The organism is Microcoleus sp. Pol7_B2, from assembly GCF_036701035.1.
Classification (GTDB): domain Bacteria; phylum Cyanobacteriota; class Cyanobacteriia; order Cyanobacteriales; family Microcoleaceae; genus Microcoleus.
On the sequence record NZ_JAUBQB010000028.1, the window covers coordinates 1 to 57,671 of the forward strand.

48 protein-coding genes and 4 tRNA genes (1 of these 52 running past the window's edge) are annotated in these 57,671 nt (G+C 46.3%); 30 read left to right on the plus strand and 22 right to left on the minus strand.

The annotated features are described in order from the left end of the window. Positions 1–130: 130 nt before the first annotated feature. The gene (locus tag QUA57_RS13130; RefSeq protein WP_333061336.1) at positions 131–1,465 is read right to left on the minus strand and encodes a hypothetical protein; all 1,335 of its coding nucleotides are present in this window, start codon (positions 1,463–1,465) and stop codon (positions 131–133) included. An 82-nt stretch (positions 1,466–1,547) separates the two neighbouring features. On the opposite strand from QUA57_RS13130, the gene QUA57_RS13135 reads away from it, so the two are divergent. The 4 genes from QUA57_RS13135 to QUA57_RS13150 all read left to right on the plus strand — a co-directional run bounded on the left by QUA57_RS13135 (position 1,548) and on the right by QUA57_RS13150 (position 7,268). Beyond that, on the plus strand, positions 1,548–2,351 hold the full coding sequence (locus tag QUA57_RS13135) for an SDR family oxidoreductase (RefSeq protein ID WP_333061337.1): 804 nt from the start codon (positions 1,548–1,550) through the stop codon (positions 2,349–2,351). A 130-nt stretch (positions 2,352–2,481) separates the two neighbouring features. Further along, entirely contained in the window at positions 2,482–4,227 is a 1,746-nt protein-coding gene (locus QUA57_RS13140) for a tetratricopeptide repeat protein (protein ID WP_333061339.1), read from the plus strand. Further along, positions 4,167–5,702 (plus strand): CHAT domain-containing protein, encoded by a 1,536-nt coding sequence (locus tag QUA57_RS13145; RefSeq protein ID WP_333061340.1) that lies wholly within the window; start codon positions 4,167–4,169, stop codon positions 5,700–5,702. Before QUA57_RS13140 ends, QUA57_RS13145 begins: the two co-directional genes overlap by 61 nt. Before the next feature lie 90 nt (positions 5,703–5,792). Next, a complete protein-coding gene (locus tag QUA57_RS13150) occupies positions 5,793–7,268 on the plus strand; it encodes a hypothetical protein (protein ID WP_333061342.1) in 1,476 nt (491 codons plus the stop codon). A gap of 202 nt (positions 7,269–7,470) precedes the next feature. Here the strand turns inward: QUA57_RS13150 and QUA57_RS13155 are convergent, their stop codons facing one another. From QUA57_RS13155 to QUA57_RS13175, 5 genes are all read right to left on the minus strand, one after another. Continuing rightward, a complete protein-coding gene (locus QUA57_RS13155; RefSeq protein WP_333061344.1) occupies positions 7,471–8,250 on the minus strand; it encodes a photosystem II S4 domain protein in 780 nt (259 codons plus the stop codon). 238 nt (positions 8,251–8,488) lie between these two features. After that, positions 8,489–9,313 carry an SWIM zinc finger family protein gene (locus QUA57_RS13160; RefSeq protein ID WP_333061346.1) on the minus strand — a complete coding sequence of 275 codons (825 nt, stop codon included), beginning with the start codon at positions 9,311–9,313 and terminating at the stop codon, positions 8,489–8,491. 15 nt (positions 9,314–9,328) lie between these two features. Beyond that, on the minus strand, positions 9,329–12,619 hold the full coding sequence (locus QUA57_RS13165; protein WP_333061348.1) for a DEAD/DEAH box helicase: 3,291 nt from the start codon (positions 12,617–12,619) through the stop codon (positions 9,329–9,331). Between the two features lie 220 nt (positions 12,620–12,839). Further along, a complete protein-coding gene (locus tag QUA57_RS13170) occupies positions 12,840–13,430 on the minus strand; it encodes a Uma2 family endonuclease (protein WP_333061349.1) in 591 nt (196 codons plus the stop codon). A 74-nt stretch (positions 13,431–13,504) separates the two neighbouring features. After that, on the minus strand, positions 13,505–14,011 hold the full coding sequence (locus tag QUA57_RS13175; protein WP_333040303.1) for a hypothetical protein: 507 nt from the start codon (positions 14,009–14,011) through the stop codon (positions 13,505–13,507). 289 nt (positions 14,012–14,300) lie between these two features. Here QUA57_RS13175 and serA point away from each other — a divergent pair, with 289 nt between their 5' ends. Then, positions 14,301–15,884, plus strand: coding sequence for a phosphoglycerate dehydrogenase (gene serA, locus QUA57_RS13180; protein ID WP_333040304.1), 1,584 nt, complete (start codon positions 14,301–14,303; stop codon positions 15,882–15,884). A gap of 184 nt (positions 15,885–16,068) precedes the next feature. Further along, the gene (gene prmA, locus QUA57_RS13185) at positions 16,069–16,959 is read left to right on the plus strand and encodes a 50S ribosomal protein L11 methyltransferase (protein WP_333061350.1); all 891 of its coding nucleotides are present in this window, start codon (positions 16,069–16,071) and stop codon (positions 16,957–16,959) included. Between the two features lie 47 nt (positions 16,960–17,006). On the opposite strand, the gene QUA57_RS13190 is transcribed toward prmA, so the two are convergent. Together QUA57_RS13190 and trxA are read right to left on the minus strand one after the other, a co-directional pair. Next, on the minus strand, positions 17,007–17,600 hold the full coding sequence (locus QUA57_RS13190) for a hypothetical protein (protein ID WP_333061352.1): 594 nt from the start codon (positions 17,598–17,600) through the stop codon (positions 17,007–17,009). Between the two features lie 87 nt (positions 17,601–17,687). After that, positions 17,688–18,005, minus strand: a complete 318-nt coding sequence (trxA, locus tag QUA57_RS13195) for a thioredoxin (protein WP_015178505.1) — start codon at positions 18,003–18,005, stop codon at positions 17,688–17,690. Between the two features lie 73 nt (positions 18,006–18,078). Between trxA and fabG the strand changes: the two genes are divergently transcribed. Then, positions 18,079–18,843: a 3-oxoacyl-[acyl-carrier-protein] reductase gene (fabG, locus tag QUA57_RS13200; RefSeq protein WP_333061353.1), complete on the plus strand. Its 765-nt coding sequence runs from the start codon at positions 18,079–18,081 to the stop codon at positions 18,841–18,843. 82 nt (positions 18,844–18,925) lie between these two features. Here fabG and QUA57_RS13205 read toward each other — a convergent pair whose 3' ends face one another. The 3 genes from QUA57_RS13205 to QUA57_RS13215 form a co-directional block, all read right to left on the minus strand. After that, positions 18,926–19,369, minus strand: a complete 444-nt coding sequence (locus QUA57_RS13205) for an HD domain-containing protein (protein WP_333061356.1) — start codon at positions 19,367–19,369, stop codon at positions 18,926–18,928. A gap of 74 nt (positions 19,370–19,443) precedes the next feature. After that, positions 19,444–19,872, minus strand: a complete 429-nt coding sequence (locus QUA57_RS13210) for an NUDIX domain-containing protein (RefSeq protein WP_333061357.1) — start codon at positions 19,870–19,872, stop codon at positions 19,444–19,446. 36 nt (positions 19,873–19,908) lie between these two features. Further along, on the minus strand, positions 19,909–20,964 hold the full coding sequence (locus tag QUA57_RS13215) for an adenylate/guanylate cyclase domain-containing protein (protein ID WP_333061359.1): 1,056 nt from the start codon (positions 20,962–20,964) through the stop codon (positions 19,909–19,911). 551 nt (positions 20,965–21,515) lie between these two features. On the opposite strand from QUA57_RS13215, the gene QUA57_RS13220 reads away from it, so the two are divergent. After that, positions 21,516–22,649: a class I SAM-dependent methyltransferase gene (locus QUA57_RS13220; RefSeq protein ID WP_333061361.1), complete on the plus strand. Its 1,134-nt coding sequence runs from the start codon at positions 21,516–21,518 to the stop codon at positions 22,647–22,649. 321 nt (positions 22,650–22,970) lie between these two features. Next, positions 22,971–24,674 (plus strand): lipoxygenase family protein, encoded by a 1,704-nt coding sequence (locus QUA57_RS13225; RefSeq protein ID WP_333061363.1) that lies wholly within the window; start codon positions 22,971–22,973, stop codon positions 24,672–24,674. A 118-nt stretch (positions 24,675–24,792) separates the two neighbouring features. Here QUA57_RS13225 and QUA57_RS13230 read toward each other — a convergent pair whose 3' ends face one another. From QUA57_RS13230 to QUA57_RS13250, 5 genes are all read right to left on the minus strand, one after another. Beyond that, positions 24,793–25,932 carry a fatty acid desaturase gene (locus QUA57_RS13230; protein ID WP_333061365.1) on the minus strand — a complete coding sequence of 380 codons (1,140 nt, stop codon included), beginning with the start codon at positions 25,930–25,932 and terminating at the stop codon, positions 24,793–24,795. A 320-nt stretch (positions 25,933–26,252) separates the two neighbouring features. Further along, positions 26,253–27,518 (minus strand): glutamate-5-semialdehyde dehydrogenase, encoded by a 1,266-nt coding sequence (locus QUA57_RS13235; RefSeq protein ID WP_333061367.1) that lies wholly within the window; start codon positions 27,516–27,518, stop codon positions 26,253–26,255. Between the two features lie 4 nt (positions 27,519–27,522). Beyond that, entirely contained in the window at positions 27,523–27,927 is a 405-nt protein-coding gene (locus tag QUA57_RS13240; protein WP_039888086.1) for a hypothetical protein, read from the minus strand. A gap of 248 nt (positions 27,928–28,175) precedes the next feature. After that, positions 28,176–28,247 (minus strand) — tRNA-Gly (locus tag QUA57_RS13245). Positions 28,248–28,315: 68 nt separating this feature from the next. Then, positions 28,316–28,468, minus strand: coding sequence for a hypothetical protein (locus QUA57_RS13250; protein WP_333061368.1), 153 nt, complete (start codon positions 28,466–28,468; stop codon positions 28,316–28,318). Here QUA57_RS13250 and QUA57_RS13255 point away from each other — a divergent pair. The 4 genes from QUA57_RS13255 (at position 28,467) to QUA57_RS13270 (ending at position 31,138) form a co-directional block, all read left to right on the plus strand. Further along, positions 28,467–28,607: a hypothetical protein gene (locus QUA57_RS13255; RefSeq protein WP_172188980.1), complete on the plus strand. Its 141-nt coding sequence runs from the start codon at positions 28,467–28,469 to the stop codon at positions 28,605–28,607. The two genes, QUA57_RS13250 and QUA57_RS13255, sit on opposite strands and share 2 nt — an antisense overlap. 289 nt (positions 28,608–28,896) lie before the next feature. After that, on the plus strand, positions 28,897–30,714 hold the full coding sequence (locus tag QUA57_RS13260; protein ID WP_333061369.1) for an ABC transporter ATP-binding protein: 1,818 nt from the start codon (positions 28,897–28,899) through the stop codon (positions 30,712–30,714). A gap of 197 nt (positions 30,715–30,911) precedes the next feature. Continuing rightward, positions 30,912–30,993 (plus strand) — tRNA-Tyr (locus QUA57_RS13265). Positions 30,994–31,066: 73 nt separating this feature from the next. After that, positions 31,067–31,138, plus strand: a tRNA-Thr gene (locus QUA57_RS13270). Between the two features lie 67 nt (positions 31,139–31,205). Here the strand turns inward: QUA57_RS13270 and QUA57_RS13275 are convergent. Continuing rightward, positions 31,206–31,430 carry a hypothetical protein gene (locus QUA57_RS13275; RefSeq protein WP_333061370.1) on the minus strand — a complete coding sequence of 75 codons (225 nt, stop codon included), beginning with the start codon at positions 31,428–31,430 and terminating at the stop codon, positions 31,206–31,208. Positions 31,431–31,744: 314 nt separating this feature from the next. After that, entirely contained in the window at positions 31,745–34,303 is a 2,559-nt protein-coding gene (locus tag QUA57_RS13280) for a PhoD-like phosphatase (RefSeq protein ID WP_333061371.1), read from the minus strand. Positions 34,304–34,448: 145 nt separating this feature from the next. Here QUA57_RS13280 and QUA57_RS13285 point away from each other — a divergent pair, with 145 nt between their 5' ends. From QUA57_RS13285 to QUA57_RS13305, 5 genes are all read left to right on the plus strand, one after another. Continuing rightward, positions 34,449–36,611 (plus strand): CBS domain-containing protein, encoded by a 2,163-nt coding sequence (locus tag QUA57_RS13285; RefSeq protein WP_333061372.1) that lies wholly within the window; start codon positions 34,449–34,451, stop codon positions 36,609–36,611. 950 nt (positions 36,612–37,561) lie between these two features. Continuing rightward, positions 37,562–38,428, plus strand: coding sequence for a ferredoxin:protochlorophyllide reductase (ATP-dependent) iron-sulfur ATP-binding protein (gene bchL / locus QUA57_RS13290; RefSeq protein WP_006634709.1), 867 nt, complete (start codon positions 37,562–37,564; stop codon positions 38,426–38,428). A 34-nt stretch (positions 38,429–38,462) separates the two neighbouring features. Beyond that, positions 38,463–39,929 carry a DUF5331 domain-containing protein gene (locus QUA57_RS13295; protein WP_333061373.1) on the plus strand — a complete coding sequence of 489 codons (1,467 nt, stop codon included), beginning with the start codon at positions 38,463–38,465 and terminating at the stop codon, positions 39,927–39,929. Between the two features lie 477 nt (positions 39,930–40,406). After that, the gene (locus QUA57_RS13300; RefSeq protein WP_199292772.1) at positions 40,407–41,816 is read left to right on the plus strand and encodes a ferredoxin:protochlorophyllide reductase (ATP-dependent) subunit N; all 1,410 of its coding nucleotides are present in this window, start codon (positions 40,407–40,409) and stop codon (positions 41,814–41,816) included. A gap of 121 nt (positions 41,817–41,937) precedes the next feature. Next, positions 41,938–42,165, plus strand: coding sequence for a type II toxin-antitoxin system HicB family antitoxin (locus QUA57_RS13305; protein WP_333061375.1), 228 nt, complete (start codon positions 41,938–41,940; stop codon positions 42,163–42,165). On the opposite strand, the gene QUA57_RS13310 is transcribed toward QUA57_RS13305, so the two are convergent. Then, positions 42,155–43,327, minus strand: coding sequence for a DUF3800 domain-containing protein (locus tag QUA57_RS13310; protein ID WP_333061376.1), 1,173 nt, complete (start codon positions 43,325–43,327; stop codon positions 42,155–42,157). The genes QUA57_RS13305 and QUA57_RS13310 overlap by 11 nt on opposite strands. A 309-nt stretch (positions 43,328–43,636) precedes the next feature. Here QUA57_RS13310 and QUA57_RS13315 point away from each other — a divergent pair, with 309 nt between their 5' ends. From QUA57_RS13315 to QUA57_RS13365, 11 genes are all read left to right on the plus strand, one after another. Further along, positions 43,637–44,692, plus strand: coding sequence for a hypothetical protein (locus QUA57_RS13315; protein WP_333061378.1), 1,056 nt, complete (start codon positions 43,637–43,639; stop codon positions 44,690–44,692). Between the two features lie 752 nt (positions 44,693–45,444). Then, on the plus strand, positions 45,445–46,113 hold the full coding sequence (locus QUA57_RS13320; protein ID WP_015178535.1) for a DUF3318 domain-containing protein: 669 nt from the start codon (positions 45,445–45,447) through the stop codon (positions 46,111–46,113). A 373-nt stretch (positions 46,114–46,486) separates the two neighbouring features. Beyond that, positions 46,487–47,488 carry a sugar transferase gene (locus tag QUA57_RS13325; protein ID WP_333061380.1) on the plus strand — a complete coding sequence of 334 codons (1,002 nt, stop codon included), beginning with the start codon at positions 46,487–46,489 and terminating at the stop codon, positions 47,486–47,488. Between the two features lie 536 nt (positions 47,489–48,024). Next, positions 48,025–48,462: an ATP-binding protein gene (locus QUA57_RS13330; protein WP_333061381.1), complete on the plus strand. Its 438-nt coding sequence runs from the start codon at positions 48,025–48,027 to the stop codon at positions 48,460–48,462. Positions 48,463–48,623: 161 nt separating this feature from the next. Then, complete coding sequence (locus QUA57_RS13335; protein ID WP_333061384.1) at positions 48,624–49,892, plus strand: WcaI family glycosyltransferase; 1,269 nt, start codon at positions 48,624–48,626, stop codon at positions 49,890–49,892. Positions 49,893–50,233: 341 nt separating this feature from the next. Then, positions 50,234–50,461 (plus strand): hypothetical protein, encoded by a 228-nt coding sequence (locus QUA57_RS13340; protein WP_333061386.1) that lies wholly within the window; start codon positions 50,234–50,236, stop codon positions 50,459–50,461. 32 nt (positions 50,462–50,493) lie between these two features. Beyond that, positions 50,494–51,126 (plus strand): bis(5'-nucleosyl)-tetraphosphatase (symmetrical) YqeK, encoded by a 633-nt coding sequence (gene yqeK / locus QUA57_RS13345; RefSeq protein ID WP_333061389.1) that lies wholly within the window; start codon positions 50,494–50,496, stop codon positions 51,124–51,126. A gap of 138 nt (positions 51,127–51,264) precedes the next feature. Beyond that, a complete protein-coding gene (gene rsfS / locus QUA57_RS13350; RefSeq protein ID WP_333061392.1) occupies positions 51,265–51,684 on the plus strand; it encodes a ribosome silencing factor in 420 nt (139 codons plus the stop codon). Between the two features lie 2 nt (positions 51,685–51,686). Further along, positions 51,687–52,196 carry a CGLD27 family protein gene (locus tag QUA57_RS13355; protein ID WP_333061394.1) on the plus strand — a complete coding sequence of 170 codons (510 nt, stop codon included), beginning with the start codon at positions 51,687–51,689 and terminating at the stop codon, positions 52,194–52,196. 180 nt (positions 52,197–52,376) lie between these two features. Continuing rightward, a complete protein-coding gene (locus tag QUA57_RS13360) occupies positions 52,377–53,330 on the plus strand; it encodes an asparaginase (protein WP_172189952.1) in 954 nt (317 codons plus the stop codon). A gap of 116 nt (positions 53,331–53,446) precedes the next feature. Next, positions 53,447–53,523, plus strand: a tRNA-Met gene (locus QUA57_RS13365). 396 nt (positions 53,524–53,919) lie between these two features. Here the strand turns inward: QUA57_RS13365 and QUA57_RS13370 are convergent. From QUA57_RS13370 to QUA57_RS13380, 3 genes are all read right to left on the minus strand, one after another. Further along, the gene (locus tag QUA57_RS13370; protein ID WP_333061398.1) at positions 53,920–54,108 is read right to left on the minus strand and encodes a DUF2949 domain-containing protein; all 189 of its coding nucleotides are present in this window, start codon (positions 54,106–54,108) and stop codon (positions 53,920–53,922) included. 230 nt (positions 54,109–54,338) lie between these two features. Next, positions 54,339–54,722, minus strand: coding sequence for a hypothetical protein (locus tag QUA57_RS13375; protein ID WP_333061399.1), 384 nt, complete (start codon positions 54,720–54,722; stop codon positions 54,339–54,341). 464 nt (positions 54,723–55,186) lie between these two features. Next, entirely contained in the window at positions 55,187–55,357 is a 171-nt protein-coding gene (locus QUA57_RS13380) for a hypothetical protein (protein WP_333041716.1), read from the minus strand. A 51-nt stretch (positions 55,358–55,408) separates the two neighbouring features. Here QUA57_RS13380 and QUA57_RS13385 point away from each other — a divergent pair, with 51 nt between their 5' ends. Beyond that, on the plus strand, positions 55,409–57,671 hold the 5' portion of the coding sequence (locus tag QUA57_RS13385; protein WP_333061401.1) for a PAS domain S-box protein. The gene runs 626 nt beyond the window's last position; the window shows 2,263 of its 2,889 coding nt (coding positions 1–2,263); the start codon lies at positions 55,409–55,411; the stop codon falls past the right edge of the window.

Consider the following 57,671-nt stretch of genomic DNA (forward strand, 5'->3'; position numbering starts at 1 on the left):
TGAATATGCTTTCATTGGTGTATTTTTTTTAATCTATTCTTATTGTACCTCATAACACCCGGAAGTGCTGTAGTTGACGGTTGACTGTTGACGGTTGACTGTTAACTGTTGACTGACAACTGACAACTGACTAATTTTTTTGCCATTCTTGCTGTTTCTTGCGAGCAGATTGCAGCCATTTTTGGGATTCGGGATAAACAGTGGTTCCGGGTTTGACGGATTCTAATTGATTGATAATTTCTTGCAACTGGCTGAGGGAGTAACCGGGATTTTGAGAATTCACATCTTTTTGCAAGTTTGCCAACAAGCTTTTAGCTTCTTGCAAAGCGGTTGCAGAATCTTTTTCTGCTTCCAGTCTAATCTGGGTAATTCCTAAATTTTTTTGATATTCAGCGAGTTTAGTTTGAGCGTCGAGATAGCCAGGATTATCCACAGAAATTAATTTTAGTCGGTTAATTCCTTCTTGCCACAATCCTGCTATTTGCTCCCACTGTGCGGCGGGATGGGGAGGTTTTTGGGAGGCGACGGCGGCGGAGAGAGCAAATTCTTTGGCAGCTTCAATTAAGTTGTCGGCCTGCACAGAACCGGTGGCGACGCCGCCCATTGCTTGAAAGTCTCTTTCTGCTGCTTTGAGTGTTTTTTTAGCCGTTTCTCCCGCGAGGGTTTCGGCGGGAATTTGATTGAGTTGGTCGATCGCACTTTGCCAATTTACCGTCGCTTTTTGTCTATCTGTGGCAGTTTTGGCTTGCTGGTACTCCTGTTTCGCGGCTTTTAGCGTTTGTTCGACTTGATTTAACTGAGTAAAAGCATTTTTTTGCTGAAAAATCTGAGCCTCCATCCGCCCGACATTTTTGCGGGCGGCTTCAAATTCATCGAGTGTAAACCGCCAACTGCAGCCAAAAAAATTGCAGTAAGTTTGGGGATAGTAGCCGAGGAACCACACCGGCAAGGCGTCGAGGTGTTTTTGCGCTTGTTTTGCTTTTATTTCGCCCAAGTCAAAATCAGCGACAGCCGTAGCTTTATTCACCAGTTGATCGGATTGTTCCACAAGGGCGATCGCCTGCCGGTAATTGTGATCCATACTGATAAAACTCGGCAGCAACAATATCGGCATTGTTTTCGCCACGGGCCAGCGAATCATCGGAAAAGGTAGATTTAGCAGCCAAATTATCCCCGCAGCACTTCCCAACAAACTCCCAGCAAAAATAATTTGATCGAACAATCCGGGCGGGCGGTTGGCTTTGACGGCAGCTTTGAGAGCTTGTTCGCTGAAGTTGGGAAATTCGTCTTTGAAGGTATCGCGGATTTCTTCTTTTGAGGCGAAAGTGCCGTTTTGCAAGCGTAACTTCTCCAACCGCTTGATTACCATCCGTCGGTAGACATCACCGGTTAGATTATCAGCCGCCGCGCACTTGTGAACTTCGGCCCGCAAAATTTCAAAAGCTCGATCGGTAAGACGCGCCATAAAACTCACCTATTCCCTTTTAATTATTTTACCGGTTCCCCGTCACAATAATTGTTAAAATATATAAACTTTCTATTAAATAATGCGAATTAAGTTCATGCCCACTGCTTTAATCACCGGTGCTTCTGGCGGAATTGGTGCAGCCTTTGCCGCCGAATTAGCGAAACGCCAGCACAATCTAATCTTGGTAGCTCGTTCCGAAGACAAATTGCAACAGCTAGCTGCTACACTGCAACAGGAATTCAAGATTTTAGTCGAAATTATCGTTCAAGATTTGACCGCACCCGGAGCCACAACTGCTGTATTTGACGCGGTTGTTAAAAAAGGTTGGACGGTTGATTTGTTGGTGAATAATGCGGGTTTTGGGGATTACGGTGTTTTTGCCGATCGCCCGCTTGCGAAACAACTAACAATGGTGCAACTAAATATTGTAGCATTAGTTGAACTTTCCCACTTATTTTTGCAGGGAATGCGGCAGCGAAAAGCAGGAAGTATCATCAATGTTGCCTCCATCGCAGCTTTTCAACCGATGCCATACTTGTCGATGTATGCAGCGACTAAAGCTTTTGTTTTAAGTTTCAGTGAGGCGCTTTGGGCGGAAAACAAAGATTTAGGAATTAGCGTTTTGTGCCTTTGTCCAGGGCCGACAGAATCGGACTTTTTCGCAGTAGCTGAATTCCCTCAATCAATGGAATCCAGCAGCGGGCAAAAACTCGTTCCCGCAGCGGAAGTAGTGCGAGATGCTTTGAAAGCTTTAGAGAAAAATGAGTCTAATGTTGTGACAGGGGGAATTCCCAATCAAATCATCGCCAATCTGCCTCGATTGATGCCGCGAGAACTTTTGGTGAAGTCGGTAGAAAAGGTGTTTCGGGCGAAAGAGGAATAATCGCGATCATCGACAATATAAATAAACCCGCCCCCACCCAAGGACAAACATTAGATCGCCCCTAACCCAAATTTTCCCAAAAGTCGCTTAATAAATGAATGGATCGCACAATCCCAAATCCCAAATCGCAATGAACTCAGAACGCGAACAAGCCTATCTCAATCTGATAAATCAACTGCTAAATAGTTCCAGCGGCGAAGAAGCGGAGGTATTAAAAACTCACCCGGAATTGCTAGATGATGGCTTGGTGGCGGCAATGCTAGAAGAGGCAGAGAATCTTAGAAGATTTGGGCAACTAAATAACGTTAATCGGTTGATGAATTGTGCCGGAATACTGCTTGGGATGAATGACAACACCTCAGTGGCAGTCACCCGACAAGCGGAAGCAGAAAGACTGTTTCAACAAGGCAATCAGCAGTATAAAATAAGTCAATTTCGAGAAGCTTTGCATTCTTGGGAACAGGCATTAACTATCTGTCGAAAAATCGGAAATCGCCAAGGAGAAGCTAATTGCCTCGGAAATTTGGGCAATGCTTACTATTCCCTAGGGCAATTCCACAGGGCGATCGAATTCCTAAAACAGTCTTTAGTGATTAAACGCGAAATAGGCGATCGGCAAGGAGAAGCTGCTTCCCTCGGCAGTTTGGGCAATGCTTGCCAATCCCTAGGGCACTACCACAGGGCGATCGATTTTAACCAACAGTATTTAGAGATTTCACGGGAAATCGGAAATCGCCACGGAGAAGCTAATTCCCTCGGCAATTTTGGCAATGCTTATTATTCCCTAGGGCAATTCCACAGGGCGATCGAATTTTACGAACAATTATTAGAGATTTCACGGGAAATCGGAGATCGCCAAGGAGAAGCCGCTTCCCTCGGCAATTTGGGGGTTGTTTTCTTTTCACTAGGGCAATACCAGAAGGCGATCGATTTTCAGCAACAGTCTTTAGTGATTAAACGGGAAATAAGTGATCGCCAAGGAGAAGCTAATTCCCTCGGGAGTTTGGGCAATGCTTATTATTCCCTAGGGCAATACCAGAAGGCGATCGATTTTCAGCAACAGTCTTTAGTGATTTCACGGGAAATCGGATATCGCCAAGGAGAAGCTAATTTCCTCGGGAGTTTGGGCAATGCTTACCAATCCCTAGGGCAATACCAGAGGGCGATCGAATTTCACCAACAGTATTTAAAGATTTCACGGGAAATCGGATATCGCCAAGGAGAAGCTACTTCCCTCGGCAATTTGGGCATTGCTTACGCTTCCCTAGGGCAATTCCACAGGGCGATCGAATTTTACCAACAGTCTTTAGTGATTAAACGGGAAATCGGAGATCGCGTGGGAGAGTCAATCTCTCTCAACAATTTGGGAAATGCTTTCCTACAAACTCACCAACTTGCTGAAGCTGAAACAGCACTTCGCGCCTCGATCGCAATTCATGAAACTCTGCGTTCTGAATTGGTAAGTAATGACCACAAAGCCTCAATCTTTGAAACCCAAATATCTGCCTATCGCCTGCTGCAACAAGTCCTAATTGCCCAATCTAAATTTGATGAAGCCTTAGAAATAGCTGAAATGTCGCGTACCCGTGCCTTCGTCGAGTTATTGCGACAAACCTTATTAACAACCCCCCCTCAGTCCCCCCCTTATCAAGGGGAGGAAGAAGAGTTATCTCAGTCCCCCCCCGATCAAGGAGAGGAAGAAGAGTTATCTAAAATCCTCCCTCTTAAGCCCCCCCTTAGCAAGGGGGGGTTGGGGGGGTTATCAAGATTTGAGGAAGAAGCAAACCTCTCAAAGCCCCCCTTAGCAAGGGGGAGTTGGAGGGGTTATCTATTCCCCAAATCCAACAAATCGCCCGCGACAGAAACTCCACAATAGTTGAATATTCGATTGTCAATCCAGAAATTTACATCTGGGTAATCCAACCAAACGGGAACATCACCCATCGCGCCGCCAACCGCGAACCCCTCAACCAACAAAACCAAACCCTCAAACAAATCATCCTCAAAACCCGCGTCTCCATCGGCACCGATGAAACCGACGACGAAGGCAACAAAATTCAGCTAGAATCCGAGTACAAACGAGACGAAACAGGCCGCTTTCCCCTATTGCAAGTCCTCCATCAAATCCTGATCGAACCCATCCTAGACTTACTCCCCACCGATGCCACTTCCCCGATCATCTTCGTCCCCCACTACGACTTATTTTTAGTTCCCTTCGCCGCCTTGCAAGATAGCAACAACCGCTACCTAATCGAAAATCATACGATCCTCACCAGCCCATCCATCCAAGTATTAGAAATCACCCGCGAACATCAAAACCGAGTGCGAGGATTGAGACAAGCCGCCCTAATTGTCGGCGATCCAACCATCGCCGCAAAATTCAACAAAAATCCCTACAAACTCCGACAAATTCCCAGGGCAAAAGAAGCCGCCGAAGCCATTGCCGCAACTTTAGTAACCGAAGCAATTAGCGGAGAAAATGCCACAAAAGTCGCCATTTTAGACAGAATGCTAAACACGCGCATCGTCCATTTATCCGCCCACGGACTCCTCGACGATTTCCAAGGTTCGGGCATTCCAGGCGCGATAATTTTAGCACCATCAGGAGACACCGACGACGGCGCGCTTAACGCCGCAGAAATCCTGCAATTAAAACTCGATTCCGAACTCGTAGTATTAAGCGCGTGCAGCACCGGAGGCGGTAAAATCACCGGAGATGGAGTCATTGGATTGTCGCGCTGCTTCATCCTCGCCGGAGTCCCCAGCATCATCGTTTCCCTGTGGAATATGGGAGCGATTTCAGCCAAATTACTAATGACTGAATTCTACCAAAATTTAGCACGGGGCGAGAATCGAGCAGCCGCCTTGCGGTGTGCTATGCTAACCACAAAAGCTCGATTTCCGAGTCCCATAGCTTGGGCTGCATTTACCTTAATTGGCGAAACCGAAACTTTACCGCTGTCAACTGAAAAGATTGATTTAAGGAGATTAGTAATGTCACTTCCGGATGAGGCCACACCCGAAGAAATTGTGGCGGCTTTCACTAAGTTATTGAAAATATCCGAGCCGCACTTTGTCAAACAATTATCAGCGATTGATGTTGGTTCGACCGATAATATCAATATTATCGCTCAAAGAATCAAAAAATGGTGCGAAACTCGGCTTCAAATTGAAGATAATTTAGAGAACGAAATTTATCAAATGGGTGCGGGCGGCGGTGATAGCGATGCACCTGAAGAAATCGTCAGGGAGTTTTACGAAACGCTGAAGGAAAATCAGATTCGACTGGGTTTGCCTCCGTCGTCTGCGCCGCCTGCACCGCCAACAAATAATCCAGAAACACCTTCCTAGGATAGAAACCATTAAAATCTTGTGGGGTGGGCATCTTGCCAGCCCCAAATATCTGATATAAATACTCGAAAACATCTCACAAAATTGATTATGAGCCAAGAATGGCAACTTAAAAATCCCAGCATTAGCCTCTATCCTTTCCACCTGCGGGATGATAGGGACGAAGGCTATAAGCAAGTAGCAAAAAATGCCCACATTTTGTGGGAAAATCTAGCAGATAATGTCGGTAAAGAATTTAACATCAACGAACTCAAATCCCTCAGAGACAAGCTAATTTGCTACAAAAACGGCGTCTATTATCCAGACGGCGAAGAGGAAAATCTGACTCGGGAAAAATTGCTGATTCCCGATGGAAAAACTTTGAAGTTCCAGCCAATTACTCAGCCAGATAACCAGAAACTTGATGGTTCTATCAATGCTCTGCGAGTTCAGGATACTTACACCGCAGACTTGACATTTTACTATCAAAATGTCACAATAAAAGTAGCGGACTTAACTCGATTAAATCCCGAAGGTTGCTTGTTGCCAAATGCAATTCAACCGTCTCTGGGACAGACATTATTATTATACGCGGCACCAGCAGTTTATAATACTTACCGGAAACTAGCTGACGAATCTGTTAAAGCTTTTGTACAGGATAAACAGCCCGCCTCAGTAGACTTTCGCGCCGAAGGAAAGTTATTCGGAAGTCCGATTTTTGAGTATGACAGCCTAGAAGATGATGCGCGTCAGCGGTGTCACATTTTAGTATGGTTGCAAGACAATCCCCAAACTTTGGAATCCGCAACGCCGGCGTTTTATTCTTACTTGATGAATCTGCTGTGCTCTCGCGCTAAAATTGTATTTAGGTATGGCGAAACTCGGAAAAAGTATCGCCAAGGACAGCAAATAGTGGGCGAGTTAGAAAAGAAGCTTCCCGAATTGGGTGCAATACAAAGCGAACAAAATCGACAAGTTAAGTTGCAGAAGTTAAAGGAGTTGCTGGCGGAAGTTCACACTAAAATGTGGGATTTTGCTCAGCAGGTGCGATATTTGCAAGAAGACAGAAATACCATTGATACTAATGCTGAAAATTATGGTGAGGCGTTGACAAGAATTAGAGGTTTGTGCATTCCAGGCGACAATCTGGATTTTTGGCAGAGGTTTCTAGATTTAGCTGAGGATAAGTATCGCCGGCAAATTGAAATAGATTTAAACTACCTGATTGCTAGTCAAAATTTGTTCCAGCAGTCGATATCCACTGTGCGGGGGATGGTGGAAATCGAACAGGTGGAATTGGACAGGGAACAGATGGAATTATACAAGAAACAGGAAGACAGGGAGAAAAAGCGATCTCGCCAGCTTGAGAATATCATCTTTTTTGTCGGAACTGCGATAGGCGGCGGACAAATCTTTTCCGCCGCCTATCCTCTAATCAAGGATACACCGATTCAATGGCAACCCGATTTTTCTCTACCGCTGCATCCCTTTGCTGCGACAATTATCTGGAGTGTGCTGTTTGGCTTACTATTTGGCTTGTTAATCCTGGGTATCGCCGTGTGGGTAAGGAAAACTTTTCCCCGATAAATAAGTTAGCCGAAATCAGGACACCGCAGAAATCAGGACACGGCAGTGCCGTTTCCCTACAATTAATACTCCGGCGATGGTTATATCCTCCCAAGGGCGATTGCGGGCGAGTTATCGCCCTTGCTACGATGTTTTGGGGTAGGGAAACGGCACTGCCGTGTCCTCAATGGCTGGTAAAAAAACCCGGTTTCTGGGCTATAAATTACAAATATCGAGTTAACTGGACTCGATAGCGTTCCTTCTTAGTAACAGCAACTTCCCCAATTTCCAATCTTCCCTTGCCCGTAACAGCAATTAAATCTCCCGACTTGACATTATAACTAGCTTGAGTAACGTCTTTCCAGTTAACTCGCACATCGCCACTATCAATTAAATCGGCCATTTTGCTGCGAGACATTGCGAATCCAGCCGAGGCGACAGCATCCAATCTCATGGATGCTTCAACCGTTGTCATTTCTTTCTTTTTGGGTTCTCTAATTTTGAGTTCGCTCAACTCAATGCGCCGCGTTTGTACCGGAACCGATCGCACTTGCTGCAAACTCATCTCCAAATACTCTACCATCTCAGGCATGACAATGGCTTGCGCGCCGCGTTCTCCCAAAACAATCACATCGCCAGTTTTCTCGCGGACAATTCCCGTACCCAACATCGCCCCCAAAAAGTCGCGGTGAGAAGCTGTATCGAACAAGAAATTGCCAGCGATTTCTACCGCAGCAACGTTAACGCTAGCAGAGTCGATCGGGATATCCGATCGCGCGATCGCAATTCTTTGTCTTTCAGCTTGCGGGTAGCCGCCCCAAGCCACTAATTCCACGTCTGTTAACCGCTTAAATACCGTCAGAGTGTCCGCCAATTCTGGAGGCGACAGAAAATCAGTCTGAGTAACTTCCCAAGTTTTAATTGCTTGTTCCGCTTGGTCGATCGCCCGCGCCACACATTCGCGGTTTTCAATGCCTTTTAACAGTTCTTCTCTTTGTAACATCAGTTAATGCTAGATTCTAATTTGAAATTGCCAAAGTTTGCTGTAACTAAAAAGTCTACTTTTTTAACAGTCGCACTAATTTAATTATAGTCTAAAATCATCAAATAACGATCTTATGATTTTAGTTGCTGGTAAAGCTGATATGATGAGCACGATTATTGTACCAAATCTATGAAGTCTTCGAGTTAAAGTTTTTGCAATATCTCGATCGAGTATGGCAGCAAAATTGTCCACCCAACTACTTATTCTTCTTCACCCGCAAATACAGTTCTTCCATCGCCTCAATAAACGAACCATCCTTGTGCCAAAACTGTGGAAAATCTCCCTGTTTCTTCACCACGATCGCACTTACCCCACTTGGCGCTGCCACCTCAATCGTCTGCGGTAATCGCTTCGCACCGTGCCAAAACTCTTTCAGGCTGACCGTTTGCGCCTCACTGGCGATCGCCTGCGTGTAATAGGAATCCACCGCCACAGGGGCCGCTGCATCCGCTGTTAACTCGGCAGAAAGCGCCATTCCCAAAGGCGTTTTTGCCAATTCGCGGTGCAGCACTTCCTTAGAAAGCCCCCGTAATTCAAACAGTAAAAATGGATCTTTGTCCAATTCGGCCGCCACCAAATAATAAACTCCGGCAATATGTTTGCAGGGATTGCTATAGTCTGGGCAAGAGCAAGTAGTCTTAAAGTCCTCGCGGCTGCTGGGTAAAAGGTGCAATCCGAGGGGTGAGAAAGCATTTTCAATGTTGTCGGGCATTTCGTTGAGTAGCAGCCGGGAAATGAAGCTGGCTTTTGATGCCATTTGGGCGATCGCCAGTTTCCACTTTGCCTGACTAATTGGCTCAAACTCAATTTGAGTTGTGTACAGAGGCTCCTTATAAACCCCAAAATAAGGATTAACCGAGCCTCTCACCTGTGCCATCACTAACCCATCATTCATGGCAAAGCTTTTTACCTTGCCGTTTCGTGCATAGGAACGTCCCCGTCCGAGTCGCCCAGAATCTGTAAATCTTTCTAACGCATCGATAAATTTATTGCCCCACCAAGTCCGAGTAAATTGTGACATATTTTTGGGTTTATCCTAATCTAGAACCGCATTTTTATTGAGCCTAATTAATTTCTTAAATGCCTCATTATCCAACTCAGTCAACCACGATTCATCCGCACCAATAATTGACCCTGCCAATTTCTTTTTGTCCTCAATCATTTGGTCAATCTTTTCTTCCAAAGTGCCAATCGCCACAAACTTATGCACAAACACATTTTTTTGCTGTCCGATCCGAAACGCCCGATCCGTTGCCTGATCTTCCACCGCCGGATTCCACCAGCGATCGAAATGGAACACGTGATTGGCTTTTGTCAGCGTAATTCCCACGCCGCCCGCCTTCAGTGACAGAATAAATACCGAAGGTTCAGACTCTGGATCTTGAAACTCTGAAATCATCCGTTCCCGTTTTTCGCGACTGGTTCCCCCGTGGATGTAGTAAGTGTTGTAATGTAGCGTTTGTTTAATATATTTTTCCAAGGCGCTTCCCAGTTCTGTAAACTGCGTAAATACCAATAAACTTTCGCCTTCTGCTTTGACTTCCTCAATCATCTCGATCAGCCGTTCCAGTTTGTGCGATCGCTCTGGTGTAAACTCACTTTCATCTTGCAAAAACTGGCGCGGATGGTTACAAATTTGCTTCAGCTTCAGCAGTGTCGCCAAAATCATCCCCTTGCGCTTCATCCCTTCCGCCGCGTCAATTTCTTGTTCTACCTCTTTCACAATCGCTTCATAAAGCGAAGCTTGCTCGCGGGTGAGATTGCAGTAGAGTTTTTGCTCAACTTTGTCGGGGAGATCCTGAATAATCGACTTATCGGTTTTCAGGCGCCGGAGTATAAAGGGTTCCACTAATTTTTTGAGCGCTGCCGATTGCGTGCGACTCCCATTTTTTTGAATCGGGATCTCAAACAACTTCCGAAACTGCGCCTCTTTACCCAGATAGCCCGGATTGAGGAAATTAAAAATTGACCATAAATCCAGCAATCGATTTTCTACGGGTGTTCCAGTCAATGCTAGTCGATGGGTAGCGGGTAACTTTAAAATCGCCTTGGTTTGCGCCGCTTTCGGATTTTTAATATTCTGGGCTTCATCAATTACCACGCGATGCCACGCTACGCTGCTCAACAGCTTCTCATCTTTTCGCACCAAGGTAAAGGAAGTAATCAACATATCGCAACCTTGGACGGCGGCTTTGAATTCCTTGGCATCTTGCAAGCGCCCAGGGCCGTGGTGTATGAGCGATCGCAATTCTGGAGCAAACTTTTCCATTTCCTTTTGCCAGTTGCCAACTACGGAAGTGGGCGCAATTAGCAGCGTGGGTAGAACCGAAGGTGCGATCGCTTTTTCTGTCTTTTTTTCTATCTCTTTTGTAGTAGATAAAACTTCCCGCTCTTGCAATAATCTAGCAATTACCTGCGCCGATTTACCCAAACCCATATCATCGGCAAGACAGCCATTTAATCCCAAACTTTCCAAATAACTCAACCAAGAAACGCCGCGCTTTTGGTAATCCCGTAACTGGCCCTGAAACTTTGCTGGATCTGCAATTAACTCTAACCGACTCTTATCGTGCAGCTTCTCCAACATATCCGATAAAGTGCGATCGCGCTCAACCTCCAACTGTTCGCTCGCTTCTCCTTCTGCCGTTAACTTCATAAAGTCAATCAGGCTTAAATCGGGGTTTTCTTGGCGATGTTTTTTCCAAAACTCCAACATCTCCTGCATCTTGTCTTTGTCCAGTTCCATCCATTGTCCTCGGAACTGCACCAGCGGTGTTTTGCTATTTACTAACGCCTGCCATTCTTGTTCGCTAACCCGTTCACCCCCGATCGCCAATTCATATTGATATTCCACCAAGGAATCCGCCGAAAACAATCCTTTGCCCTTGATTGCAGCGCTCTTGCTGCCCTTCCCTTTGACTTGCAGGCGAATCTTCGCCCGTTGTCGTCCCTTCGGCGTCCACCAAGCGGGGACAATCACTTTGTATCCGGCATCTTCTAATACCCAAGCGGACTCGCTGAGAAAGGTGAAAGCATCATCTAAGCTGAGGGTAATGTTAACAGGTTGGTCGGTTTCTAGCCCTTGCCAAAGTTGGGGATAAATGCGGGCAGCGTAGCCGAGATTTGTCAGCAAATGTTGCTCAAAGTTGTCTCCAAATTGTGTTTGCAACTGTTTTTGTTGAGTCGATCGCGATCGCCAATAATCCTGCAACGGCATCCGCAGAGATGGGTCTTTTTTCGCAGCCACCTGAAACTCTAAAACCCAAGGCTGTTCGGGGTTTTCGGGGGATTGTAATTGAAAGCAGAGGGAGAATGAGTCCGCAGATTGATTGCGCGTAATGCGATCGCGCCAGGTTTGCCATTGCCGGTATTGTTCAAGGCTTACTCGCGCGATTTTTCGTGTTTGGTTGAGGCAGATTTGCAGTAAAGAATCCGCAATCTTATTTTCAAACGATGCTGGGATGGGGGTTTGAGTGACAATTTCCGCGATCGCACACTCGGAAAAATGCCGCAGCAACCGTTCGCGATCGTAGAACTTTGGTGTATCTTGTAGCTGGATCTTCCGAAAACCGGACACACAAACTAAAGGCATCCATTCAACATAGCGTTGTAAATCAGTTTCGTACTGTGTTGAAACAATTTCCCATCCCGGATAAATCTCAAAGCTGGGTTCAATTTTGGCAGGTGTTTTTGGAGTTTTTGCAGTTGTTTTGGTTTTTGTCTCGCCCGCTTTCTTACGCCCGCGCGTGGCTTTCTCCGCGGGTTCGGATGTTTCGATGGGTGCGATCGCGATCGGAGCAGTTTCTCGATAGCGCAACGCCGGAATATAATGATCTTTCAGAACAATTTGCTTAAAACTTTGGGTGTAGTGATACCAAAATAGCAAGTCTGAACCAAACTGAACTTCTGCTAAATCGTAGAGGGCAAAAAAATGCAGATCGTTCAATACTTTAGTCAAAGTGTGGGTGGCGATGGACACACAATCAACTTCCCAATACTCCAACTCAAATGTTTCGGGTAACTCTGTCTCTAAATATCGCGCTAGTTCTAAAGATGGCAACGGCTGGTTGTCGGCAGTGGGCAGTAAAAAATACCGAGGGACGATCGCGTATTCTAGCCCCATCGCACTTGTATTGTTGACTGGTGGCAGTTGAATCCCGGCTTCTTTCGTTAGAAACTCTCTTAACTGTGCCGTCTCCAATTGTCGGGGATGAACCTTAGCAGGCTGTTTTTTCTTTTCAGTGGTTTCAACCCAAAGACAAAAAGTTCCACCTTGAACAAAACTCTCTTCTGCTTGAGGAATCCAAGTCCCGTGGAGGATTTTCATAGGTCATACCAAACGCAACCTTTGGCAGCCTATCATATCATGAATGAGTGGGAAAAGATAAGAAGGCGGTTGAAAGCAGGTTTATATAAACCATGTCTGCTGGATGCCGACTAAAGAGAATAACGTAATTTTATCCCAGTTGTATTCTTTACTCTTTAACCCGCCTCTGCAGCTTTTGACTTTATAGATGCAGTTGAAACCGCCGAGTCTTCTTACAAATTTAGAAAATATCAGTTAAATCCAAAACAAAACCGGGTAGTACATCTTCACCTGACAGAGTTGCAGGTTCATCTAAAATTTCTACTTCTCTACCTTGACGGGAGATTTCTACTTTTCTATTTTTGCGATCGAGCAACCATCCCAACCTAGCTCCATTTTTCACATACACTTTCATTTTAGTCGGCAATTTTTCTAGGGAGTCAGTGGTCGATCGCAATTCCACCACAAAATCGGGACAAATCGGCGCAAATTTCTTTTTTTCTTCCGCAGTTAAAGCATCCCACCTGTCGCGCCGAATCCAAGCAGCGTCGGGAGAAATATCAATACCGTCGGGCAGTTTAAATCCAGTTGAAGAATCAAAAGCAATTCCCAAATGCTTATTTTGACGGCTCCAACCTTCGAGTTGAAAACTTAGCTCCGCATTCCGTCTGCCTGTATCGCTACTCGCAGGCGGCATAATAATTAATTCTCCCGTTGCAGTTCGCTCAAATCTTAAATCCCGGTTGTCTATACACAACTGAAAAAACTGCTCGTCTGTTAATTCGAGCGTTAATTCTAGGGGAGAATGTAGAAGAATAGTTTGTGATTCCATAACTGCCTCCAAATATTACACGAGTTGAATGTCAACAGTCAACAGTTAACCGTCAACTGTTAACAAACAAATAACTAAGTCTCTGTATAACCTTGGATATTTTCCGGTTTAAACTGCTGCAAAATCTTCGCAGCTTTCCCAGTCAAATCATCAGTACCCTTAACCGCAATCAAAAATTTACCCGCATTCAAACGGTTGCGGTAGGGCAAAGCATCGCCGCTACCAAAAGCCATACCGCCCGCGCCTCCAACAAACACACTGCCCATCGCAGCGGCGATCGCACCTAGCACTCCGCCGATCGCGTGATCGCCAATTTCGCCCGCCCAGGCAAAAGTCTTCAACTCAGTCATCAGACTGAAAGTAACGCCAGCAATAAAGCCAAAGGGAATCAGCCAAATAGCCATGAGTTTAGCTTGTTTCTTCGCTTGCTGGTTCGGGTCGATCAAGCCAAATTCATCAGCAGTTTTGTAGCCGCGGCCCAAAATACTCACTTGCTTCATAGGCAAGCCTTCTTTTTCGAGAGCACAGTAGGCAGCTTCGGCTTGAATTCGATCGGACAGTACGGCGATAAGATAATTCATTAGAAAACAATTCCTGATAGTTAGGCTTGAATACCCAAAGTCTATTATAGACCGAAAAGACATACTAGCTAAGCACTTGGGGGATTTTCAGACACTCAGAGAGTCCGATCGCCCGCAAAGCTAAAATATTTCATGCAAAAAACGGCCGACCTTGACCGAATACAGATACAATTCAAACTGCACAAAGGCAAGCTTGAGCTGAGCTGTTAGATACTGCTCTAAGTCTAAGTCTCAACTTTGAGCTCGCCAACGCTCGGTCTATTTTTACTATTGCACTCAATTGCTTGCTATGCCTAAAGTTCTAGTATCCGATCCGATCGACCAAGCCGGAATTGACATCCTCTCCCAAGTCGCGCAAGTTGACGTAAACACAGGACTCTCAGCCGAACAACTGGTAAAAATTATTCCAGATTACGACGCTTTGATGATCCGTTCTGGCACCCAAGTTACCAAAGAAATCATTGAAGCCGGGAATTCACTTAAAATCATCGGCAGAGCCGGCGTCGGCGTAGATAATGTCGATGTACCCGCCGCTACCCGCAAAGGAATTGTAGTCGTCAATTCCCCCGAAGGCAACACGATCGCCGCCGCAGAACACGCGCTCGCCATGATGCTCTCGATGTCCCGCCACATCCCGGAAGCTAACGAATCCGTCAAAGGTGGTAAATGGGAACGCAACCGCTTTATCGGTGTAGAAGTTTACAAAAAAACCCTCGGCATCGTCGGTTTGGGCAAAATCGGCTCCCACCTCGCCGCTGCAGCCAAAGCAATGGGCATGAAACTGCTGGCCTACGATCCCTTCATTTCGACCGAAAGAGCCGACCAGTTGGGCTGCCGCTTGGTAGAACTCGAACTGCTGATGCGCGAATCTGACTACATCACCCTGCACATCCCCAAAACGCCGGAAACCCTGCACTTAATTAACGCTGAAGTGCTCTCGAAAATGAAGCCCACGGCCCGCATCATAAACTGCGCCAGAGGCGGCATCATCGACGAAGCAGCCCTAGCAGAAGCCATAAAAGAAGGCAAGATCGCCGGCGCAGCTTTGGACGTTTACGAACACGAACCGCTGGAAGCTGATTCCCCGTTGCGGAGTGTCGGCCAAAACATTGTGCTGACGCCCCACTTGGGAGCATCCACAGCGGAAGCTCAGGTGAATGTGGCCATCGATGTTGCTGAACAAATTCGCGATGTACTGTTGGGGCTACCCGCACGATCGGCTGTTAACATACCAGGAATTTACCCAGACTCGATCGAAAAACTCAAACCCTACCTGCAACTCGCCGAAACCCTCGGCAACCTCGTCAGCCAGCTAGCCGGAGGCCGAGTCGATTACCTCAACGTTCAACTGCAAGGCGAATTGGCCAGCAACCAAAGCCAGCCCGTAGTCGTCGCCGCCCTCAAAGGCCTGCTCTCCCAAGCCCTGCGAGAGCGCGTTAACTACGTCAACGCCAGCATCGAAGCCAAAGAACGCGGAATTCGCGTCGTCGAAACCAGAGACGCCTCAATTCGCGACTACACCGGCTCCCTGCACCTCTCGGCCAAGGGAACCCTCGGCGAACACACCGTCACAGGTGCAGTGCTCGGCGAAAGCGAAATTCGGATTACCAGCGTTGACGATTTCCCGGTCAACGTTTCCCCCACTCACCATATGCTGTTTACCCTGCACCGCGATATGCCGGGGATTATTGGCAAAATTGGTTCCCAATTGGGCAGTTTTAATGTCAATATTGCCAGTATGCAAGTAGGCCGTAAAATCGTGCGAGGCGATGCGGTGATGGTTTTGAGCCTCGATGACCCTCTACCAGAGGGGATACTGGCTGAGATCCTAAAAGTTCCGGGAATTCGGGATGCTTACACGGTAAATCTTTGACGGATTTTGGAGTTTAGATTTTGGATGCAAGGGCTGATAATTGGTAATGGGTAATTGGTCATTGGTCATTGGCAAGAAAGCGGGAATTTTTCTATTAGCCAATCCTCCTTCCTCACTCCCCACTTCCCAGTCTCCAGTTCCCCTGGGCCAATCTAAAATCTAAAATCTAAAATCTAAAATCGTTATGGCACATAGCTGGTGGGAAATTAGAATTCTTTGCGATCCGGCGCTGGAAGATATCATCTTTTGGCGTCTGGAACGGTTTAACTGTCGAGGAACTGCTACGGAGCTCAAAAGCAATTCCTGCCTGATGTCGGCTTATTTGCCCGAAGAACAGGCAGGATTGCTGGATTTGGCCGCTCTGTCTCTGTGGCTGCGCCAAGATGCTCTGTGTGCAGGTTTGCCCCTACCTGCGATGCAGTGGGATTTGATTGAAGACGAAGACTGGGGCAGCACTTGGAAGGAGCACTGGCAGCCTCAAGAAGTGGGCGATCGCTTTTTAATTAATCCGGCTTGGCTGCCCTTACCGACTGATACCGATCGCGTCATTTTGCGTTTAGATCCGGGTGTGGCTTTCGGTACAGGTGCTCACGCCACTACTCAACTGTGTCTGGAGTCGCTGGAAATGCGTCTCGGTTTTGATGACAAAGAGTGCATCGTTGCTGATATCGGCTGCGGATCAGGTATTTTGTCGATCGGCGCAGTGTTGTTGGGCGCTACAAAAGTTTATGCTTTGGATACTGATCCTTTGGCAGTGCGATCGACCATTAGCAACAGACTACTCAACCGCGTTAATTCTCAGCAGTTAGTTGCAGAGCTCGGAAGTATCGATCGCCTGAAAGAAATGGTCGATGAGCCGATCGACGGTTTGATATGCAACATTTTAGCAGAAGTAATCATTGATTTAATCCCGCAGTTCACTGCAATTAGCAAACCCACTACTTGGGGCGTGCTCAGCGGCATTTTGCTCGAACAAGCTAAGCCAATTGCCGACACTCTGGAACAGCACGGCTGGATTGTGGCTACTCTGTGGAAGCGCCAAGATTGGTGTTGTTTTAATATTCGGCGTAGTTAACAATATGGTAATTGTTAATTGCTAATTGGTAATTTTGAGTTCATGTTTCATCTTTGGGAAGTGAATTTAAATAAGTCTCTAACCTGAAAATAAACCGCGCCAGCCCAGTAAAAACCATTCACCAAAATCAACAACGTTTTTCCAGCAGAAGAATTAACAAAACCAAAAACGCGGTAAGTTGACAGCAGCACTAACAACATTTCAACCACAGAAACAATTGACCCGTAGTGCTTCCGATCCCAATAAGAAAAGGGACTGATAAAACGGTAATTGCTGAACGGAAAAAAGTGTCGGTGAGCGTCGTCATTGTGGACAGGCAAATCTCCCAGAGAGTGTAGTATCATGCTAATAAACAGAATTTGCACACTCTGCCAGCCAAAGTAATAAGCAATTAGCAAACCCATAACCGCAAGGGGAATTGAATGAAACAGAGCCACAATATTTTGCACAAAAGGCTCATAATATGCTTTTGACCAAATTGTAGCTGCGGGCAAGCGAGCAATGTATTTCGCCCAAAAGTAAAATAAAAATATCGGAATATCCGGCAAAATTCCGCCGATCGCAATAATTAGATTAGCTTGCGGCAGTTGCGGTTTGCCGAGAATTGCGAGATTGATAATAGCGTGGCTGGGAGTCTTCATAGGTAGGGTGCGTCAACTACGATTATCTTATTCATAATTAATCAGATATGAGGTGACGCACCCTACGTGTGAGATAATTGGCTCCGGTTACAAGTAAGGCTGCACTCGATCGATCAACTGCGCCGCTTGCATCACTCCCTCAATGCGATCGACCTCAGCGCCATTTTTGAACAACACCAAAGTCGGCAAAGCATAAATGTGATGCTGCGACGCCAACTGTTCGTACTTATCGGTGTCAATTTTGACAACCATCAGCTTGTCTTTCATCTGACCACTCACTTGCTCCAAAATCGGTGCCATCATCTGACAAGGCCCGCACCAAGTAGCGTAAAAATCTACCAACACCGGCAAGTCAGAGCCGGATAGTAACTCTTCAAAACTGCTGAACTGTTTTTGAACTGCCATAAGACAAAATAATTTTTTGGGTTCTGGCTCGATTTTAGTGCAAAATTCTCTGGTAGATTGCGAGGATACAATTATGGAATTATTACCAGAGACTTTTCAGAGATTGCGGGGTCAAGTTGCTGTCGTGACCGGTGCGTCGCGGGGAATCGGCCGCGCCGTTGCTTTAGCCCTAGCGGCAGAAGGCGCTAAAGTCGCCGTCAACTATGCGAGTTCGAGTGCTGCTGCTGATGAGGTGGTAGCAGAAATAGTCGGTGCTGGAGGAGAAGCTGTCGCACTTGCAGCAGATGTCTCGAAAACTGACCAAGTAGATTTACTCACCAGTAATGTCATGGAAAAATGGGGACGGATTGACATTTTGGTGAACAATGCAGGCATTACTCGGGATACTTTGCTGCTGCGGATGAAGTTGGAAGATTGGCAAGCGGTAATTGATTTGAATCTAACCGGCGTGTTTTTGTGTGCGAAAGCGGCTAGTAAAATCATGCTGAAACAGCGAAGCGGCCGAATTATTAATATTGCTTCGGTTGCTGGGCAAATGGGCAATCCCGGACAAGCTAATTACAGTGCGGCGAAGGCTGGGGTAATTGGGTTTACTAAAACTGTGGCGAAGGAGTTGGCCAGTCGCGGGATTACTGTGAATGCAGTTGCACCGGGTTTTATCACTACAGATATGACTAAGGATGTCAAGTCTGATGACATTTTGAAGTATATTCCCTTGGGGAGATATGGGGAAGTTGAGGAAGTTGCGGGGATGGTGAAGTTTTTGGCGGCGGATGCGGCTGCGGCTTATATAACGGGGCAGGTTTTTAATGTGGATGGGGGGATGGTAATGGCTTAGGATTTCGGGATTTTTTTAACCGCAGATATCGCACAGGCAAGATGCCTGTGCCACGATGAAAGCGGATATCTGCGGTTAATAATTACTTTAAGGTGGCACACAACTGACTGAGCACTTTTTTGTATTTGGCAATGCGTTGAAAATCTGCCTCTGTCGGATTGGCGATGCGACGAAGATCGAGATTATGAGTAACATCAGCGATTTTGACTCGCAGTGCGATCGGGTTGCCAATCACACGTTCTAAATAAGCTGCATAAGCTTCTCCTTCTATTTTGGTAATCGCCTCTATCGCCGAGACGATAACTTCAGGAAAACCTTCGCTTTTAAGTTGCTCAAGTGTCAGTTCAGAATCTTCGACCGCATCGTGTAGAACCGCTACGATTTTTTGCTCTAGAGAATTTACATTTTCCATCACAAATAGCGGATGATCGAGATAGGGATTGCCTGCCTTATCAACCTGCCCCTCATGAGCTTTTGCGGCGATCGCGATCGCTCGTTGTAGTAATGATTCGTAATCTGAATTCATATTTGACAACATAGTAAAGAAGTTCTCTATTAAAGTTTCAGTCTCCTCGCGGGCAAAAGGTAGTGTGGGAGTTTTTATTGTAAATATTCCTGCAACCATTTCCAAGCCATTTGAGTACCTTCCCCTGCATTGACTTTCTCGAAATCTACATCTTTTCTCAAAACTACCAAACCCACACCTTCTTTGATTTCTATTTTATCACAATCGCTAACTGTAGCCAAAAAAAGGTGGTTATTTTGTAAAATTTTTCTATCTTTGTGGGTCTTTTGGTGAGTAAAAGTTGTGATAAACTCCATTTTGTAATCATTGGTTGTGAGGCAAGTTTCTTCCTCCATTTCTCGCAGGGCTGCCTGCTGTGGACTTTCTCCAAGGTCCACGCCACCACCAAAAGTAGAAAGCATTCCTTGACTAGCAATACCGGGAATATTATCTCGCAGTTGGGCCCCAATCTGACCGTTGGGGAGCATGAGAAAAATGCGAACTATTGACTGAGGAATATTCATCTTCTCCAGGGAATAACAAAACTCAAAAAAGTTTCTCTAGAGTTTTCTAATTTGACTCCAGATTTTCCTAATCCAATTGTACGGGGCAGCATACAAAGCCAAAAATTTATTGACAAAACTTTGCCAAATAAAACCTTCCCTTACCTCAGAAACTTCTTCGATTTCCACGGGCAGCGGCGGCATCCAGACTACTTCATACAGCGGATATTCGCCACTTTTCCCCGGAATTGGCACGGATACGCACCGATCGACGATCGCCAATGCCTTAACTTCCTGATAAGTCTCCTCGGAAATCAGTAAACTTGTTCCCACTTGCTTGTTAGCAGCCTCGATCCGGCTGGCCAAATTCACTGCATCCCCGATCGCCGTAACTGTCTGACTCTTCGACGCGCCCAACTTCCCCACAACCACGCAGCCGCAGTGAATCCCAATCCCAATCCGCAATCGGTGACGGTATAAAGTCTCAAAATAAGGATTGAGTTTCTCTAGTTCCTCCAGCATCTCCACCCCAGCCCTCACTGCTTGTTCCGCCGCTTTGTCGGGATTTTCCAACCCAAACAGCGCCATAAAACCATCTCCCATGTAATTATTAATCATCCCGCCATTGCGGTTGATCACATAACCCATTTTTTGGAAATAGCGATTTAAAACATAAATTACATCGTAGGGCAACAGCGACTCTGCAAACGTAGTAAACCCTCGAATATCGGCAAACAAAATTGCAATTTTCTTCTCTTGCCCGACAGGAGCAGAAATTGACTTTCCTGCCATTTCGTCGTTAAATGATTCCAAGTCTTCAGAATCGATCGCCAATCGGCGCAAAATCACCTTGCCGCCCGCAACCTGTGTCTGACAAGCTAGCCTAATTTCCGGTTCTAAACGCAATTTTTTGGCAAGTTCCTCTTCCGGCGAAGTGCGCGGAGAGCAAAATTCCAAACCTTCGACAATCAATACCCGGCAAGTCGAACATCGAGCACTACCGCCGCAGATGTGGGTGTGGGGAATGTCGGCACGCAGGGAAGCTTCGAGAATTATATCGTCGTCGTCTATCTCGATCGTGCGATCGTCCGGCAGATAGTGAATCTGTGGCATATTTGGCGCGTCTAGCTAATTAGCGAGGAATCTCGCGGACATCTGTTATTGCAGCGAACCTGTATGCAAACCCGGTTTCTGGGCATTTTTTCTGTATCCCTGATTCCTTAACTATAAGTCGCGATCGGCATTTGCTTCTCGTTGCGTCAGCTCAAGCGCCCAACTGACACCAGTTTAAAAAAAGAATGCAACTCTAGGCAATAGTCCAACCCTTAGCTCATCAGTCATTCCCAATTCTCAAATCTAAAATGTATAACTGAGCACTAAAATTTTCCTCGCACCGTGAAAATACCCCTATTCAAGCTGTAGAGTTAATCTAAGATCTAAAATCTAAGATCTCAAATAAACTGACATAATTCTTAATAAAATTATTATCGCCCAAACCCCGATAAATCCGTTATCAAATCCCCTTCAACCGCCATATATTTTTAGGATTTTGCGAAATTTTGCTGTGCCAACCTTACTTGGCAATAGTTTCAGCTTTTTTGCTCTCTAACCACCAGCCAATTTTCGTGAGATAGAATAGCAGCATCTTTAAAACCAGTATAAGTATGACTTCATCAACAGCCCTACAAAACCTCGAAAAGCACATTCCTCTCGTGGGAGATGTGCATACCAAAAGTCCGATCGCTTACGGAGCAACCCGCCTCGCAGTCAGTGCAGTTAACACGGTGCAAATGGCAGTAGCAGAGTCTTACATCAACGGATTAGAAGTCCCAGATTCAGTATTGCGATCGCTTTTTGATACCTGTATGCCCGTCTTTTTTAAGCATTTTCCCTCCCTGCTTGCACCCTACGAATGGGTACTAACAGAAACAGACCATACAGCCGAAGGATCGCAAGATTTAATGAAAATTCAGTACGACTTGCCTCAAGCCATGCTGAATCCGATGTTAGGCGACGGGAAACTCATTTATCCTAAATACAGCATGGGATTGTGGGAAAAAGGAGCCACCAACCTTGAACAATCGCAAATGCAGATGATTGATGATGTTATTGAAAAGCTAGAGATTCAGGATGGCGATCACATTTTAGACTTTGGTTGTGGTTGGGGTTGCGTTCCCAATTACATTCTTTCCAAATTCCCTAATGTCGAGTTTACTGGCATTAACCTCAGCCACCACCAATGCGAGTATATGCGTCAGAAGATGCAAGACCCCGAAAGCTACCTTAGTTCCGGTCGATTTGCCCTATATGAAAGCGATTTGAACGACGCCAACTTCGAGACAAAATTTGACAAAATTCTCTCCATCGGAGTTTTTGAGCATGTAGGTAATTTAACGAAGGCTTTCCAAAAGCTCGCCTCTTTCCTGAAGGATAACGGCAAAGTTTTCATTCATATCATCACAGTTCGCACCCCCAACAATATATCCAGCGTTTTCACCCACAAATACATTTTCCCCCACGGCCGTTACTGGAAATACGATGCCGTTCCCAGCCACAATAAAGACCTCAAAACAGTTCAAAGATGGTATATCAACGGATACAATTACTCCACAACCTTTGCTAACTGGCTGAAAAACTTTGACGATTCTCAAGCAATAGTCAAAGATTTAGACTACGGCATTGACTATGCCAAATTTCGCCGCATCTGGCGGTTTTACTTAATTTGGTTTGTGGCTAATTTCGCGAGTTGCGACGGCGAATATAACGGCAACGGTCAATATTTAATGACTCATGCCTAATCGCTAATCCGTAGGCCCCGCTCAAAAAACCGAACACCCCGAACCCCGACATCTCAAAGAAGTCGGGGTTCTTGAGTGCGAGCTACTTATAGGGAGAATGAAACCTTTCAACCTAGATTTAGGGCGCTCGAAAAGTGTTGCCTTCTTTTGAGGAATTTTTCTGAGTTTAAAAAAATCCGGAATAAGATTATTGCTCGGTGAATAAGACTTATATCAAGCGTGATCATGCACAATACTTTTTAAATTCCATCCTCGATCGGTAGTGATGCTATCCGGCTTTTTACTACCGAAAAAGGGTTAATCTATACAATGGTAGACAATATGAAACCTTCTCTTCCTCAAGACGATCCGAACCAAGAACAGCGCCGTGATTCCTTGAATCGCCAGCAACAAGCTTATCAGTTTGACCATGAGAGTTTATCACCTTTGGCATTATTGAAAGATGTGCCACCAGCCGAGAACTTTTCGAGCAAGTATATTGGAGAGCGGATACTAGCAACATCGGAACTTCCAGGAAATATGCTGGCGGCCGATTCGAGAAGTTTTCTCGATCCTCTCGACGACCTCCAAGACTATGAAGATTTGTTTACTCTGCTGCCGCTACCTGCTGTTGCCAAAATCTACCAAACCGATCGCTCTTTTGCAGAACAGCGCCTGTCTGGAGCAAATCCGATGATGCTTCGTTTGTTAGATGCCGGCGATCCTCGGGCGCAAACACTGGCACAAATTTCCAGCTTTCACCCATTATTCGATCTGGGCCAAGAGTTGCAACAAAAAAACATTTACATTGCCGATTATACGGGTAGCGACCAACACTATCGCGCGCCTTCAAAAATTGGAGGCGGCAGCTATGAAAAAGGCAGAAAATTCTTGCCAAAACCGCGAGCTTTTTTCGCTTGGCGGTGGACGGGAATCCGCGATCGCGGTGAACTGGTGCCGATCGCCATTCAACTAGATCCGACGCCAAATAGCCATCTTTACACCCCGTTCGATCCTCCTGTGGATTGGCTGTTTGCCAAACTCTGCGTGCAAGTAGCAGATGCCAATCACCACGAAATGAGTTCGCATTTAGGTCGAACTCATCTGGTGATGGAACCAATCGCGATCGTCACCGCCCGACAGTTGGCTAAAAATCACCCCCTTAGCCTGCTGCTGAAACCGCACTTTCGGTTTATGTTGACTAACAACGAGCTGGCGCGTTCTTATTTGATCGCTCCGGGCGGGCCAGTCGATGACTTGCTAAGCGGTAGCTTGCCAGAGACAATGGAAATAGCTAGAGAGGCTTGCAGTAACTGGAGTCTGGATCAATTTGCCTTCCCAACCGAACTGAAAAATCGGGGCATGGACGATCCAAATCAACTGCCTCACTATCCTTACCGAGATGATGGATTACTGCTGTGGAATGCGATCGAAACCTTTGTATGTGGCTATCTCAAATTCTTTTACCCGACAAATGAAGCACTCGTCCAAGATGTGGAACTGCAAACTTGGGCTCAAGAATTAGCCTCGAATGAGGGCGGTAAAGTCAAAGGAATGCCCAGCAAAATAGACACAGTTGAACAATTAATTAAAATTGTCACAACCATAATTTTTACCTGCGGCCCGCAGCATTCAGCAGTCAATTTTCCCCAGTATGAATACATGAGTTTTTCTGCCAATATGCCTTTGGCAGCATACCGGGACATTCCCAAAATTAATGCTTCTGGGACTCTCGAAGTGATTACGGAAAAGGACATTTTACGGTTGCTTCCTCCGTACAAGCGAGCGGCTGAACAACTGAAAATTCTGTTTATTTTGTCAGCTTATCGATATGACCGTTTGGGTTATTACGATAAATCTTTCCGAGAACTCTACCGGATGAGTTTCGACGAAGTTTTTGCGGGAACGCCGATCGAATTTTTAGCCAGACAGTTCCAGCAAAATTTGAATATGGCTGAACAGAAGATTGATGCTAACAATCAAAAACGAGTCATCCCTTATTTGGCTCTCAAGCCTTCGTTGGTACTCAATAGCATCAGTATGTAGAATTGTATTTTTTGGGGCGGGCGAGACGCCCACCCCACAAGAAAATTCATTCTTTGTGGAACAGGCCGGAAAGCCTGTTCTTAAGCATGGTTCAAGATGTGAGTTGCAATGCTAATTCTCAGCTTTTATAGTCTTCAACAATCGAGCAATTCACGCACATTGTACCAGAGGAATCAGAGAAGGTGACTTCATCTTGATAATGCCGGGGTGTTTGCATCAGCAATCGCCAAGCTTTACCAGCCTCTATTAAATTCATGCGCTCGGGATAGTGAATTTGCAACAACTCTTGCACCATCGGATAATAGTTTGAGTTGATGCTGGGGAAAATATGATGCTCTGTGTGGTAAGAAAAATTCAAGTGCAGCAGGTCAAATATTTTAGGAACCCGCACTGACATACTGTTGATCAGCGGGTCATTAATGGCGGTCATCCGGCAACCCATGTGGTTGGTATAGATGTAAAACATTGCGCCTGCATGACCAATTGCGATCGGCAAAAAGTAGGCGAGAGCGATTTTGAGCGGATGAAAATTTAGGTAGAACAAAATGCTGGCATGAATTCCTAAAATTCCCAGACATTCAAATGCGATTGTCAATCTATCTTTAGGACTAACTGTAAAGGCAGCCGGTACGTAATCGACAGATTTATCGTTAAAGAACAGTACCGAGGTGAGATTGCGGAAATTATGCACTAACCACGAACCGGCCATCCCTACAATTAACCACACCGGATTGACTTCCACCGACGGTACAAATAGATTTTGAATCCATTTTCCCCAAGTATCTGGTTGCTGGTAGAGATAGTTGCGATCGGGGTCTGCTAAAGAATTCGTGTTATTGTGATGTACAAGGTTGTGCAGATTTTTCCACTGAGTAGGCGGCATAAACAGCATACTTAGTCCCAAAAAGGCGATCGGATAAGTGAAGCGCGACTTTTTCTGAACGCTACCGTGCATCAAATCGTGGGAGCTAAATAGCAAAACTATGATACTATTGCCCATGATGACGGCTAAGGGTAAGTAAAGCCCTAAAAGATAGACAGGCCAGCGATCGAGATTAGCAGCAATTCCCCACCCCAGCAATAAAATAGCAGCGTTGATGAATAGTATTGCTAACTTGCTGGTATCTGGTTCAAAGGCATCTGACGGCAGCAGCGGACGCAATTTTTTTATATATAGCGAGTGGTTAATTAGCGTTTCTTTTCCTAAAGTCGGCGTTGCCGTCTTGTCTAAAGTATTGAGTAATTTTTCTGATTTCATGTGATCGCTAAGAGTATTTTCATGTGACTTAATAAGTTTCTAAATTTAATTAGATCCCGTACCCGATTTTAGATTGAACCCACACATAAATCCGGCGGCTTATTGTTAGGATGCGGAGATTTTTTTTGTCTCCACTGCGGCTATCCGGGAGCTGGTGATCAAATTGCTTTATATCAAGGCTGCCTGATTGTTCTACCCAGATATTATTGTATCCTATAAAAATATTTTTGGACAACTATTAAAGGCTTACGCATCGATAATAGTCTCCCACTTTTCAGTTTGGTTTAATCCCAATAACCAATCCTAAATAACCTATAAGATTAAAAAAGTCCGTTTCCCTGAACAATTTCTTTAATTGTCGTCAGCGTATCTAACCCGATCAATCCCCGACGATAACCTTTTTGGTTGGACATTCCCAAAAATATCGCATCTCCCCGATTTTGATAACGCCAAAACCGAGGTGAGGCATTAATAAAAGTTGAGGCGCTGTTAACATCCAGAGCAAATTGGCGACTTTCTAAGTAAGATTCAGTGGCGATGCAGTCAGCGTGGCCACTGCTGTAGCGGTTGATCCAGCCGATCGCAATCTCTAAACTATCGACAACTTTAAACGCTATGGTTTTGTTTAAATACGGTTGAGTCCACTCGTATGGTTCCGCCAGCTTCAAGTCTGGGAAATCTGCGACAAGATCCGCATCTGCGCTAATTTGAAAGCCTTTTTCTTTTAAACTGTTCCACAGCCTAACTAAGGAAGAAGGCTTTTGGTTGCGATCGATCAGCACTTTCTCGATCGCATTAACAGGATCGGGAATGCTTTGATGGCTGTCCAAAATCATCCACCTTGCCATCTCCAAACTGCCAGTCGGTGACCAATAAAGGTAACAATTTCCCATTGCTGACCTCAAAACTGGTGCTGTACACAACCTTACAACCTGCTGCACCAAACTTGGTCTGCCGTAGGGAATAATTAAATTGAGATATTGGTCTTGAGTGACCAATTCTCTGATCGAAGCGCCCCGATCCGGCGGCAGTACCTGCAAACATCCCGATGGCAAACCGACCTCATCGATCGCCGAAACCAAAGCTTCTCCAATTACTGTATTAGTTTGCCAGCTTTCGCTGCCACCTTTAAGAATCAAACTGTTAGCGCTTTTGAGAGACAAACCCGCGGCAATCGCCCCCAACTCGGGAAACGCCTCGTAAATTAGAGCGATCGCCCCCAGTGGCAGCGACTGACAGTACACCTGACAGCGATCGACTTGATAAGAAGCATTGATCACCCTGCCGATCGGATCTGGCATTTCCCCCAACCGTTCCAGAATTTGCACAGTTGTCTTGATCCGTTCCGGCGTCAGCTTCAGCCACTCCACAATCAACTCGGGAATCGCCATGTCCCGACTCGCTTCTAGATCCAGAGTATTTGCTTCTAAAATGTCATTTTGTCTGCGTTTCAGCGAGCCCGCCATCGCCTGCAAAGCTGCCGCGCGATCGGCACTCTTTGTCGCAGCCAACTCCAAAGAAGCTTGATAAGCACGACGCGCGACATTTGCGGCATCTGATGAATGGGTAAAATCCTCTATTATCATCTAGCTAACGCCTATAAGCCAGCCATACCATCAGCGCCGGCAGCATTGCTAGCAGCACCGCAACCATTGCCCACAGAATAATATTCGGGCCCGGCGAGTGTAGCGCCAAGGGCAACCAAATCACTAGCGGCACCAATATCATACCCAAAGCCAGTGGCAAGTAATGGGCCTTCAAACCCGGATGCGCTCTGTTCCACTGGTTGCCCGTCCACCGCCAAGCCTGCTTGTAAGGATAGTTCGTTGATAGTTGCTCAATCACGTATCCACTTTCGTCCAATACAAATATTTGTTGACAGCGGTTGCAGCCAAAGGCTTCTGTCAACGTTATGGGAACTAGACGACCCCGGCGTCGGCAAGGACAGGGGTACTCATCGTTTAAGTCAATTTTTGGAGCTTTTTGAGATGGCACTAGCGATCGGATAAAAAAAGCGTTTTTGCAAAAATAATCGTTAACATATCCACTTAATCAAACTTGTCAATTTCGGCATACCGAGGCTTTCAACTGCCTGTTCCGAGATATGGCCCGATCGGCAATTTTGACTTGCAAGTTCTGGATTCAATCTTACCACTAACTTAGGTATTTTCAACCATCATTAGGACTATACCGAAAACTTTCTTGATATACTTTCCGGTTTCCTTGATTTTTTTATCTTCTAAAGCGGGTGACGCGATTCGAACGCGCGACATTCACCTTGGCAAGGTGACGCTCTACCACTGAGCTACACCCGCATTTCCTGCGGTATTAACAATATTGTCTCAATTCTCGAAATTTGTCAAGTCTTTTTAGTAAGTTTTTTTCACAAACCCAGTAAACCCCCCCCAAACCCACCCCCCACCTGCAATTTCAGCAGCCAGATCATTAACCAAATCAGTAATTGCCGTGAAAATTGACCGCCATCGGCCGACGGCAAAGCTACAATCAAGCTGGAATTGTGGGAGAACACTGTCATGTCAGATTTAAATCGCGGAATCATGAAGTTCAAGGGAGCTGACAGTCCTATAGCGATCGCCATTTCGGCGATTGTCATTGCCGGCGGCATCGGCTTCTTGATCTGGTGGGCGCTGCAATCAGCCTACACCTTCAGCTAACAGACTACTCAAACGTAAAACTTATAAGGTCTTGCTCAGAAGGCAGAATTTAAGAAAAATTCTGTCTTTTGCATTTTTTTGCCCTTAGTCTGGAATTGATTGCCCAGGAATGCGGATCGATTGCTGACGATCAAATGATTGCCATAAATCACCTGATCGGGCGAGTCGCTAGCATGAGCCGAGATGACTCCCCGATCAACTACTTTTGTAGTACACTTGTAAACAAAGCGCGCCGAGAGCGCAATTTTAAATGCAAGTGTTTGCAAGGGTTGTATCTCAACAAGAATTTATGGCAAGCTTTCAGGACATCTTCAAATACTACAGTCGCTACTGGAAAATCTCCGTTTACAGCATAGGCGCATCCAGCGTTTTGGCACTAGCCGATTTGCTTGTTCCCTACGCGATCGGTCAAATATTAAACGTATTGTCGGGTCAAGCTACAGATACAATAACTCAAAAACTGATAGCAGCGATCGCCTCTGTTACCCAGCACTCACCCAACAAAATATTATCGCTATCGGTCTTGCTGGGCATAATTTTTCTGGTAACAGTCGCCAAAGCACCGGTACAGCCTTGGGTGGGAAATTGGTTCCACTGGGCGATACCGTTGAGGGCAAGGCGCGATCAAATGAGAAGTGCGATCGGCAAAATCCTCACCTTACCCCTAGAATTCTACGACGAAAACAACGCCGGACGGATTGCCAGCCGCATCGCCAAAGGCATCGCCAACCATACTTGGACTTACCCAGAAATTGCCGGCGAATTCATCCCCGAAGTCGTCCGCTTAATCGGCATTTTTGCCGTTATCTGCTTAATTGAGTGGCGGATTGGCTTATTAATTTTGGTTTCATTCCTATTTATCCTCAGTTTCACCCTCAAAGGCCTGCAAGGGGTGACTGCGCGGGAAGAAATTCTGGATGAATACATCGAAGATACCGAAAGCCGCAACTCGGAAATTATCACCAACATCAAAACAGTCAAAGCTTTTGCGACAGAAAGCGATGAACTCAAAAGGCAAACCACTAGACTCGATCGCGAATTAAAAGTCGTGATCAACCGCATTCACAAAGGATACGTCACCCTGGGGACATACCAGCAGACGATCGTTCAGTTGTGTTTGTTTTCAGTTCTTGGTTTTAGCCTAGCAGCCACGGTTGCAGGCAAAATTTCCCTCGGATATTTTGTTACCGTCTACACCCTGGCAAGCATGGCATATTCCCAACTGCGTCCGATTAGCATTATCGCCGAATTATTGGCGCGGCGTTATTCTTCAATGATCCGGTTCCACGAGTTTATGCAAACGCCAGACGGTGTTGATGCAGTTAATTTAGCAGAAAATGCTCGATCGGCGTCGCCTTATAAATTTACCGGCAAAGTTGAGCTCAGCGGTTTGACCTTCGGGTACGACAGTCAAAAACCCGTTTTGCAAGATGTGAATTTATTGATTCATCCCCGTCAAACTGTAGCATTAGTCGGGCGATCGGGTTCCGGAAAATCGACTTTAGTTAAACTTCTGTTTCGCTACTTTGAACCCAACTCCGGCCGCATTTTGATCGACGGCGAAGACATTCGCAGCTTAGACGTGACTCGCTACCGCCAGCGTTTAGCCATTGTCCACCAAGAAGTAGACGTTTTTAACGGTACTTTGCTGGAAAATTTGACTTACGGAAACAGAAATGCAACTTTCGAGCAAGTTGAGGATGCTTGTCGCATTGCCAAAGTAGACGATTTTGTGCGGCTGTTGCCCCAAGGTTACTATACCGTGGTCGGAGAGAGAGGAATGCGGTTGTCCGGCGGTCAGCGGCAGCGGTTGGGGATTGCCAGGGCGCTGTTGGTGGAGCCGGATGTGTTAATTTTTGATGAGGCTACTTCTAGTTTGGACTATGAGTCCGAGCGATCGATCCAGCTAGCCATGCAAAATATCCTCGGTACGCGCACCACCATCATTATTGCCCACAGACTCAGTACAATTCGCGAAGCCGATACGATCGTCGTACTCGACGGCGGTAGAATCGTCGAAATTGGCAGCCACGAAGAACTCTTAAGCCAACAAGGCATTTACCGCCGCCTGCACTCCCTGCAAGAAACCGGAGAATTACTGCATTAGGGATTTGGGCTAAGTCTAGACTTAGGGTGCTCCGGGCGGGCACCCAGCCTAGACGTAGCAATGCACACCTTAAACAGTGTTCAAATTTCCCGTCGGCCGCTAACTAACTTATGTGTTCTAAACTTAATGATTAGAGTTTTAAATATAATGTTGCAAATAAAGATTCTGGTGCTAGGATATATAACTGTGATAGAAATGGGTCGATGCCCGAGCGGTTAATGGGGGCGGACTGTAAATCCGCTGGCTACGCCTACGCTAGTTCAAATCTAGCTCGGCCCACCTCAATTTAATAAAAAGTTAAAATTTAAGAATTAAAAATTAATTTTTTAATTGGAGGTTCTTAATTTTTTATGCCCGTGTAACTCAGTGGTAGAGTACCTCCTTGGTAAGGAGGAAGTCACGAGTTCAAATCTCGTCACGGGCTTTCTAGTCTATGCTATATCCATCAAGGGTTTCAGGTTCATCGCACATCAAGAAGGTTAGTTTTACGATCAACTTTCGTGCTGATGGTTTTCTAATATTTCCAAAACGACTTCCATATCTGCCAAGTGCGCCCTCAACTTTTTGCGTCTGGCTTTTAACTGATTGAGCAGGTCGGCCTGCTCTGAAAATTCTGCGACTGCCGGAGAAACTTTGTTGCTATCTTTGGTAGTGTTGGGGCTGTTAATTAATATCGATCGTACCCATAGTTTAGCTCGTAAGCACGGTTTTGACATCACTGTTAGTCGCTGGCAGTATGGCTAGTTGAGAGTTGAGAATGGTGTCACCTCTCAGTTCCACCGGAGATGTTGCACCAATATCAATAATCCTTTTTTGGGCGGGATCTCCTGCCCAACCCCTACTCCCCACAAGAAAACTTATTCTTTGTGGAACAGGCCCGAAAGCCTGTTCTTGAGAATGGTGTAACCTCTCACTTCCAACCGACTTTAGCTATGAGACTGGGGTTTCAACCCCCGGCGGACACTGCCACAAACTCATCACAATATTGTACCCGTATCGAAATCCCCGACTTCTTCAAGAAATCGTGAATCTAATCATCCTCATCCAATCCCAGTGGCACAAAATATTGACTGTAAACCACACTATCCGGCTCCCAAAGAGGCCGCCAATAAACATTTTGCATCACCGCTTTCTCTCCATCACCCTCAGCAGGCCACTGAAAACTGACGATCGCAATATTGCTATATCCCACAATCTCATCACCCTCTTGCAGCCAGCGATTGCGCCACAACAGCGATATAAAATTCCACAACCTACGCAGGAATGACAATTGTTTATTTTTATGCGATCTATCTGACGCAGTTCCCTTTTCTAGCAGCAAAAATACCCGAGCTCTTTGCCGTTTAATCCAGTCAATCCGATAGCCCCAATCAGGCAGAGATTGTCTATTCCTGAGAGCCGCCGCCATAGCTTTCTTTCGGCCACCCCTCGAAATCTTCATTAATTCCAGTGGCTCATTCCATCCCAAACATTCGTGGGATCGCTCAGGAAACAGCGACTTAATTTTAGTATGAACTAAATGCGTTTTCCACTCCTCATTGATCAAAGCACTAGCAGTCAACTGCGCCAACACAGAATTTTGACAATTTGACTTATAATTCGCCCCCTTCAAAGGCTCAATATTCGATCGAGAATCGCCAAAATGACAATCCGACCAATAACTCAGTCGCACAGCAGCAGCATAGTGAATATCCCCGGTCAACACAATCACCCGATCGCGCTGCTTAAAAAACTCCGACAACAGCTTTACAAAAGCTAACTCATGAAAATTCCAAGCATCCCCTGCATCACTATTAAAAACCTTCCCCTGTTCCACATCCCACTTTTGCACCGCATCAATAATCCACAGACCCACCAAATTTGTTGGTACAACTACCAGCGTCGCCTCAATCTCAAACTCCCCTGTTTTATTCAGCAAATCAGTCTCCTTAAAAGGTTTCTGAATTTGCTCCTCAAAACCTTTGTGAGTCAAAAGCATGGGCGGATCGATTGCGCTTTTCACCGGATACCCCCGCCAACTCCGCGTATCCAGCACAATCACCTCGTGCTTAAAACTTCTCACATTAAAATGCCAATTCAAAACCTCACTTACACCCTCCTCATCTCGATCCAAAATAAAAACATCTTCATCTAATTTCAACTTAGGCAAATGAGTTTTCGGATCGAGTCTGGGAATTCCCAAATACGAAGCCGCCTCCTCCCAAGCAGAAACATCATTCCCCGCCGAATTCGACCATTTTTCAGCAGTTGTTAATAATTTATCTCCCGGTTTTTCGCGATCGAACTGTGCAGGCGTATTTCCCCACGCCTGAAACACAGCGTAAGCCAGCAAAGCATTCTGCACCACCCGCCGTCCCAGCGGCTTTCCCAGCACTCGGTAACACCACTCTCGATTCAAATACAAATCGTCGCTAACATCATGGTCGTCGCAAATCATATAAGTAGGAATATTCGCTAGCGCCCTCCTCACCCTCCACAAATTGCGAGCAAAACCGTCAAGTTCAACAACTTCTCTATCCCAGACTTTTGCCTGCTTAGAATTTGGGCACATATCCTTACCCTTCGGAAAACTCGTACACCAGAGTACCGGCGACCAAACTAACAAATACATCGCATAATATTCGCCCAAGCTAAACAAGTGACTTTTAGCATTGTTGGGTTTATTTACCAACATCGCCGTAAAGCCGCCAAAATCTCTGGCAATATCGCTGCGAGTCCCCGGCTGTAACTCAATTGGTTTTTTGGACTCATACTCAGCATCAGACGGTTCCTGAATTGGCGACTCTCTAAAAATTTCCCTCTCTTGGCCCAGTGCAGTTTCGTTTTGCGAATTTTTAGGTATACTGATACACAAATTCTTTTTTATTTGGGCATCATCCATCAGGGGTAGACTCTCTTCCCAGCCCAACAGTGTATCGCCAGCATCAGTCAGGGCCCACAGCATGGCATCGGCAACGTCGTCGCCGTAAATTTGGTCGCCCGTTAAAAACAGTTGATGGGGCCTGCTATTTGCCGTTCCTGCAAACTGTTCGATCGAATTATCCAAGATAGGCAGCGCATCTCTGCCGTCTCCGTGGGGCTTGCGACAAGAACCGTGAACGATACGCAAATAGTTTAAATCGTTCGGTGGCAGGGCAAAAGTCGGCAACTGGTGAGCGAAATAACTAATCGTCCCCGGCCCCAAAGCCGATAAATCAGGGGCGGCAGGCCACAGGCAAGAAATGAGATTTTCTTTCTCATTTTCTGGGACTGCACCCGCCGACGGCGACTCGCTACTCGCAGCAAACTCGATGTTATAAGCATAAATTTGCCCCGATGTCAAGACATTGGTGTTAATTGGTTTAGCAGTCACCGCGACTACGTGCAGGTATTTGCCGAGCTGCACGGTAGAGTTCGCACCTTGGAGCAAGGGCCGATCGACAATTTCGCCGGTTCCGCCCTCAGTCGAATAAACCTTGAGTTCGACTCGGCGGGGTGCTTTCAGAGCCAGCCAAACTGTCACGGCCCGACTTTCAGTCCGGCGCAAAATCGGGCCCGCAAGGATAAGCGGCAAGTGATGAATTCGATGACTTAAGGGAGTCCACGACATAGAATTTAAAAAATAAAAATTAAATAAGGGTGTTCTAGCAATCAGATTTTAGGCGATCGAGCATCTGTCACTCGCTTAATTAATGCTAAGTCTGCCAACCCAAGTCTCCAAAATTGTAACAACTCATTAAGTAAAATTAATAATCATGCTACAAGAAGAAAAATTACAACATTTCCGAGATTTAGCCCCGCAGTTGCCCGTAATTAAATCATCAGAACCCGCCGGACGCCCTAACAGCCGACCAATCTACTCCTCGCCTTTAGATCGGGCGATCGACCGCCATCCCCTCACCGTGGCTCCACAAACCCCGATCGCCCAGGTGTTGGCTCTCATGAACCCGATGCGCGTCTCCTGTCAGCTTTGTGGCGAAAAACAAAACGCTGTTGCTAGCGCAGCCAAGCGCAGTTGCGTATTAGTCGTGGAAGATAATCGACCGATCGGCATTTTTACAGAACGGGATATCGTCAAGCTAACTACCGTCGCAGCTTGTACAGTCGGACTGACAATTGCTGACGTAATGACTCGATCGCCCATTACCCTCAAACAATCCGAGTCTCAAGATATTTTCACAGCTATGTTCACGTTGCGCCAGCACCAGATCCGGCATTTGCCCGTAGTGGACGACGACTCGCGACTTCTCGGCATTATCACCCGCGAAGCCATTCACGAAGCCCTGCAACCGATTAACTTGCTAACCAATTTGCGCTGTGCAGCAGATGTCATGACGAAAGAAGTCATTTCTGCCCCAACAACTGCCTCAGCCCTCGATTTAGCCCAGCTCATGGTCAAGCATCGAGTTAGTTCCGTCGTCATTGTCAAAGAGCAAACTCAGCATCCCGATCGGGCGATCGCACCACCACAAAATTATCAAATTCCGATCGGCATTGTCACCGAGCGCGACATCGTGCAGTTTCACGCCCTCGAGCTCAACCTCTCGGAAATCCCAGCAGCAAGGGCCATGAGTGCGCCTTTATTTTGCATATCTCCCGCCGATTCCCTGTGGAGTGTCCACCAGTCCATGCAGCGCCACTGCGTCCGCCGTTTGGTAGTAGTTGGCAGCCAGGGAGAACTTTTGGGCGTTGTGTCTCAGACAAATTTGCCGCAAGTTTTTAACCAATCTGAAATGTATGGGACGATCGAGCTGTTGCAACAAGCAGTGGACGATCGAGCCACCCAATTGCAGAAAGCCAACCAACTTTTGCAGGAAGAAATTTTAGAGAGGCAACGGGCCCAAGAAGCCCTGCGCCAAGCTCACGACGACTTAAAAAAACAAGTTGAAGAACGCACGGCTCAACTTTTAGAATCCAATGAATTGTTGAGACGGGATATTATCAAGCGCCAGAGAGTCGAAGAAGTCCTGCGGCGAAAGCAAAATTGCTTGAAAAATCAAGCACAGCAATTAGAGGAGACTGTGCGAAAGTTGCAGCAAACTCAAACTCAATTAGTGCAAACCGAAAAAATGTCTTCTTTGGGACAAATGATTGCCGGTATCGCTCACGAAATTAACAATCCTGTTAATTTTATCTACGGCAACCTTTCCCACGCCAGCCACTATATCAAAGAATTGCTCCAACTTTTGGGACTTTATCAGCAGCACTATCCGGAACCTGTCTCGGAAATTCGGGAAGCAGCAGCAGAGATGGAAATCGATTTTTTGGTAGAAGACTTATCTAAGCTAGTGTCTTCTATGCAAGTAGGAACCGAGCGCATCCGCCAAATAGTTGTGTCGATGCGTAATTTTTCCAGATCCGATCAATCTAACACCAAGCTCGTTGACATTCACGAGGGACTCGAAACTACTTTGTTGATTTTGCAGCATCGGCTCAAACCCCACGGCGGACATCCACCTATCCAGATTATTAAAGAATATGGCAATTTGCCCCACATCGAGTGCTGTGCCAGTCAGATCAATCAGGTGTTCATGAATATTATCGGCAATGCTATTGATGCTTTGGATGAAGAAATCCAGAAAGGGGAATGGGCGACGAGAAATGCGAAAAATTTACCCCCGTCTAATCCTAGTTCTCCATTGACTCTTCCCACTATTACAATTCGCACTGAAGTTGTTGGTGGCGATTTTGTGGCGATCCGCATTTCCGACAACGGGCGGGGCATACCTGATGAGATTCGCCGCCAATTATTTGACCCGTTTTTTACTACCAAACCAGTCGGCAAGGGCACTGGGTTGGGACTGTCGATTTCTTACCATTTAGTTGTCGAACAGCACGGGGGGCGGCTCGACTGCGTTTCCGAAGCTGGACGGGGCACTGAATTTGCGATCGAGATTCCGATCGTCAGTTGTCATTAGTCAGCAGTCCTAGGATTTTAGATTTTAGATTCTAGATTTTAGATTGAAAAATTGAAGAATTGGAAATGACTCATTAAGCTCGTGGTTTGGAGCACGGGCCTACAGTTGCATTCTTTTTTTCAACGGGTATCAGTAGTCATGGGGAAGACATGATATTCTCCCAATCCCCCACTCTCCCCATCCACTCTCCCTCTTCCCGACTCACTCCCCCACTCTCCAACTCCCCACCATTTCCTAAAAATTCACAATTTTTTACAAAACACCAGAAACCCCACCAAAGTCCATCTTTCCCAATCTAAAATCTCAAATCTCAAATCTAAAATCCCATAACTTTGCCCTGCCCTGACCCAACTGATCCGAACTCACTTCGAGTTGGCCTCATCCACTAGCGCCTTTATGACGGTTCCAGTTACCCGCACAAGCCATCAACTGCCTGCATCCTAGCCCCAAAGCCAAAAGCCCAGATTGTTTGAGAAGTTAATTTTTGTTTTATTTTTGTACCTGTTTTTATTAAGAAAGTATTCTAAAATTAATTTAAAATCTAAAAATAATCTAAAAATAGATTTTTATATCAAAAAACCAGTTAAGATTCCCAAAGATGCAAAATAAATCAATTTACTAGCATTTTCATTTAGACGCCCCCTTTCTTTTCATCGCAAGTTAGCTAATAATGCTTTCAACGAGGTGACTAAGGGCAGAGTCCAAAATTGGTCTAACCCAAAGACGGATACAAGCCCCAAACAAAAGTCGTCGAGAGAGAAAATTTAAGTTAGAGAAAAGCCCCAGATTCATCTGTGGAGTCCATTCTTTAATCTGAAATCTCAAATCGACTGACAGTAAGGGAATTGCAATTGGGCTATTGCAATTGGGCTATTGCAATTGGGCGAGCGAAAAAAAGCATGAAAACCCAGCCCTCATCGTTTTGATAGAAACCTATAGGAGAACCAAGAGTGAAACTAGCAGTTTACGGAAAAGGTGGAATTGGTAAATCAACAACAAGCTGCAACATCTCCGTTGCCCTAGCCAAGCGCGGCAAGAAAGTTTTGCAAATCGGTTGCGATCCAAAGCACGACAGCACATTTACCCTCACTGGCTTCTTGATCCCCACAATTATTGACACCCTTCAGCAAAAGGACTATCACTACGAAGACGTTTGGCCCGAAGATGTCATCTACAAAGGCTACGGCGGCGTTGACTGCGTAGAAGCAGGCGGCCCTCCCGCAGGAGCTGGCTGCGGCGGCTATGTAGTCGGTGAAACCGTCAAACTCCTAAAAGAACTCAATGCCTTCGACGAATACGACATCATCCTGTTCGACGTACTCGGCGACGTAGTGTGCGGCGGTTTTGCAGCCCCATTGAACTACGCCGATTACTGCATGATTGTTACCGACAACGGGTTCGACGCTTTATTTGCAGCCAACCGCATCGCCGCCTCAGTCCGCGAAAAAGCCCGCACTCACCCGTTGCGGCTCGCCGGTTTAATTGGCAACCGCACCTCAAAGCGCGACTTGATCGACAAATACATTGACTCTGTACCGATGCCGGTGCTGGAAGTGCTGCCCCTGATTGAAGACATTCGCGTTTCTCGCGTCAAAGGCAAAACATTGTTTGAGATGGCTGAAAGCGATCCTTCCCTCAACTACGTCTGCGATTACTACCTCAACATCGCTGACCAGATTTTGGCCATGCCCGAAGGAGTAGTGCCCAACGACACGCCCGATCGCGAATTATTCGCCTTACTTTCAGATTTTTATCTAAATCCAGTGCAACCGGTGGTCAAGAAGGAGGAAGATGAGCTAGACCTGATGATGGTTTAATAGGTCTAGCGATCAGGATGAGGATAAAGAGGTTATGGCTTTTTTTGATACTTTTTCAGTTGCTCTCAAACAGAAGTGGTTGGACTACTACCAGGTAAATCGGGCTTGGCTGCTCCTGCACATGACGGCTGAGAACACGGTCGCCACACCCGACGGCGGGAAAAGGCCTGTTTCTTACCTCATCCTGGGAATTGCGGCTGCCCTGGAGCCGGAACTCCAGCAATTAATGCTGCCCTTCTCAAAACTCAAGCCGGATGCAGACAGCCTGATCGAAGTGTTGGGGCTAAATTTTGACCCGGACATAGCGCTGGGTATGCCCTCAAATCTCGCGCCTCAGACGGCCGGCAAATCTCCAACACCCGCAGCAGCTCAAACTGCAACTGCTGCACCCGCAGCAGCTCAAACTGCAACTACTGCACCCGTAGCAGCTCAAACTGCAACTGCTGCACCCGTAGCAGCTCAAACTGCAACTGCTGCACCCGTAGTGGCTCAAACTGCAACTGCTGCACCCGCCGCAGCCAAATCTAATAAATTGGGCGGTGCTGCCTTAGCAGCCGGCGGAGTAGTCGCCGGAGTCGCCGGAGTCGCCGGTCTGGCAGCAGCAGCGTCAGCACTGAGCTCAGAGGAGGAATCCTTCGATGAGTTTGAGGAAGAAGCTGTTTCCGACTTCGACATGGGCGATGACGAGGAAGAAGCTGTCTCCGACTTCGACATGGGCGATGACGAGGAAGAAGTTGTCTCCGACTTCGACATGGACGATGACGAGGAAGAAGCTGTCTCCGACTTCGACATGGACGATGACGAGGAAGAAGCTGTCTCCGACTTCGACATGGATGATGACGAGGAAGAAGCCTCGGCTTTGGACGGTCTCGGTCTAGAAGACGATGAGGAAGACGCCGTATCTGACTTCGGTATGGGCGACGATGAGGAAGACGCCGTATCTGACTTTGATATGGGCGACGATGAGGAAGACGCCGTATCTGACTTTGATATGGGTGATGACGAGGAAGATGAAGCCTTGGCTTTGGGCGGTCTCGACCTCGGCGATGACGAGGAAGATGAAGCCTCGGCTTTGGGCGGTCTCGACCTCGGCGATGACGAGGAAGATGAAGCTTTGGCTTTGGGCGGTCTCGACCTCGGCGATGACGAGGAAGATGAAGCCTCACAATTTGGGACTTTGACCTCGGGAGATCTCGAATCGGGGATTTCCGATCCGTTTGGGGAAGAAGATGAAGAGTTTGTCGCCGAAGAAATACCCGATCCTTTTGGGACAGCGACCTCAGATGACCTAGACATGGATCTGGGCGACTTGGACGATGACGGTATTGACGATTTCTCTGTATCTGATGACGATGACCTCGATGATCTCGGACTCGACGATCTGGGGGAAGCAACTACCGGAGATCCTGACGAAGATGATTTAGATGCTCTAGGTCTCGGCGATTTGGATTCCGACGATGAGGATGAAGAAATTTCCGGGTTTTTATCTGATTTTAAGTGAGGTTGTTGCGATCGCCCGCATCTCTTCTAGTCTTGAAGTTTCCCGCTCTATTTGTGAGTTGTGAGTTGCGAGTTGTTAATTTTTAATTAGCTCCAACTCACAACTGCCAAAAGGCTTTTTTCCTTAGCGATTTGAAGTAAACTAAATCCCTGCTGTGAGGGATTGTATGCCCTCGCGCAGAATTTTTTAGCCATAATTTTGGATGCTGCGGCTCCTGCGGAAATATTGAGTGGTTGCATCTATTTTTCACAGGAATTAGCCCAAAAATAGGTATTTCTATTTATTGTTCGCTGTGCGTCGCGATCTCGCAAAACAGGTGTTTTATCGCCACTGCGCCTGTTCGTGATCGAGAGGAAAAACAACCTATTCCTCTCCTGGGCGACCGCACCGAGACGATGGCAAAATCCAGGCGTTTCCTCGCTCCGCCGCAAGTCCTGTTCGAGAAGAAAAACAATTTAAAGGGAGAAGATTTGAAATATGACTGCTATTACTACTAATGAACCGGAAGCTTTAAACTTTGAATGCGAAACAGGCAATTATCACACTTTTTGTCCGATTAGCTGCGTAGCTTGGCTTTATCAAAAAATTGAAGATAGCTTTTTCTTGGTCATCGGTACTAAGACTTGTGGCTATTTCTTGCAAAACGCAATGGGCGTGATGATTTTTGCTGAGCCTCGCTATGCGATGGCTGAGTTGGAAGAAGGCGATATTTCCGCTCAGTTAAACGATTATGACGAGTTGAAGCGGCTGTGCTTGCAAATTAAGCGCGATCGTAACCCAAGTGTAATTGTCTGGATCGGCACTTGCACCACCGAAATCATCAAAATGGATTTGGAAGGGTTAGCACCGAAACTCGAAGCAGAAATTGGCATTCCCATCGTCACAGCCCGCGCTAACGGCTTGGATTACGCTTTTACTCAAGGGGAAGATACCGTTTTAGCAGCGATGGCTGCTAAATGTCCTGAGAAAGCGCCCGTGATGGAATCTCAGAAACAAGAACGCAATGCTATCTCTCAACTGCTGAATTTCGGTAAGAAAAAAGAGGAAGTTGCAGCAGATGAATCGGAATATGTCAAGCACACACCGCTGGTACTTTTCGGTTCTTTGCCCGATCCGGTTGTTACTCAGCTAACTCTAGAATTGAAGAAGCAAGGAATCAAAGTTTCCGGTTGGCTTCCTTCCAAGCGCTACACTGAATTGCCAGTCTTGGAAGAAGGTTATTATGTATCGGGTATGAATCCGTTCTTGTCGCGCACAGCTTCTACGTTGATGCGCCGCCGCAAGTGTAAGCTAATTGGTGCGCCATTCCCGATCGGCCCTGACGGAACTCGCGCTTGGATTGAAAAGATTTGCTCAGTGTTGGGAATTGAACCAAAAGGTTTGGACGAACGGGAAGCGCAAATTTGGGCTGGTTTGGAAGATTACCTGCAAATAATTCGCGGCAAATCTGTCTTCTTTATGGGAGACAATTTGCTGGAGATTTCTTTAGCACGTTTCTTGATTCGCTGCGGCATGACTTGCCCGGAAATTGGCATTCCTTACATGGACAAGCGCTATCAGGCGGCGGAATTGGCTTTGTTAGAAAAGACTTGTCACGAGATGGGAGTTCCTACTCCTCGGATTGTGGAGAAACCGGACAATTACAATCAGCTTCAGCGGATTTACGAGCAGAATATTGATTTGGTGATTACGGGTATGGCTCACGCTAATCCTTTGGAAGCGCGGGGGATTAATACTAAGTGGTCTGTTGAGTTTACTTTTGCTCAGATTCACGGCTTTGGTAATGCGCGGGATATTTTGGAGTTGGTGACTCGTCCGCTGCGCCGGAATAATTCGCTGAAGGATTTGGGTTGGGGTAATTTGGTGAAGAATGAAGCGAAGGTTTAATCGTTTTTAGTAAGAGAGTAAGGTGGGCGTTGCTCACCTTATTTTTTTGGGAACCGCTGATGTAGGCGGATTGACGCAGATGAACGCGGATGAAGAGTGCGCTCGATCTTTTAATTAGAAGATGAAAGTCAACTTTAAATCTCTAGATTATTACTTGAGCCTGAAATATGCTGTCAGTTTTTATCCAGAATCTGAAGGTTATACAGCCATAATAAAAGACCTTCCGGGTTGTATGTCTGTGGGGGAAACTTTGTCGGAAGCGACGGAGAACATTGAGGAAGCTAGGGAATTGTGGGTAGAGACTGCTTATGAGTGCGGCGATGAGATTCCTTTACCTGCTAAAAGTTAAAGTAGGGTGCGTCGCTTCGGCTATTCTCGGCAATAGTAGCTATCCGATTGCTCGGATTGAGATTTAAATCATGAGTAACCGCCGATAAAAACTCTTCTATTCCATCAAGCAATGGCTGTTTGTTGATACTTTTCTCCGCCAAATATCTTAACAATATCAAATTTCTGGTGGCATCCAATGTATTTGGGTCGGTGTAACTCTCATCAGGAATCACTGACTTACCAATTACCATACCAGGTATATGCTCTATCCAACTCTCTGTATTTTGGTTGACACCTTCTTTAAAAGCATAGGCACAAGCAGCCGCAGCAACATCAGCTATTTGTATGCCCGGAAATTTATCGGATTCCACAAATTGAACTTCTTGGGACAGATTAAATGTAATGGGTTCTTCTACTCCTTGAAAAAAGTCAAAATAAATCTTATCCTCTATCCCAATCCAAACATCGAACAGTTCTTTGTTTTCTTTGAGTGGTTTACTAACATCACAAAAAACTTTAAGTTGGTTAAACTCTTTTCCCCAGTCACAGAGAATAGAAAACAAAGCCGAGGTCGAAAGCTCTAAAATCCACTTGCCTATATCAGTTCCTTGTAAAGAGTTTAATTCTTGATTAATAGTATCTCTATGATGAATACAGAAAGTCTTTATGTCGTCGAGTGGCGACATATCAGGTGTTTCTGAAGAACTAAAAAGATAGTTAGGTTTTTTTCTCATAAGATTCTGAAAATCACTAAAGATTTTTTCAGCCTCCTCGCTCCGACATACAAAGTCAAGATATAAAATGTTGCTGATAAATCGGTGAAATTTTATTTGATAAAATAGAGAGCTTTTTTCTGAGAGAGGTGGCTCAAATATATATTCATAAAATTTGCAAGCCAAGTTAAACTTTTTATGATAAACACCTACTTTTATGCGATCTTTAAAGGTACTCAATATCTCAGATATTACCTTTTTACCCTTGGTAGATTTAAGAAGGTTTCGACCTTTTAATTCGCCACCTTGTAGCTTATATTTTTGGATTATATTATTTACATATTCCGTAGCTTCTTCATGGTTAATTGCTACACTTGCATAAGCAAAATAAGTAGACCCTTGGTCAAGAAGATCGTTACCAGTGAAACCTGATTCATCGCAGTAAATCTCTTCAATGGTTTCTTTCATAGGGATTCTTCGTGTAATTGTGAGGATTGTGTATTACCAGTCATTTTGGTAGTATAACATGAAATTACAGAACCAGACAACTTCAGAAATGAGACTTAACAGCCTCCTTTCACAAATGAGAATTAACAATAATACAGGACTTGGTATTTGAGTACGCTCAGAAAAACAGCTTGCTATAATAAGACTGTGTGGGCGATCGCACTTTTCCCCAACTTTTCCAGAATCCCAGGCTACACGCCCGTAACACGATCGCAGGTACGATCGCCTATAATCGAAACTAGCCCAACTCTCATCAGTTGAGAAACCGCCATGAGTCAAGACAAGGAAGAAATTAGCTATTCAGAGAAAACAGAACGTCTCAGAGTTATCGGTCAGTTTATCAAAACTGTCACACCGATGATTTGGACGATCGTAATTTTAGTAGTCATCATTCCCCTATTAGGTAACTTTCTAATTTCCCAGTCACTAACAAATACCGCAACCACAGCAGTTGTAGTCTCGCCGCCACACGATTTTAGCAAAGTCAACCAAGACATTAAAAACGCTATCCAACAATCCCATACAACAGCCGAAACTTTCGCATCCCAAGAATTGGACAAATGGGAAGCCGAAGTAATTGCACGAGTAGACAATAGCTTCCTCGATTGGTACTTCGATTACTTCAATCAAAAAAAGATGGAGTTTACCGTACCTTTTAATTTCGTGAAATCGGCCGTACTCAACAGATTTGATATGACAGCAGCTTCTCAAGCTGTTTCCGAAAAATTAACCGAAGACTTTCAAAGAGAATTTGCTAACCGAGTGCTGGTCCCCAAAAACGCTCAACTGCGATTTCAATTAATCACTCAAGATACTGCTAACTTGTATATATCAGAAGTTAGCAAGAATGTGAAAGTAGTTCAAAACAATTATAACATACCGCAAGTACAGTGGGACAAATACCTGAACGATATTGCCACCACTATTAGCGACAAAGGAAATGTCTCGAATTTATCATTAAAAGTATTAGTTGGCGGTAGCGGTTACTTGGTTGCTAAACCCTTAATTTTGGGAGTCGCAGCTAAAGTTGGTAGTAAAGTTACGGCAAAAGTTGCCAGCAAAGCCGCCGCCAAGGTAGCCACAAAAACAGGCGGTACAGTTGCTAGTCAGTTGGGAGTAAGTTTAATCGACCCGATTGTCGGCATCGGAATTATCATTTGGGATTTGTGGGATTACAATCACACCGTCAAAGTAGAAAGACCGATTTTGCGGGCACACATTGTAGAATACTTGAAAGATGTCAAAAAGTCGCTGCTCACAAATCCTGAAAGCGGGATTATGGCAGCAATTTATCAGTTGGAAAGCGGTCTTCTCAAGTCACTTTAATCATTTAAATCGCGTCTGAATAATGTGTGTAAATCCCCGAAGAGTGGTAATATCCGCTGCAATAAGGAAAGGGGGGTAGACCATTAGTTAGTGCCAGCAGCGGGCGCTCCGACTCGCTACTGTGCGTGATCGAACACCCGACTGTGGGCGATCGCGCTCATGTAGCAAAAAAAGAGAAAAAAATGAATGTTAAACGAGGCAAAAAAAGAGAGGATATGGGGACAAAAAGAAGACTTTCCTGTATTTACCATGATAAATATTTTCCGTAACTGAAAATAAAACAAGCTGTTAGACTCAGATTACACGGATTTTGTTGGCGCCACTTTAAACAAATTAGCTATCGATTATGAGTTTCTGGACTTGTGGCAGTTGCAGCAAAACAATTTAAAAGTTCCCGTTGACCGAGGTAGAGTTCTGGCGGGAGTGCGTTTTACCGATGAATCTCTACGGCGAGGTTTGTAGGGAATTGCTGAAGTATTTGACGGAGTTGTTTTAGTTCAAAAAGGCATAACTTCTAAGCCGGAAGTTTGGTCGGCTTGGTCGAAATTACGGCAAGAAATCGAAGCGTTGATGAAATAGTCGAAAGTCAAGGATCTAGCAGGCAGTTGCGATCGCCCCCAGAGACTAAAATCAAGTAAAATTGCAAGTATTGGTCGATCGACCCCCGTTACTCGACTATATTTGGATTCAAGGTTTGCTATACTCCAGAAATAGACATATATTAACCTTTGCAAAATCAATAGGCCGGAGCTATGACATCCTATGCAACCTCTACAGCAAGAGCCGAGATGAGTGAGATCCGGCGCTTGAAAAACATACTGCCCCCAGAACTCCAAAGTTGGGTAACAGTAGAAAAAACAATAGAAGTTAATCCTACCCTGATCCGCAGCGAAGAAATAGGCAAAGACCAGGTAGAAATCCAAATAGACCTGATCCGCTGGGAACAGCTAGCAATGGATCAGCGCAACCTCCTATTTTGGCACGAAGTCGCCAGAATCCAAAACGACACCATCCCCAGAGACGGTTGGGAAATGGCGGCCCTGGCCATTGGTTTAGGCGGCGCTGTCGGCGAACTTTGGGTGCAAGACGGCTTGCTGCTGTTATTAGCCCTATCCCTGTGCGGCGTCTCCGGCTGGAGACTTTACCAAAAAAACAACGGAGAGAAAAGTTTAAAAGAAGCAGTAGACGCCGACGAAAAAGCCCTCGCCCTCGCCACCCGCTTCGGCTACACTCTCCCAAACGCCTACAAAAGCCTCGGCAGCGCCTTAAAAACCTTAATCGAGCAAACCTCCAAAAAACAGCAGCGGGCTAAATACGAAGCTCGTCTCCAGGCGCTCAAACGCAACGCAGCCAAAGCCAAAGCCAAAGTCAAACCCATCACCCGCGAAACCTCCCAGTCAGAAAACGTCTACAATTCTTAACCTCATCCCCCGACGCTTGTTACGGGGGTTTTCCAGTTAACCGTTAACTGTTGACTTCTGTGTTAGCTGTTAACTGTTAACTGCGATGGCTATCCGGTGCAAGACAGGCAGGAAAATTATTAACGACAAGATTAAGCGGCCTGAATCCACAAAAATCTTGATTCCGATGTCAAAGTTTGGCAGCGACTGCGTTCAAAAATCTTTGGGCCAAAACTGGCACTGGTAGACTCAAGTCTATTTTTGCCTTTGATATCACTCTCGGCGGGCGAGTTGGCAGGCGTTTTTATAAAGTTTGTATAAAGCTAGCATAAGGAGGAGCTGCTAGGACAGAATAGGCTAAAGACATCAGCTTGAAATTTGAAACTAGGACTTCATGGTCAGTCACACCCCAGAGGCAGATTTTCGGGTTACGTACTTGGACGAGATTCCCTCAGTTCACATACCCGTGCGCTTGAGCGTACTTGAAGCTGTAAACTTCAAGACAACCTGCCAGCAACTTTTTTCGGAAAGCACCACCGTTCCCAGCAAGATTGTCCTAGACTTCAGTCAGACGACATTCATCGACAGTAGCGGGATCGGTGCTTTAGTCAGCAATCTGAAATTTGCCAAACAGCGTGGTAGCGACTTGGTGCTCCGAAGCCTCAAGCCGCAGGTGATGGCAGTATTTGCTCTCACCAGCCTAGATCAAGTGCTGACGATCGAGCAGCCCTCTGCAACCTCAACTCCCACAGAGACCAACCCCTCGGACAATCAGCTACCGATGACGCACCCCTCAGTGCAATCGTGGGTGAAGCGGCTGATAGATATCGTTGGGGCAATCGTCGGTTTGATAATTACAGGAATTTTGCTCGTACCTATAGCTGCAGCCATCACTATCAACGATCCAGGCCCGATATTTTTCGGTCAAACCCGCTGTGGCTGGATGGGTAGACAATTTCGGATTTGGAAATTTCGATCGATGTGTACCAACGCCGAAGCCATGAAAGCCCAAATCAAAAACCAGGCTTCTGGCGCATTTTTCAAAAATGACAACGACCCGCGGATTACTAAAGTCGGGCGCATCTTACGCAAAACCAGCCTCGACGAACTGCCGCAGTTTTGGAACGTGCTCAAAGGCGAAATGAGTCTAGTTGGCACTAGACCCCCTACCCCAGACGAAGTTGAGCGTTACGAAGTCCCTCAGTGGCAGCGTTTGGATGTCAAACCCGGGATGACTGGGGAATGGCAAGTCAACGGTCGCTCTCAAGTCCGCGATTTTGAAGATGTCATCCGTTTAGATTTAAAATACCAACAAAACTGGAGCCTGGTGTATGACCTCAAACTAATTGTCAAAACTGTAACAGTCCTGTTTAACAAAAATAGTGGCGCTGTGTAGGAACCCTCAACAACCCACCGCTGAACTTTGAGGTGCTGTTGCCGACGGGGGGCGGGAACTCGAACTCGATACTTAGTCAAGCAGACGATCGCTAGCGATAGCTACGTTAGCATTAAGTGTTAAAATTCACACGCCCAGAAAATGCACAGCTCTGCAATCGGAGCATTAATAATTAGCAATTGGCGAGTTCGAGGTCATACTCGAATGATCCCAGCATGATTTTCGAGGACGAGAAGAACTCACCTGTGTTTAGAAAAGTAGCGACTGCTAACACGGTCGATGCTTAAATCACTTCCTCGCAAGCTGACTCGGGAATTTTCCCTATTTAAACGCCCTACCGAGGCGGGTTACAGTATCGGAAGTCTCTCATTTGCTGTGCGAGTAAATGGTGCGAAAGGAATGCTCACCTTGAGGCAAAACGGGCTTCTTCAACTCAAGCTTGACTTAACTAATATGTTGCCAAGACCTTGCCCTCCTTTTTCTCTCCCTCCGCCGCTGAGTACAGCGGTGGTGGGGGCCGACCAGGGGGAAGAAAGATGAAAGACAAGCAACCAAAGGCCGAGTGGCACCTGCAGGTTGAAACAGACCTGAATGCTTTAACATCCATTTTGGAATGGTTGGAGAATATCGTTTTGCCCATGATACCAGCGGATTTCTGGTGGCAGTGCCGGCTGATAATCAACGAAGGCTTTACAAACGCTGTCCGCCACGCTCACCAGAACTTGCCCCCCTCGACGCCCATAGACATTGAGGTAAAAGTGTTTGCCGATTACTTAGAAATTAGGATTTGGGACAGGGGTCAACCCTTCAACTTAGAAGCAAAGCTGCACTCGATCATGCAAGAGCAGCGCGATCCTTTGGACAGAGAAGGAGAAAGGGGACTGGTGTTCATGTACAAGCTTACAGACGATCTTCGGTATATCCGTACCGAAGATCGCCGCAACTGCCTGGTAATGCGAAAAAACATTAGCTGAGGGCGCGATACCCGCCCGGTCAGGGCGGCTTCTTTCCCAAGGAGTGGAAGATCGCCTCGCCCCCTATTGTCCTACCCGGCACCCAACCACATCCTCTGCAATTCTGCGGGTGCAGGCTCGATGCACGCGGCTGGAGGACAATTTGCTTCAAAATAAATATTATGCGTATTCTAATTTATTCCTATAACTATTATCCAGAGCCGATCGGCATTGCCCCCCTGATGACAGAACTAGCGCAAGGCTTAGTCAAGCGCGGCCACCAAGTCCGAGTCGTCACAGGAATGCCCAACTATCCGCAGCGCCGGATTTATCCGCAATATGAGGGCAAATTGTACCTCACCGAAGAACACAACGGCGTCACAATTCAGCGCAGCTATCTGCGCGTCAACGGCCCCCACCCCACCCTCCTAGACAGACTTTTGCTAGACGGCAGTTTTGTCGTCTCCAGCGCCGTCCAAGCTTTCAGAGGCTGGCGTCCCGACGTGATTTTCTCGACAATGCCCCCTTTACCGATTTGCGTCCCAGTCGCCTTTTATGGCTGGATTCGCGCTTGCCCGATCGTCCTCAACGTTCAGGATATCGTCTCAGAAGCAGCCGTGCGCGTCGGCTTGGTCAAAAAAAACGGACTGCTAGTTCGCATTGCTGACGCTTTAGAAAAATTGGCCTACTCCACAGCTAGCCAAGTCAGCGTCATCGACAGCGGTTTTATCAAAAAATTGCATTCTCAGGGAGTACCCCCCGAAAAAATAGTTTGCGTTCCCAATTGGGTTGATGTCAATTTCATTCGGCCCTTACCCAAGGAAAGTAACTCATTTCGAGAAACTCACAAACTCAAGGGCAAATTTGTCGTTCTCTATGCAGGCAATATTGCCCTCACTCAAGGCTTGCAAACAGTTGTCCAAGCAGCGGCTCGTTTGAAACACCTAACCGAAATCGCTTTTGTAATTGTGGGGGAATCAACAGCACTCGCCCGCTTGCAACAAGATTGCGAAACTTATAAAGCTAATAATGTAATGCTGCTACCATTTGAACCGCGAGAAAAATTGCCCGACTTGTTAGCTGCTGCTGATGTTAGTTTAGTCGTACAAAAGCGCCGCGTTACTAACTTCAATATGCCTTCAAAAATTCAAGTAATTCTTGCCAGCGGTCGGGCAATTTTGGCTTCGGTTCCCGAAACTGGTACGGCTCAGAAAGCAGTGCAGCAAAGCGGTGGCGGGGTGGTGGTAGCGCCGGAAGATCCGCAGGCTTTGGCCGAGGCTGTTGAGGATTTGTACTTGCACCCTGCTAAGGTGGATGCGTTGGGCGAGCAAGGCAGAAATTATGCTGTGGAGAATTACGGATTTGAGGAAGCTTTGAATCATTATGAAGCTTTGTTTGCGGCGGTGGCAGCGAGTCATTCTGAGAAAATATTTGCGCCCCTGCCAAAATAAGATAAGCGCTTGAAACCGTGCCTAATTAGAGTGCCAAAAGATGTTCTTAGCAGTACAGAAAAAACGTTCGTTAACATAAATACAAAAAAAATGAAAGACTGATGGTTGAGCAATTGAATTCCACAATATACAAGAACCGGAACTGTCCTCGCAGCCGCCATGCAGAAAGCCCTGACTACCGCGATTAAAAGTAAAATACAGATTACTGAAAAAGACTTTTGACTTCCCGTTACAACCATTTTGATTAAATTTTTTATAAAAAAGTTTTCGGTTGAATTAACAAAATAATCATAAAAAATCCCAGAGAAAATAGCAGCGGCTCAACGACAAAATAACCTTTGATGGCACTGACTAAAAATAGAAAAAATGAGATAATTACCAAAAATAGCAAGTTTATTAGACTAATTGTTCAGGTAGGAACTGTTTTGAATATTCAAGGAGTTACCAGAAAAGATAACGTATCTACCAAACAGCCGATCGCCCCCTTCGCCCCCTTCACCCCTCCCCATCCCAGAAGTCACCACACCCCTGCGTGCCCGACACCGCAGCCGATCGAAACAAAACGCTAAAATAGTAGCTCATACAATTTTGGAGTTAATATTTGACACTTGCACCCGCGCGCGAAAACGTTCTAGCTTGGCTGTCAGACAGAGTTCCTGCTGCCCGCATCAAACATATTCTGGGAGTCGAACAGACAGCAGGTGACTTGGCTCGCCATTACGGCCTCGACGAAGCAAAAGCCCGATCGGCCGGTTTGTTGCACGATTTGGCAAAATACTTCAAACCTCAACTGCTGCTGCAAATGGCCCAGAAGGAAGGTTTAGAGTTAGACTCAGTGTTGGAAGCACACCCGCATTTGCTGCACGCAGACGCGAGCGCGATCGTCGCCAGAGACGAATTCGGGGTGGTCGATCGAGAAATTTTGGAAGCAATCGCCAATCACACCCTCGGCAGACCAAACATGAGTCAGCTCAGTTGTACCGTATTTGTAGCAGATACTATAGAGCCGAGCCGCGGCAACACAGCTCAACTAGAAGCACTGCGCGAGGCAAGCTTGCAAAATCTTTATGCAGCCGTGTGGCAAACTAGCGATTATTCTCTTAAATACTTGCTAGAAACTCGCTGCTACATCCACCCCCGCACCGTACTTACGCGGAATTGGGCGCTGCAAATGGCTCGATCGCCGGAAAGAGGAAATTCGACAGAAAAGTCGATCGAACAAATCACAAGTTGAAAGTAAAATTCACCAGAAATTCTGTCCTTACTTTTGGCTTCAACCTAACTCCTATTTCCCGTCTCAAACTGCCAACAACCAATGGCTAGTAGTGCACCCATTTCCCCTTACCCTATCACTTAGGAAATTAAACACTGAATGTCAGATCTAACCCAACTCGAATACTCCAGGGCCCAGTCTACAGCAACCGACGGCACCTCCTCAGACGAAGCCCGTGGCATGATCATGACCGTTGCCCAAGCAGCCGATGACCGCAAAGCAGTAGATATTGTATTGCTCCGAGTGGCAGAAGTATGCTATTTGGCAGACTACTTTGCGATCATCACCGGATTTTCCAACGTGCAGGTACGAGCCATATCCCAAGCAATAGCAGACCAAGTGGAAGAAGAGTGGCAACGCTTGCCACTGCGTACACAAGGCCTATCAGACGCCAGTTGGGTAGTCATGGACTACGGCGACGCGATCGTTCACATTTTGAAGCCTCAAGAGCGGGAGTTCTACAATTTAGAAGCGTTCTGGGGACACGCCGAACGCATTGACTTTTCCCCCGCGCCGTGAGGATGGCTAATGTGAAAAACGTTTCTGCTTCTATTTGTCCCGTTCCGCAAGAACAGCGACCGATCAATGAATACCAAGAACTTAAAGAATCCTGGTTTTTTAGCTGGGTAACACTCAAGTGGCCCGGATACCTGGCAAAACTAGCTTGGGTGTGGGCTTGGAGTTGCTTGGTATCGGGGCCGATAGCTGCTTCTAGCTTTGCTCCTGTCAAGTATCCAGCTCAGTTTGTCCTCAGCAGTGCCGCAGGTGCCGGTTTTATTCTAGGATTAGCTTTGCTGCGGCTCTACTTGGGTTGGTTCTACGTGCGATCGCGCCTTTCAAATCCCACGGTCGTCTACGAAGAGTCTGGCTGGTACGATTGTCAATCTTGGCCTAAAACTCCCGAAGTTTTGCTTCAAGATCAGTTGATTGTCAACTACCAACTAGAACCAATTCTCAGGCGTCTGCGGCAGACATTTTATGGTTTGACAGTATTGCTGGTTGCCGGGGGACTAACTTGGAGTTGTTTGTAATCGGGAAGGCTAGGGAGTTTTGAGTTTTGAGATTGCCGCCCACAGCCAACAACGCACACGGAGTGCATGAGTGAGAAACGATCGCAGAAAGATTAACTTTATAACTCTTAACTGGCAGCTCGCAACTCATAACTTCCTGAACCCCAATCTAAAATCTAAAATCTAAAATCTAAAATTGATATGACAAGGGGAAAAAGAACCCAAGCTCCCGAACTGGAAGTCACACTACTGCGCGAAGGTATTGTGGAATCGAGGCACCGCGCCCAGGCCGCTGTCTGCGACAACCGCGGGCGCGTTCTGTCTGTTGCTGGTAACTCGGAAACGGCCTCATTTGTCCGTTCTTCACTCAAGCCTTTTCAAGCTTTGGCGGTGACGGCGACTGGCACTTTAGAACGCTACGAATTGACCGATCGAGATTTAGCGATTATTTGCAGTTCCCATCAAGGTACGATCGAGCAATCGCGCCAGGTATTTAACGTCCTGTGGCGCTGCGACATTGACCCCTCTAAACTTCAATGCCCCATTCCCGAAGGCAAAAAGAGCGCCCTGCAATACAACTGCTCCGGCAAACACGCCGGAATGCTGGCTGTCTGTCAGCAACTGCACTGGCCTATGGAAACTTATTTGCGCCGCAAACATCCCGTCCAGCAGCTTATTTTGGGCAAAGTGGCTGACTTGCTGGCAATGCCTGCCGAAGAGTTTATCAGCGCTCGCGACGACTGCGGCGCTCCTACCTATCTGTTGCAGTTGGGGCAAATGGCGTCTTTGTACGCTCAGTTAGCCTCCGGCAACAATGTGGATATGGAACGGATTGTCCGCGCTATGACTCATCACCCGATGATGGTTGCTGGTGAGGGCAAATTTGACACGGAACTGATGCGCTTGACTCAAGGGGAATTGGTGAGCAAATCCGGCGCCGAAGGGGTGCAGTGCATTGGCCGCGTTGGCGAAGGCATGGGCTTGGCAATTAAGGTGACGGATGGAGGAAAGCGCGCTCAATTTGCTGTGGCGATTCACTTGCTCAAGCAGTTGGGGTGGATTACTCCAACGATCGCCGAAACTCTTTCGGAAACTTACCTCACTCTCAGTGACTTCAAGCGCTTGGAGGTAATCGGGGAAGTTTCGATGCTTTAGGGCGATCGAGACTCTGAGTCGATTTAAGCAACCCCTCCCATAATCTAAAAAGTTTTTTTGATTTAGGGGTTGCAATTTTCAGAAAGATATGTTTATATTAAAGAGAGACAAAGCGACGCGGGATAGAGCAGCCTGGTAGCTCGTCGGGCTCATAACCCGAAGGTCAGTGGTTCAAATCCACTTCCCGCCACCAAATTAAATAAGACACGCCCCGGCAACCTAAAAGTTGCTGGGGTTTGTTTTATGCCGTCTGCGATCGCATCTTCGACACATTGATAGCGTTTCCGGTTGCAGGAGCGACATGATATAGACAACACGGCACTGCCGTCTCGAAAGCTGTGAGTAATATTAATTCCGATGCTGCCAGATTTGAGATGAAAGCAGTTTATTTTAGGCCGCAAAAAAAAGGAGGACACAGCACTGCTGTGTCCCTACTGTATATTTGTATTTTTCTAATTGGGAGAAAATAAGACCCACCCCTCAACCTAAACACTCAACCCTATACTTTTAGACGACCGTTTGTGCAAGCTTTATTTGTCAAAAAATTGCAATCCGATATCCATATTTTTTAACTCAGGATTTTAAATTGCTAAATCGGCTGAGCTTCCAGCCAATCAAAAATTAGGTTTAACTGTTCTAGTGTTACTAACCCGTACTGCCACAGTACCATCGGCAGTTCGCTGGCATCTTGTTCACCGTGTCGGAGAGCAACGGCGATCGCCGAATTCGATATCGCCAACTCCCCCCGCAAATAATCGATAAGTTGAGCCTTTCCCATCACCTTCACCGCCAGTTTTATGCGCTATTGTAAAGATATGTATCTAATCGGTCTGTATCGGAAGTTTAATTGGTCTAATTTTAGGTTCACAATAGAGAACCTTGTGTGATCGAAACCGCACAAAACTTGTGATAAAACTTTGATAAAAAAGCGATCGCAGTCACAATAACTCCGAGAGTCAAAAAGTGGGTTCCGCGATCGCTCGCTTCAAATGAATTCATTTAAAATTGCTAAAGTCCTAGCTGAAGCTGAACTCCCGCTTCTGTACCGCTGTCGGTTTGTTTTGGAGGTAAAGGATTTCCTTGACGCTGGGCGTCCGAAGGAGTAGTAATAAATTCCAATGGACCCTCGATTTTGAGGCGAAATGTATCGCCCAAGCTTCTTTCCCTTCTAGCAGAATTAGCCGCCGTTTCTGGTACACCAATCAAGTTTTGGTAGTCAGAGTCTAAGGTTCTGTCCTCCACAGTCCTCAACGAGTCCCCAGATAAAGTCGTTTCCGAATATTGGGGCGCTGGTTGCAGTCTTTGTTGGGCGAGAACCGCCGGGGTCAAACCGATAAAAATTGAGCTTAGTCCGAGAGCAGTGCCAAGAGTAGCAATAACTGCGTTCATCATCCATGCCTCCGCTAGTTGCATCCTACTATGCGCTTATTGTACCGAGCCGGAATTAAGTTGCACTCTATCAAAAGTAGCTGCTTGTGGAGATATCAATTGCAGTTGCTGTGAAAACTTATAATTTTCGATCGCGCTATCGGTCAAATAGAACTGACGCAGCAACCGGGTTGAAACGCCAAAATACCTCATTTCAGGTATGAGTCAACCAAAAACTCGATTGGTTTGATTAGCGCGCGTCAGGAGTGGAAAAATAGTTAGTGCTGGACACACGAGCGGCGATCCATCGGTGGTTTTTCAAGAAAATAGTTCGTTGCAGACCGCCAAAACGCTAAAAAAACCTGGGTTGGAGATACCAGTTCAAAAAAAAATGCAACTGTCGGCAAATTCTAAACCCTTACAGAATCAGTCTTTCCCAATTCTTTAATTCTTTAATCTCAAATCTATAATAGTATAAGCGTGTAGAGTCAGTCCAGGATTGATACTGCATTCATCTCGATCGCCAATGTTCCCAAAGCTCCCGATCGCGCTAAGATGGCGGTAGCAGTCGTTAAAAATTCAGTTGCCAGCGGCAGATTCCGAGTTATTAACAGCACTTTGCCTACTAAAACCATCTCAACTTTAAAACCTGCGCTCATCAAGTTGTACTTGACCGGAATGTTGTCGGTTCATAATAATTCTGCTTTACCATGCCCATCAAATATCTGACCGACCCGATTTTAAAAATGTCGGGCAAAGTGCCAATTCGCATCGTCCTTGTTGTGCCTTTTGCCCTCCAGACTTTCGCTGCGGTAGGGTTGACGGGGTGGCTGTCGTTGCGGAACGGGCGCATAGCGGTCAACCATGTTGCCGCACAACTGCGGACAGAAGTCACATCGCGTATCAAGCAACATATTAATAGTTATATTGAAACGCCACACCAAATCAATCAGCTCAATCTCGATGCCATCCGTCTCGGCATTTTGAACGTGCAGGATGCTGATAATTTGCAACGCTACTTCTCCCAACAGATCAAAACCTTTGATAAAATTAGCTACATTCAATTCGCCTCTCAACAAAAAGATTTTATTGGAGTTGAACGCCTCGACGACGGCAAGTTGCAAGTTCAAATTTCTAATCAATCTACTGGCTATAACTTTCAAAGCTACGCGCCGTCAGAGTTGGGGGAACCAACCAAGCTATTAAAAACTACTCTCAACTACGACCCCCGCGTCCGACCTTGGTACATAGCTCCGGTGCAGGCAGGGAAACCGACTTGGAGTAAAATTTATACTTATTTTGACGCTCCCAAACTAGCGATTACGGCGGCTCAACCAGTTTATGGCGAGGATAGAAAACTGATTGGCATCCTGGGTTCTGATTTGGCACTTTCCAAGCTAAATCAATTCTTGGAAACTCTAAAAATTGGCCGTTCAGGACAGACTTTTATTGTAGAAAGGTCGGGGCAATTAGTGGCTACTTCTACTCTGGAACCGCCATTTATTGTTAGCAACGGCGTTCCGAAACGAATTGTGGCAACGAGCAGCAAGAATCTTCTAATTCGATCGACCGCCCGGTATTTGACAGAACGCTTCGGAGATTTGCACAAAATTGACAGATCTCGCCAGTTAGATTTTACGATCGACGGTCAACGACAATTTCTACAGGTGACGCCACTCTCAGACAGCAGGGGCCTCGATTGGTTGATTGTGGTGGCGGTTCCTGAAGCCGATTTTATGGAAAGGATTAATGCCAACACTCGGTATACTGTGGTGATGTGTCTGGGTGCTTTGGTGCTGGCAACGGCGATTGGCGCTCTGACTTCTAGGTGGATTGTTGTACCGATTCAGCGTCTGAGCAAGGCTGCGGAGGCTTTGTCGCGGGGAGAATGGGACGGGATGGCGGTAGATCCCCGCTTGATGGCGTCTGTAGATCGGGAGGATGAGGTGGGTGTCTTGGCTCGCTCTTTTAATAGGATGGCCGGTCAATTGGAAGAGTCGTTTACTACTCTCGAAGATCGGGTAGAATCTGCGATCGCCGACAAAAATGAATTAATTCTTTCTCTAAAAAAATCACAGCAAAAACTGGCTCTCCATCTTCACCAAACTCCTTTGGGAGCGATTGAATGGGATCTCAACTTTGAAGTAGCGGAATGGAATTTGTCAGCCGAAAGAATTTTTGGATATAACCGCTTGGAAGCAATGGGACGCCACGGAGTCGATCTAATAGTTCCTGAGAGTGCTAAGGAGTATGTTAGGCGACTATCTATAACTTTGCTCACTAATCAAGGAGGAATTAGTAGCATTAACGAGAACATCCGAAAGGATGGCAAAATTATTCTTTGCGAGTGGTACAATACGACTTTGGTTGATGCTGACGGCACGATCATCGGGGTGGCATCGCTGATTCAGGATGTGACTGAATTTCACAGTGCTGTGGAGAAGTTGCGGGCCAGCGAGGAGCGGTTTCGTCAGTTGGCAGAAAATATTCATGAGGTATTTTGGATTAGAGAACCCAATCAAAAGCAGCTACTTTATGTGAGCCCTGCTTGCGAAAAAATATGGAATTTGAGCTGTCAGAGTTTGCAGTCAGAACCGGAGGCTTTTTGGGATGCTATTCACCCGGAGGATCTCGATCGCGTCAAGGCTGCTTTTGAGAAACAGGTGCGGGGCGATTATGATGAGGAGTATCGGGTAGTGCGATCTGACTGTTCAGTTTGCTGGGTGCGCGATCGGGCTTTTCCAGTCTGCAGCCAAACCGGAGAAATTTACCGCATCGTCGGTATTGCCGAAGATATTACCCAGCGCAAATTAGCAGAAGAATTCCAAAAAGTCGCTCAAACCGCTCAAGCAGCAAACCAAGCCAAAAGCGCCTTTTTAGCTAATATGAGCCACGAATTGCGAACTCCCCTCAACGCGATTATTGGTTACAGCGATATGCTCAAAGAAGACGCCGAGGATTTAGGCTGCGAAG

Coding starts and splice junctions, on each gene's coding strand:
- QUA57_RS13210 (WP_333061357.1), bottom strand. CDS start 19,872: ATGAATATTCCTCAGTCAATAGTTCGCATTTTTCTCATGCTCCCCAAC.
- QUA57_RS13380 (WP_333041716.1), bottom strand. CDS start 55,357: ATGAGCGCAGGTTTTAAAGTTGAGATGGTTTTAGTAGGCAAAGTGCTG.
- QUA57_RS13305 (WP_333061375.1), top strand. CDS start 41,938: ATGAAAGTCAACTTTAAATCTCTAGATTATTACTTGAGCCTGAAATAT.
- fabG (WP_333061353.1), top strand. CDS start 18,079: ATGGAATTATTACCAGAGACTTTTCAGAGATTGCGGGGTCAAGTTGCT.
- QUA57_RS13150 (WP_333061342.1), top strand. CDS start 5,793: ATGAGCCAAGAATGGCAACTTAAAAATCCCAGCATTAGCCTCTATCCT.
- rsfS (WP_333061392.1), top strand. CDS start 51,265: ATGTCAGATCTAACCCAACTCGAATACTCCAGGGCCCAGTCTACAGCA.
- QUA57_RS13300 (WP_199292772.1), top strand. CDS start 40,407: ATGACTGCTATTACTACTAATGAACCGGAAGCTTTAAACTTTGAATGC.
- QUA57_RS13340 (WP_333061386.1), top strand. CDS start 50,234: ATGGCACTGACTAAAAATAGAAAAAATGAGATAATTACCAAAAATAGC.
- QUA57_RS13130 (WP_333061336.1), bottom strand. CDS start 1,465: ATGGCGCGTCTTACCGATCGAGCTTTTGAAATTTTGCGGGCCGAAGTT.
- QUA57_RS13225 (WP_333061363.1), top strand. CDS start 22,971: ATGAAACCTTCTCTTCCTCAAGACGATCCGAACCAAGAACAGCGCCGT.
- QUA57_RS13295 (WP_333061373.1), top strand. CDS start 38,463: ATGGCTTTTTTTGATACTTTTTCAGTTGCTCTCAAACAGAAGTGGTTG.
- QUA57_RS13215 (WP_333061359.1), bottom strand. CDS start 20,964: ATGCCACAGATTCACTATCTGCCGGACGATCGCACGATCGAGATAGAC.
- QUA57_RS13355 (WP_333061394.1), top strand. CDS start 51,687: ATGGCTAATGTGAAAAACGTTTCTGCTTCTATTTGTCCCGTTCCGCAA.
- QUA57_RS13190 (WP_333061352.1), bottom strand. CDS start 17,600: ATGAAGACTCCCAGCCACGCTATTATCAATCTCGCAATTCTCGGCAAA.
- QUA57_RS13310 (WP_333061376.1), bottom strand. CDS start 43,327: ATGAAAGAAACCATTGAAGAGATTTACTGCGATGAATCAGGTTTCACT.
- QUA57_RS13360 (WP_172189952.1), top strand. CDS start 52,377: ATGACAAGGGGAAAAAGAACCCAAGCTCCCGAACTGGAAGTCACACTA.
- QUA57_RS13280 (WP_333061371.1), bottom strand. CDS start 34,303: ATGTCGTGGACTCCCTTAAGTCATCGAATTCATCACTTGCCGCTTATC.
- QUA57_RS13370 (WP_333061398.1), bottom strand. CDS start 54,108: ATGGGAAAGGCTCAACTTATCGATTATTTGCGGGGGGAGTTGGCGATA.
- trxA (WP_015178505.1), bottom strand. CDS start 18,005: ATGGCAGTTCAAAAACAGTTCAGCAGTTTTGAAGAGTTACTATCCGGC.
- QUA57_RS13155 (WP_333061344.1), bottom strand. CDS start 8,250: ATGTTACAAAGAGAAGAACTGTTAAAAGGCATTGAAAACCGCGAATGT.
- QUA57_RS13255 (WP_172188980.1), top strand. CDS start 28,467: ATGTCAGATTTAAATCGCGGAATCATGAAGTTCAAGGGAGCTGACAGT.
- QUA57_RS13375 (WP_333061399.1), bottom strand. CDS start 54,722: ATGATGAACGCAGTTATTGCTACTCTTGGCACTGCTCTCGGACTAAGC.
- QUA57_RS13320 (WP_015178535.1), top strand. CDS start 45,445: ATGACATCCTATGCAACCTCTACAGCAAGAGCCGAGATGAGTGAGATC.
- QUA57_RS13230 (WP_333061365.1), bottom strand. CDS start 25,932: ATGAAATCAGAAAAATTACTCAATACTTTAGACAAGACGGCAACGCCG.
- QUA57_RS13160 (WP_333061346.1), bottom strand. CDS start 9,313: ATGTCACAATTTACTCGGACTTGGTGGGGCAATAAATTTATCGATGCG.
- QUA57_RS13315 (WP_333061378.1), top strand. CDS start 43,637: ATGAGTCAAGACAAGGAAGAAATTAGCTATTCAGAGAAAACAGAACGT.
- QUA57_RS13335 (WP_333061384.1), top strand. CDS start 48,624: ATGCGTATTCTAATTTATTCCTATAACTATTATCCAGAGCCGATCGGC.
- QUA57_RS13205 (WP_333061356.1), bottom strand. CDS start 19,369: ATGAATTCAGATTACGAATCATTACTACAACGAGCGATCGCGATCGCC.
- QUA57_RS13285 (WP_333061372.1), top strand. CDS start 34,449: ATGCTACAAGAAGAAAAATTACAACATTTCCGAGATTTAGCCCCGCAG.
- prmA (WP_333061350.1), top strand. CDS start 16,069: ATGGCACATAGCTGGTGGGAAATTAGAATTCTTTGCGATCCGGCGCTG.
- QUA57_RS13275 (WP_333061370.1), bottom strand. CDS start 31,430: ATGTCAAAACCGTGCTTACGAGCTAAACTATGGGTACGATCGATATTA.
- serA (WP_333040304.1), top strand. CDS start 14,301: ATGCCTAAAGTTCTAGTATCCGATCCGATCGACCAAGCCGGAATTGAC.
- QUA57_RS13220 (WP_333061361.1), top strand. CDS start 21,516: ATGACTTCATCAACAGCCCTACAAAACCTCGAAAAGCACATTCCTCTC.
- QUA57_RS13325 (WP_333061380.1), top strand. CDS start 46,487: ATGGTCAGTCACACCCCAGAGGCAGATTTTCGGGTTACGTACTTGGAC.
- QUA57_RS13140 (WP_333061339.1), top strand. CDS start 2,482: ATGAACTCAGAACGCGAACAAGCCTATCTCAATCTGATAAATCAACTG.
- QUA57_RS13260 (WP_333061369.1), top strand. CDS start 28,897: ATGGCAAGCTTTCAGGACATCTTCAAATACTACAGTCGCTACTGGAAA.
- QUA57_RS13235 (WP_333061367.1), bottom strand. CDS start 27,518: ATGATAATAGAGGATTTTACCCATTCATCAGATGCCGCAAATGTCGCG.
- QUA57_RS13330 (WP_333061381.1), top strand. CDS start 48,025: ATGAAAGACAAGCAACCAAAGGCCGAGTGGCACCTGCAGGTTGAAACA.
- QUA57_RS13165 (WP_333061348.1), bottom strand. CDS start 12,619: ATGAAAATCCTCCACGGGACTTGGATTCCTCAAGCAGAAGAGAGTTTT.
- QUA57_RS13135 (WP_333061337.1), top strand. CDS start 1,548: ATGCGAATTAAGTTCATGCCCACTGCTTTAATCACCGGTGCTTCTGGC.
- QUA57_RS13175 (WP_333040303.1), bottom strand. CDS start 14,011: ATGAATTATCTTATCGCCGTACTGTCCGATCGAATTCAAGCCGAAGCT.
- QUA57_RS13250 (WP_333061368.1), bottom strand. CDS start 28,468: ATGACAGTGTTCTCCCACAATTCCAGCTTGATTGTAGCTTTGCCGTCG.
- QUA57_RS13170 (WP_333061349.1), bottom strand. CDS start 13,430: ATGGAATCACAAACTATTCTTCTACATTCTCCCCTAGAATTAACGCTC.